General features: G+C 66.2%; 60 protein-coding genes (1 of these 60 running past the window's edge). 38 read left to right on the top strand and 22 right to left on the bottom strand.

Going from position 1 to position 54,321, the window contains the following annotated elements; translation table 11 throughout:
* Positions 1-1,302, bottom strand: partial view of a molecular chaperone DnaK gene (dnaK, locus tag BM353_RS03515; protein ID WP_092076701.1) — the 5' portion only. 615 nt of this gene lie to the left of the window's left edge; the window shows 1,302 of its 1,917 coding nt (coding positions 1-1,302); the start codon lies at positions 1,300-1,302; the stop codon falls past the left edge of the window.
* A 207-nt stretch (positions 1,303-1,509) separates the two neighbouring features.
* Between dnaK and BM353_RS03510 the strand changes: the two genes are divergently transcribed.
* Complete coding sequence (locus tag BM353_RS03510; protein WP_092076699.1) at positions 1,510-2,115, top strand: alpha-ketoglutarate-dependent dioxygenase AlkB family protein; 606 nt, start codon at positions 1,510-1,512, stop codon at positions 2,113-2,115.
* A gap of 6 nt (positions 2,116-2,121) precedes the next feature.
* Here the strand turns inward: BM353_RS03510 and BM353_RS03505 are convergent, their stop codons facing one another.
* Positions 2,122-2,700 carry an SH3 domain-containing protein gene (locus tag BM353_RS03505; protein ID WP_177220444.1) on the bottom strand — a complete coding sequence of 193 codons (579 nt, stop codon included), beginning with the start codon at positions 2,698-2,700 and terminating at the stop codon, positions 2,122-2,124.
* A gap of 11 nt (positions 2,701-2,711) precedes the next feature.
* Positions 2,712-3,533: an ABC transporter permease gene (locus BM353_RS03500; protein WP_092076695.1), complete on the bottom strand. Its 822-nt coding sequence runs from the start codon at positions 3,531-3,533 to the stop codon at positions 2,712-2,714.
* A 123-nt stretch (positions 3,534-3,656) separates the two neighbouring features.
* Between BM353_RS03500 and cysQ the strand changes: the two genes are divergently transcribed.
* The 8 genes from cysQ to BM353_RS03460 all read left to right on the top strand — a co-directional run bounded on the left by cysQ (position 3,657) and on the right by BM353_RS03460 (position 13,098).
* Positions 3,657-4,457 (top strand): 3'(2'),5'-bisphosphate nucleotidase CysQ, encoded by an 801-nt coding sequence (cysQ, locus tag BM353_RS03495; RefSeq protein ID WP_092076693.1) that lies wholly within the window; start codon positions 3,657-3,659, stop codon positions 4,455-4,457.
* Positions 4,432-5,688 carry a glycosyltransferase family 2 protein gene (locus BM353_RS03490; protein WP_092076691.1) on the top strand — a complete coding sequence of 419 codons (1,257 nt, stop codon included), beginning with the start codon at positions 4,432-4,434 and terminating at the stop codon, positions 5,686-5,688. Before cysQ ends, BM353_RS03490 begins: the two co-directional genes overlap by 26 nt.
* Positions 5,689-5,821: 133 nt before the next feature.
* Positions 5,822-6,721: a UTP--glucose-1-phosphate uridylyltransferase GalU gene (gene galU / locus BM353_RS03485; protein ID WP_092076689.1), complete on the top strand. Its 900-nt coding sequence runs from the start codon at positions 5,822-5,824 to the stop codon at positions 6,719-6,721.
* 8 nt (positions 6,722-6,729) lie between these two features.
* Positions 6,730-7,713 (top strand): UDP-glucose 4-epimerase GalE, encoded by a 984-nt coding sequence (gene galE, locus BM353_RS03480; RefSeq protein ID WP_092076687.1) that lies wholly within the window; start codon positions 6,730-6,732, stop codon positions 7,711-7,713.
* Positions 7,673-8,932, top strand: coding sequence for a glycosyltransferase family 4 protein (locus tag BM353_RS03475; RefSeq protein WP_092076685.1), 1,260 nt, complete (start codon positions 7,673-7,675; stop codon positions 8,930-8,932). Before galE ends, BM353_RS03475 begins: the two co-directional genes overlap by 41 nt.
* 36 nt (positions 8,933-8,968) lie before the next feature.
* Positions 8,969-9,979, top strand: a complete 1,011-nt coding sequence (locus BM353_RS03470) for a glycosyltransferase family 2 protein (protein WP_092076683.1) — start codon at positions 8,969-8,971, stop codon at positions 9,977-9,979.
* The gene (locus BM353_RS03465) at positions 9,976-11,673 is read left to right on the top strand and encodes a DUF5927 domain-containing protein (RefSeq protein WP_092076681.1); all 1,698 of its coding nucleotides are present in this window, start codon (positions 9,976-9,978) and stop codon (positions 11,671-11,673) included. The genes BM353_RS03470 and BM353_RS03465 overlap by 4 nt, the downstream gene beginning before the upstream one ends.
* A gap of 3 nt (positions 11,674-11,676) precedes the next feature.
* Positions 11,677-13,098, top strand: coding sequence for an FUSC family protein (locus tag BM353_RS03460; RefSeq protein ID WP_092076680.1), 1,422 nt, complete (start codon positions 11,677-11,679; stop codon positions 13,096-13,098).
* 19 nt (positions 13,099-13,117) lie between these two features.
* Here the strand turns inward: BM353_RS03460 and BM353_RS03455 are convergent, their stop codons facing one another.
* The 6 genes from BM353_RS03455 to BM353_RS03430 all read right to left on the bottom strand — a co-directional run bounded on the left by BM353_RS03455 (position 13,118) and on the right by BM353_RS03430 (position 17,070).
* A complete protein-coding gene (locus BM353_RS03455) occupies positions 13,118-13,582 on the bottom strand; it encodes a PTS sugar transporter subunit IIA (protein ID WP_092076678.1) in 465 nt (154 codons plus the stop codon).
* 33 nt (positions 13,583-13,615) lie between these two features.
* Positions 13,616-14,188, bottom strand: coding sequence for a ribosome hibernation-promoting factor, HPF/YfiA family (gene hpf, locus BM353_RS03450; protein WP_092076676.1), 573 nt, complete (start codon positions 14,186-14,188; stop codon positions 13,616-13,618).
* Positions 14,189-14,467: 279 nt separating this feature from the next.
* Positions 14,468-15,226 (bottom strand): LPS export ABC transporter ATP-binding protein, encoded by a 759-nt coding sequence (lptB, locus tag BM353_RS03445; RefSeq protein ID WP_092076674.1) that lies wholly within the window; start codon positions 15,224-15,226, stop codon positions 14,468-14,470.
* Positions 15,226-15,702, bottom strand: a complete 477-nt coding sequence (locus BM353_RS03440; protein ID WP_245759551.1) for an LptA/OstA family protein — start codon at positions 15,700-15,702, stop codon at positions 15,226-15,228. Before BM353_RS03440 ends, lptB begins: the two co-directional genes overlap by 1 nt.
* A gap of 19 nt (positions 15,703-15,721) precedes the next feature.
* Positions 15,722-16,360: an LPS export ABC transporter periplasmic protein LptC gene (gene lptC / locus BM353_RS03435; RefSeq protein ID WP_245759550.1), complete on the bottom strand. Its 639-nt coding sequence runs from the start codon at positions 16,358-16,360 to the stop codon at positions 15,722-15,724.
* Between the two features lie 98 nt (positions 16,361-16,458).
* On the bottom strand, positions 16,459-17,070 hold the full coding sequence (locus BM353_RS03430; protein ID WP_092076669.1) for a ribonuclease D: 612 nt from the start codon (positions 17,068-17,070) through the stop codon (positions 16,459-16,461).
* A gap of 167 nt (positions 17,071-17,237) precedes the next feature.
* On the opposite strand from BM353_RS03430, the gene BM353_RS03425 reads away from it, so the two are divergent.
* From BM353_RS03425 to BM353_RS03395, 7 genes are all read left to right on the top strand, one after another.
* Positions 17,238-17,795 carry a hypothetical protein gene (locus BM353_RS03425; RefSeq protein WP_092076667.1) on the top strand — a complete coding sequence of 186 codons (558 nt, stop codon included), beginning with the start codon at positions 17,238-17,240 and terminating at the stop codon, positions 17,793-17,795.
* Positions 17,792-18,502 (top strand): DUF1045 domain-containing protein, encoded by a 711-nt coding sequence (locus tag BM353_RS03420; protein ID WP_245759549.1) that lies wholly within the window; start codon positions 17,792-17,794, stop codon positions 18,500-18,502. Before BM353_RS03425 ends, BM353_RS03420 begins: the two co-directional genes overlap by 4 nt.
* A gap of 234 nt (positions 18,503-18,736) precedes the next feature.
* Positions 18,737-19,465, top strand: coding sequence for a response regulator (locus tag BM353_RS03415; protein WP_092076665.1), 729 nt, complete (start codon positions 18,737-18,739; stop codon positions 19,463-19,465).
* Between the two features lie 5 nt (positions 19,466-19,470).
* Complete coding sequence (locus tag BM353_RS03410) at positions 19,471-20,631, top strand: FIST N-terminal domain-containing protein (protein WP_092076663.1); 1,161 nt, start codon at positions 19,471-19,473, stop codon at positions 20,629-20,631.
* Positions 20,628-22,877 carry a hybrid sensor histidine kinase/response regulator gene (locus tag BM353_RS03405; RefSeq protein ID WP_092076661.1) on the top strand — a complete coding sequence of 750 codons (2,250 nt, stop codon included), beginning with the start codon at positions 20,628-20,630 and terminating at the stop codon, positions 22,875-22,877. The genes BM353_RS03410 and BM353_RS03405 overlap by 4 nt, the downstream gene beginning before the upstream one ends.
* Before the next feature lie 42 nt (positions 22,878-22,919).
* A complete protein-coding gene (locus tag BM353_RS03400; RefSeq protein ID WP_245759548.1) occupies positions 22,920-23,588 on the top strand; it encodes a hypothetical protein in 669 nt (222 codons plus the stop codon).
* Entirely contained in the window at positions 23,585-23,950 is a 366-nt protein-coding gene (locus tag BM353_RS03395; protein ID WP_092076659.1) for a hypothetical protein, read from the top strand. Before BM353_RS03400 ends, BM353_RS03395 begins: the two co-directional genes overlap by 4 nt.
* 13 nt (positions 23,951-23,963) lie before the next feature.
* Here the strand turns inward: BM353_RS03395 and BM353_RS03390 are convergent, their stop codons facing one another.
* Positions 23,964-24,770 (bottom strand): quinoprotein dehydrogenase-associated SoxYZ-like carrier, encoded by an 807-nt coding sequence (locus tag BM353_RS03390; protein ID WP_092076657.1) that lies wholly within the window; start codon positions 24,768-24,770, stop codon positions 23,964-23,966.
* Between the two features lie 151 nt (positions 24,771-24,921).
* On the opposite strand from BM353_RS03390, the gene BM353_RS03385 reads away from it, so the two are divergent.
* The gene (locus BM353_RS03385) at positions 24,922-25,959 is read left to right on the top strand and encodes a quinoprotein relay system zinc metallohydrolase 2 (protein ID WP_092076655.1); all 1,038 of its coding nucleotides are present in this window, start codon (positions 24,922-24,924) and stop codon (positions 25,957-25,959) included.
* Between the two features lie 7 nt (positions 25,960-25,966).
* Here BM353_RS03385 and BM353_RS03380 read toward each other — a convergent pair whose 3' ends face one another.
* On the bottom strand, positions 25,967-26,575 hold the full coding sequence (locus BM353_RS03380; protein WP_092076653.1) for a hypothetical protein: 609 nt from the start codon (positions 26,573-26,575) through the stop codon (positions 25,967-25,969).
* Positions 26,576-26,725: 150 nt separating this feature from the next.
* Between BM353_RS03380 and BM353_RS03375 the strand changes: the two genes are divergently transcribed.
* From BM353_RS03375 to BM353_RS03350, 6 genes are all read left to right on the top strand, one after another.
* Positions 26,726-27,853: an S-(hydroxymethyl)glutathione dehydrogenase/class III alcohol dehydrogenase gene (locus BM353_RS03375; RefSeq protein WP_092076651.1), complete on the top strand. Its 1,128-nt coding sequence runs from the start codon at positions 26,726-26,728 to the stop codon at positions 27,851-27,853.
* Positions 27,847-28,686, top strand: a complete 840-nt coding sequence (gene fghA / locus BM353_RS03370; RefSeq protein ID WP_218155461.1) for an S-formylglutathione hydrolase — start codon at positions 27,847-27,849, stop codon at positions 28,684-28,686. Before BM353_RS03375 ends, fghA begins: the two co-directional genes overlap by 7 nt.
* 298 nt (positions 28,687-28,984) lie before the next feature.
* Positions 28,985-30,784, top strand: a complete 1,800-nt coding sequence (locus BM353_RS03365; protein WP_092076649.1) for a methanol/ethanol family PQQ-dependent dehydrogenase — start codon at positions 28,985-28,987, stop codon at positions 30,782-30,784.
* A 136-nt stretch (positions 30,785-30,920) separates the two neighbouring features.
* Positions 30,921-31,355 carry a plastocyanin/azurin family copper-binding protein gene (locus tag BM353_RS03360; protein WP_092076647.1) on the top strand — a complete coding sequence of 145 codons (435 nt, stop codon included), beginning with the start codon at positions 30,921-30,923 and terminating at the stop codon, positions 31,353-31,355.
* 16 nt (positions 31,356-31,371) lie between these two features.
* Entirely contained in the window at positions 31,372-32,214 is an 843-nt protein-coding gene (locus BM353_RS03355) for a substrate-binding domain-containing protein (protein WP_092076645.1), read from the top strand.
* Positions 32,214-32,747 (top strand): PQQ-dependent catabolism-associated CXXCW motif protein, encoded by a 534-nt coding sequence (locus tag BM353_RS03350; RefSeq protein WP_092076643.1) that lies wholly within the window; start codon positions 32,214-32,216, stop codon positions 32,745-32,747. The genes BM353_RS03355 and BM353_RS03350 overlap by 1 nt, the downstream gene beginning before the upstream one ends.
* Here BM353_RS03350 and BM353_RS03345 read toward each other — a convergent pair.
* From BM353_RS03345 to BM353_RS03330, 4 genes are all read right to left on the bottom strand, one after another.
* Positions 32,741-33,556 (bottom strand): quinoprotein dehydrogenase-associated SoxYZ-like carrier, encoded by an 816-nt coding sequence (locus tag BM353_RS03345; protein WP_092076641.1) that lies wholly within the window; start codon positions 33,554-33,556, stop codon positions 32,741-32,743. The genes BM353_RS03350 and BM353_RS03345 overlap by 7 nt on opposite strands.
* Positions 33,553-34,416 carry a YncE family protein gene (locus tag BM353_RS03340; RefSeq protein WP_245759547.1) on the bottom strand — a complete coding sequence of 288 codons (864 nt, stop codon included), beginning with the start codon at positions 34,414-34,416 and terminating at the stop codon, positions 33,553-33,555. Before BM353_RS03340 ends, BM353_RS03345 begins: the two co-directional genes overlap by 4 nt.
* Positions 34,417-34,480: 64 nt before the next feature.
* Entirely contained in the window at positions 34,481-35,020 is a 540-nt protein-coding gene (locus BM353_RS03335; RefSeq protein ID WP_092076637.1) for an SRPBCC family protein, read from the bottom strand.
* A 9-nt stretch (positions 35,021-35,029) separates the two neighbouring features.
* Positions 35,030-35,533 (bottom strand): DUF3280 domain-containing protein, encoded by a 504-nt coding sequence (locus tag BM353_RS03330; RefSeq protein WP_092076636.1) that lies wholly within the window; start codon positions 35,531-35,533, stop codon positions 35,030-35,032.
* Positions 35,534-35,685: 152 nt separating this feature from the next.
* On the opposite strand from BM353_RS03330, the gene BM353_RS03325 reads away from it, so the two are divergent.
* The 11 genes from BM353_RS03325 to bfr all read left to right on the top strand — a co-directional run bounded on the left by BM353_RS03325 (position 35,686) and on the right by bfr (position 43,451).
* Positions 35,686-36,855: an ABC transporter substrate-binding protein gene (locus tag BM353_RS03325; protein WP_245759546.1), complete on the top strand. Its 1,170-nt coding sequence runs from the start codon at positions 35,686-35,688 to the stop codon at positions 36,853-36,855.
* A 13-nt stretch (positions 36,856-36,868) separates the two neighbouring features.
* Positions 36,869-37,849 carry a YVTN family beta-propeller repeat protein gene (locus BM353_RS03320; RefSeq protein ID WP_092076634.1) on the top strand — a complete coding sequence of 327 codons (981 nt, stop codon included), beginning with the start codon at positions 36,869-36,871 and terminating at the stop codon, positions 37,847-37,849.
* A 33-nt stretch (positions 37,850-37,882) separates the two neighbouring features.
* Positions 37,883-38,329: a cupredoxin domain-containing protein gene (locus tag BM353_RS03315; RefSeq protein WP_092076632.1), complete on the top strand. Its 447-nt coding sequence runs from the start codon at positions 37,883-37,885 to the stop codon at positions 38,327-38,329.
* A gap of 25 nt (positions 38,330-38,354) precedes the next feature.
* Positions 38,355-38,615 (top strand): PepSY domain-containing protein, encoded by a 261-nt coding sequence (locus BM353_RS03310; protein WP_092076630.1) that lies wholly within the window; start codon positions 38,355-38,357, stop codon positions 38,613-38,615.
* A gap of 96 nt (positions 38,616-38,711) precedes the next feature.
* Positions 38,712-39,677, top strand: coding sequence for an ABC transporter substrate-binding protein (locus BM353_RS03305; RefSeq protein WP_092076628.1), 966 nt, complete (start codon positions 38,712-38,714; stop codon positions 39,675-39,677).
* Between the two features lie 7 nt (positions 39,678-39,684).
* Entirely contained in the window at positions 39,685-40,434 is a 750-nt protein-coding gene (locus BM353_RS03300; protein ID WP_092076626.1) for an ABC transporter permease, read from the top strand.
* Positions 40,431-41,072, top strand: coding sequence for an ABC transporter ATP-binding protein (locus tag BM353_RS03295; protein ID WP_092077502.1), 642 nt, complete (start codon positions 40,431-40,433; stop codon positions 41,070-41,072). The genes BM353_RS03300 and BM353_RS03295 overlap by 4 nt, the downstream gene beginning before the upstream one ends.
* Positions 41,059-41,775 carry an ABC transporter ATP-binding protein gene (locus BM353_RS03290; protein WP_092076624.1) on the top strand — a complete coding sequence of 239 codons (717 nt, stop codon included), beginning with the start codon at positions 41,059-41,061 and terminating at the stop codon, positions 41,773-41,775. The genes BM353_RS03295 and BM353_RS03290 overlap by 14 nt, the downstream gene beginning before the upstream one ends.
* The gene (locus tag BM353_RS03285) at positions 41,772-42,569 is read left to right on the top strand and encodes an ABC transporter permease (protein ID WP_092076622.1); all 798 of its coding nucleotides are present in this window, start codon (positions 41,772-41,774) and stop codon (positions 42,567-42,569) included. Before BM353_RS03290 ends, BM353_RS03285 begins: the two co-directional genes overlap by 4 nt.
* A 110-nt stretch (positions 42,570-42,679) precedes the next feature.
* Positions 42,680-42,991, top strand: a complete 312-nt coding sequence (locus BM353_RS03280; RefSeq protein ID WP_342742201.1) for a (2Fe-2S)-binding protein — start codon at positions 42,680-42,682, stop codon at positions 42,989-42,991.
* A complete protein-coding gene (gene bfr / locus BM353_RS03275; protein WP_092076620.1) occupies positions 42,966-43,451 on the top strand; it encodes a bacterioferritin in 486 nt (161 codons plus the stop codon). The genes BM353_RS03280 and bfr overlap by 26 nt, the downstream gene beginning before the upstream one ends.
* Positions 43,452-43,488: 37 nt before the next feature.
* On the opposite strand, the gene BM353_RS03270 is transcribed toward bfr, so the two are convergent.
* Both BM353_RS03270 and BM353_RS03265 read right to left on the bottom strand, forming a co-directional pair.
* The gene (locus BM353_RS03270) at positions 43,489-44,598 is read right to left on the bottom strand and encodes an FAD-dependent oxidoreductase (RefSeq protein ID WP_092076618.1); all 1,110 of its coding nucleotides are present in this window, start codon (positions 44,596-44,598) and stop codon (positions 43,489-43,491) included.
* Complete coding sequence (locus BM353_RS03265; protein WP_245759545.1) at positions 44,582-45,121, bottom strand: SH3 domain-containing protein; 540 nt, start codon at positions 45,119-45,121, stop codon at positions 44,582-44,584. The genes BM353_RS03270 and BM353_RS03265 overlap by 17 nt, the downstream gene beginning before the upstream one ends.
* A gap of 102 nt (positions 45,122-45,223) precedes the next feature.
* On the opposite strand from BM353_RS03265, the gene BM353_RS03260 reads away from it, so the two are divergent.
* The 3 genes from BM353_RS03260 to BM353_RS03250 all read left to right on the top strand — a co-directional run bounded on the left by BM353_RS03260 (position 45,224) and on the right by BM353_RS03250 (position 48,725).
* On the top strand, positions 45,224-46,210 hold the full coding sequence (locus BM353_RS03260; RefSeq protein WP_092076614.1) for a 2-hydroxyacid dehydrogenase: 987 nt from the start codon (positions 45,224-45,226) through the stop codon (positions 46,208-46,210).
* Between the two features lie 94 nt (positions 46,211-46,304).
* A complete protein-coding gene (locus BM353_RS03255) occupies positions 46,305-47,750 on the top strand; it encodes a hypothetical protein (protein WP_092076612.1) in 1,446 nt (481 codons plus the stop codon).
* 75 nt (positions 47,751-47,825) lie between these two features.
* Positions 47,826-48,725, top strand: coding sequence for a glycosyltransferase family A protein (locus BM353_RS03250; RefSeq protein WP_143104090.1), 900 nt, complete (start codon positions 47,826-47,828; stop codon positions 48,723-48,725).
* A 99-nt stretch (positions 48,726-48,824) separates the two neighbouring features.
* Here the strand turns inward: BM353_RS03250 and BM353_RS03245 are convergent, their stop codons facing one another.
* The 4 genes from BM353_RS03245 to BM353_RS03230 are packed head-to-tail and all read right to left on the bottom strand — an operon-like array spanning position 48,825 to position 51,277.
* On the bottom strand, positions 48,825-49,301 hold the full coding sequence (locus tag BM353_RS03245) for a DUF6505 family protein (RefSeq protein WP_092076608.1): 477 nt from the start codon (positions 49,299-49,301) through the stop codon (positions 48,825-48,827).
* Positions 49,298-50,014 carry a biotin/lipoate--protein ligase family protein gene (locus tag BM353_RS03240; RefSeq protein ID WP_092076606.1) on the bottom strand — a complete coding sequence of 239 codons (717 nt, stop codon included), beginning with the start codon at positions 50,012-50,014 and terminating at the stop codon, positions 49,298-49,300. The genes BM353_RS03245 and BM353_RS03240 overlap by 4 nt, the downstream gene beginning before the upstream one ends.
* Positions 50,011-51,081 (bottom strand): Mrp/NBP35 family ATP-binding protein, encoded by a 1,071-nt coding sequence (locus tag BM353_RS03235; protein WP_092076604.1) that lies wholly within the window; start codon positions 51,079-51,081, stop codon positions 50,011-50,013. Before BM353_RS03235 ends, BM353_RS03240 begins: the two co-directional genes overlap by 4 nt.
* A 1-nt stretch (position 51,082) precedes the next feature.
* Positions 51,083-51,277 (bottom strand): DUF6494 family protein, encoded by a 195-nt coding sequence (locus BM353_RS03230; RefSeq protein WP_092076602.1) that lies wholly within the window; start codon positions 51,275-51,277, stop codon positions 51,083-51,085.
* A gap of 77 nt (positions 51,278-51,354) precedes the next feature.
* On the opposite strand from BM353_RS03230, the gene BM353_RS03225 reads away from it, so the two are divergent.
* The gene (locus BM353_RS03225) at positions 51,355-52,125 is read left to right on the top strand and encodes a c-type cytochrome (protein ID WP_092076600.1); all 771 of its coding nucleotides are present in this window, start codon (positions 51,355-51,357) and stop codon (positions 52,123-52,125) included.
* On the opposite strand, the gene BM353_RS03220 is transcribed toward BM353_RS03225, so the two are convergent.
* Positions 52,119-54,074: a 4Fe-4S binding protein gene (locus tag BM353_RS03220; protein WP_092076598.1), complete on the bottom strand. Its 1,956-nt coding sequence runs from the start codon at positions 54,072-54,074 to the stop codon at positions 52,119-52,121. The two genes, BM353_RS03225 and BM353_RS03220, sit on opposite strands and share 7 nt — an antisense overlap.
* Between the last annotated feature and the right edge of the window lie 247 nt (positions 54,075-54,321).

The following is a 54,321-nucleotide window of genomic DNA, read 5'->3' as shown; positions in this document are numbered from 1 at the left end:
GATCGTCACGGCCGACTGGTTGTCTTCGGCGGTGGAGAAGATCTGGCTCTTCTTGGTCGGGATCGTGGTGTTGCGGTCGATCAGCCGGGTGAAGACGCCGCCGAGTGTTTCGATGCCGAGCGACAGCGGGGTCACGTCGAGCAGGACCACGTCCTTGACGTCGCCTTGCAGAACGCCGGCCTGAATCGCGGCGCCCATCGCCACGACCTCGTCGGGGTTCACGCCCTTGTGCGGCTCCTTGCCGAAGAACTTGGTCACCTCTTCGATAACCTTCGGCATGCGGGTCATCCCGCCGACGAGCACGACCTCGTCCACGTCATTGGCGCTGATGCCGGCGTCCTTGAGGGCGGCCTGACAGGGTTTCATCGAGGCCTTGATGAGATCGCCCACGAGGCTTTCCAGCTTGGCGCGGGTCAGTTTCATGACCATGTGCAGCGGCTGGCCGGTGCTTGAATCCATCGAGATGAACGGCTGGTTGATCTCGGTCTGGCTGGAGGACGACAGCTCGATCTTGGCCTTCTCGGCGGCTTCCTTGAGCCGCTGCAGCGCCATCTTGTCCTTGGTCAGGTCAACGCCATGCTCTTTCTTGAACTCGTCGGCGAGGTAGCTGACGATGCGCATGTCGAAGTCTTCACCGCCGAGGAACGTGTCGCCGTTGGTGGATTTCACTTCGAAGAGCCCGTCGTCGATCTCGAGGATCGTGACGTCGAAGGTCCCGCCGCCAAGGTCATAGACCGCGATCGTCTGGGTCTCTTCCTTGTCGAGGCCATAGGCCAGTGCGGCGGCCGTCGGCTCGTTGATGATGCGCAGCACTTCGAGGCCCGCGATCTTGCCGGCGTCTTTTGTCGCCTGCCGCTGGGCATCGTTGAAGTAGGCGGGAACGGTGATGACGGCTTGCGTCACGTCTTCGCCGAGGTAGCTTTCGGCGGTTTCCTTCATCTTGCCGAGGATGAAGGCGGAGATTTGCGAGGGGCTGTATTTCTCGCCCTTGGCTTCGACCCATGCGTCGCCGTTGCCGCCGTCCACGAGGTTGAACGGCAGGTTCTTCTTGTCCTTGGCGAGGTGCTTGTCGTCGTAGCGGCGGCCGATCAGGCGCTTGACGCCGAAGATGGTGTTGGCCGCGTTGGTGACAGCCTGCCGTTTGGCGGCCTGACCGACGAGGCGTTCGTCGTCGGTGAAGGCGACGATGGAGGGGGTCGTGCGCGCCCCTTCGGAGTTTTCAATGACCTTGGCCTGCGCGCCGTCCATGATGGCGACACAGCTGTTGGTTGTCCCGAGGTCGATACCGATAACTTTAGCCATGAATATTGATCCCTTTACCTTAGGCGATATCTCGGACGCGGACCCATGTTGGCATCCCGCCAGATCACGGATGCGACAGGCATCGGGTGCCTGCCGCGGTTCAGCGGGCTATATAGGTGGGGCAAATTGGCGCTGCAACCATTGGCTGCGAGGTTGAGGAGCAATTCCGACATGAATCTGACAGAAAGCGCGGTGTGGAGGGCGTGAATGGTTAAAATGCGGACGATACGAGGGTTCGAGATCCATGACGGGCGCCTGTCGCGGACCGAGCAGGAGCGCTGGATCAGCGCCCTGCGCGAGGTGATTTCCAAGGCCCCGCTCTATGCGCCCGTGACGCGGTGGGGCAAGCCGATGAGCGTGCGGATGACATCGGCGGGGGCGTTCGGCTGGTACACCGATCGCCGCGGGTATCGCTACGAGCCGCGCCATCCCGATGGCCAGCCGTGGCCGCCGATTCCGCAGGTGGCGCTGGAGCTATGGGAGGCGCTTGTTCCCGGCGGGCGGCATCCGGAATGCTGCCTGATCAACCACTACCGCGAGGGCGCGCGCATGGGCCTGCATCAGGACCGGGACGAGGCGGATTTCTCCTGGCCGGTGGTGTCGGTCTCGCTCGGCGCCCCGGCGCTGTTTCGCATCGGCAATGTCGAGCGGGGCGGGCCGACGGAATCGGTCTGGCTCAACTCGGGCGACGTGGTGGTGATGGGCGGCGAGGCGCGGCTGCGTCACCACGGGATCGACCGGATCAAGCCGGATGCGTCCGATCTTCTGCCCGAAGGGGGGCGGTTCAACGTGACGATGCGGGTCGTGACCTGACGGGCGTCAGTTCAGCGCGCAGCAGCCCGACAGAAGGCGCGTCCCGTTCGGATCGCGCCGCAGGAGATCGATGCTCAGCCCGAAGCCCAGATCCGACATGCCGTCCGAGCAGCTGCCCTTGCGCAGGATCGCATCGAACCGCGCGTCGCCCGATGCCGCGCTGAAATGCGCCACGTCCGCCCGGTTGGCCGAACGGATCGCGGCGCTGCCCTCAAGTGCCAAGGCCTCGGCCCCGGGTCTCTCGAACCGGAGCGCCCCGTTTGCTGCGCGGCTGAGCGACCAGAAGGGCTCCGTCCCGTGACAGATCACGGGATGGTCCGGGAAGGCCGCACCCTCTTGCCGCGTCATGAACCGCGCCGAGACCCAGGCCGGCGCGCCGTCGAAATTGATCCGCAGCCAGTCGCCCTCCCGCCCGAGCACTTCGATCCGCGTCGCATCATAGACCAGATCGCCGCGATCGGCATGGGCCGTCCCCGGCCCGGCGCGGATGTTGAGCACATCGCCCGACGAGACGCCGGTCACGTCATAGAGCGCCGGAAACTCCGCCCATGCGGCCACACCAAAAAGGGACAGCCACGCGGCCAACACAAGCGCCCTCACCGCCGCGCCTCCCAGCTTGGCGAGACGTGCTGGCGCGTGAAGAACTCGGCGATGAGGCCAAGGGTCAGGAGCGTGAGCGTCAGGTAGATCGGGTATTCGATCGACGAATTATGCGGAAAGTAGTTGTTGAACACGAAGCCGCGCGCCTGATCGATGGTGTGGAAGAGCGGGTTCCAGTCGAACATCGCGACCATGTAGCCGGGCAGGGCATTGGCCACGAACATCTTGCCCGAGGCGATCATGTTGGCGCGGCGATAGAGCATCGAAATCTTGCCGACGATCCCCGGCGCCCAGGGTTTGAACGCCATCAGCAACAGCCCCACCGAACAGCCCGAGGCCCAGGCCAGCAGGAACATCCCGAAGGCGCCGATCATGTCATCGATGTAAATCGGAGTCACGGCGGTGTGGTAGATGAAGAGCAGGCTGACGACGGTCAGGACCTGCAGGTAGAGATTCGCGAGCGCGGCGCCGGAGATGGTGATGGCGGTGTTGAGCGGCGCGTGCTGGAGCATGCCGTCCATCGGCCCGTCAGCCCCGGTGATCGCGCTGATCGCGCCGTTATGGGTCAGGAAGAGGAAGATCCCCGAGGCGAGATAGAGCATGAAATCGCCGCGCAACCCGGCCGAGCGCAGGCCGAGAAGCTGGAAGAACAGGTAGAAGACCGCGAGCATGATCAGCGCGCGGGTGACCGCCGAGAGGATCGCGAGGATCGCGTTGCCGTTCTTTTGCCGGATCTCGCGCACGGCGACGTGAAAGATGAGTTCCATCGTCGCGATGGTGGCGGAGACCGGGCCGCGGGGCTTGGAATGCTGGAACATGGCTGGCGTCTGTCACCGATCCTGCGGAGGCGGGGCAAGGGGTTTCTTGCCGTTCCCGTCGGGGAGGATCATAAAGACCGCAACAGGCAATGGCAATTCTGACACGACCCCAAGGAGATCGCCGTGAATTTCGAAACACTTGTGAGTGTGATGCGCCGGCTTGCGCTGGAGGCGGGCGACAAGATCATGGAGATCTACGAGGCCGATGATTTCGAGGTAAAGACCAAATCCGACGCGAGCCCGGTGACCGAGGCCGACGAGGCGGCCGATGCGCTGATCTCGGCGGGGCTGCGCGAGGCGTTTCCCGATGTCGATCTCGTGACCGAGGAACAGGCCGAGAGCCATGCCGGCGCGGGCCGGACCTTCCTCATCGTCGATCCGCTCGACGGGACCAAGGAATTCATCAAGCGCCGCGGTGATTTCACCGTCAACATCGCCTATGTCGAAAACGGCGTGCCGCTGCGCGGGGTGGTCTATGCGCCCGCCAAGGGCCGCATGTTCTACACCACCCCCACCGGCACGTCGGTCGAGGAGACCGGCCCCTTCTCGCCCGACACGCCGGGTGAAACGACGCCGATTTCCGTCCGGTCCTCGGACAATTCGGCGCTGCTGGTGGTGGCCTCCAAATCGCACCGCGATGAGGCGACGGATGAGTATATCGCCAAGTACAAGGTCGAGGACATGAAGAGCGCGGGCTCGTCGCTCAAGTTCTGCCTCGTGGCGGCGGGTGAGGCCGATCTCTACCCGCGCCTTGGCCGGACGATGGAATGGGATACCGCCGCCGGTCATGCGGTCCTGCTCGGGGCGGGGGGGCGCGTGGTGCGCTTCGATGATCTGACCCCTCTGGTCTATGGCAAGGACGGGCATGCCAACCCCTTCTTCATCGCCTATGCGCCCGATGTCGAGCTCCACGATCCAGACTGATCCCGGCGCCGCGCGGCCGGTTTCGGTCGTTGTGGTGAGCCGGGGGCGTCCACTCTGGCTGCGGCGATGCCTTCTGTCGCTGTCGCAGCAGGACGACCGGAATTTCGAGCTTGTCGTGGTGGCCGATGCTCCCGGCCTCGTGGTCGCGCGGACCTTGCCATTCGCGCGCCATGTGAAGTTTCTGGCCAATGACGGGGTCAATCTCTCGGCGGCGCGCAATGCCGGGATCGCGGCGGCGGCGGGCGCGGTCGTGGCCTTCATCGACGATGACGCGGCGGCCGAGCCCACGTGGCTATCGCGGCTGGTCGCGCCGATCCGTGCCGGACGGGCCGAGGCCGCAACCGGATTCACCCGGGGTCGCAACGGGATCAGCCTGCAATGGGGCGCGGCGCGCGTCGATATGAGCGGGGCGGATCGCCCCCTGCCGCTGGGCGAGGGCGAGGGCGTGTTCGCACCCACCGCAGACGGCGCGGTCAAGCTGCACGGCACCAACATGGCGATATCGCGCAAATCGCTGCGTGCGCTGGGCGGGTTCGATCCGGCCTATCGGTTCTACCTTGAGGACGCGGATCTGTCGCTCCGGTTGGCCATGGCCGGCGCGCGGGTGGCGGTGGTGCCCGGCGCACAGGTGCAGCACGGTTTCGCCCCCAGCGCGCGCCGCCAGGCCGACCGAGCGCCGCGCGATCTGCGGGAAATCGGGGCGAGCGAGGCGGTGTTTCTCCGGCGCCACGGCGCGCGAGAGACGCGCGGCATCGTTCAGGACGCCCGCGAGGCCGCACAGCGCCGCCGCCTTCTGGCCTGGCTTCAGCGCGGCGGGCTCGATCCCATGGACCTGCGCCGGCTCATGGCGGGGTATCGCGCGGGCTGGCAGGAGGGGCTCAGCCGCCGCCTCGCCCCGCTCGCCCCGCTTGAGGATGACCCGCCCGCCTTCCAGCCGATGCCCGGGATCTGGGGCCCGGCCGTGCATCTCAGCGGCCGGCTCTGGCACCGACGGCGGCTCCTGAAAGAGGCCCGGGCCCGCGCGGCACGGGGCGAACGGGTCAGCCTGCTGCTGATCTCGCGCTCCACCCTGTGGCACCGCGAACGCTTCGACGACAGCGGCGTCTGGATCCAGAGCGGCGGGCTCTGGGGCCGGTCCGATCGCACGGATCCGCTCGTGGCGCTGCAACGCTTCGGCACCCGCGCGCGCCGCGAACGCGCCCGCATCGCCGATGTCCGGGGGCTCGGCTGAGTCCTGTGCGGGCCGCCCGTTGGCCCTTCTCCGCGCCCGGAAATCGTCAACTTTTTTGCGGTACTCACGGCGGTCAACCCCGTCTATAGTCCCGTAGACCCACTCAGAACCCTTCGAAGGATGTCAACGGCACATGGCGCAGCGCAAGAAAGTCACCAAGGCAATTTTCCCCGTCGCGGGGCTCGGGACGCGGTTCCTGCCGGCAACGAAATCGGTCCCCAAGGAGATCATGACGCTGGTCGACAAACCGCTCGTGCAATACGCCATCGACGAGGCGCGCGCCGCCGGGATCACCGAGTTCATCTTCGTGACGTCCCGCGGCAAAGGCGCGCTGGAGGACTACTTCGACTATGCGCCGCAGCTCGAACAGGAGCTGATCCGCAAGGGCAAGACCGACCTGCTGGAGGCGCTGGAAAACACCAATATGGAATCCGGGGCGACCGCCTATATCCGCCAGCACAAGCCCCTCGGGCTGGGTCATGCGGTCTGGTGCGCGCGGCGGCTTATCGGGGATGAACCCTTTGCCGTCATGTTGCCCGATGATGTGATCGCGGCCGAAAAGCCCTGCCTGCAACAGATGGTCGAAGCCTATGAGGAAACCGGCGGCAGCATGGTCGCCGCGATGGAAGTGCCCCGCGACAAGACCAGCGCCTACGGCGTGCTCGACGTGCGCGAGGATCGCGGATCCATCGTCTCGGTCAACGGCATGGTCGAAAAGCCCAAGGCCGAGGATGCGCCCTCCAACCTCGCCGTGATCGGGCGCTACGTGCTGGATCCCAGCGTTCTGGAAAACCTCAACGACATGAAGACCGGCGCCGGCGGGGAGATCCAGCTGACCGACGCCATCGCCAAGGAAATCCAGACAGATCGCGGCGTGTTCGGCTTCCGCTTCAACGGCCAGCGTTTCGATTGCGGCTCCAAGGCCGGGTTCCTTCAGGCCACGGTCGCCTTCGGCCTTGCCCGAGAAGACCTGCGCGATGATCTGATGTCCTACCTGCAGGATCTCTTCGCCGCGGAAAAAGCAGCGCAATAGGCTCATCCATGACCAATATCCTCGTGACCGGCGGCGCGGGCTACATCGGCTCCCACGCTTGCAAGGCGCTCGCGGCGGCGGGCTACACCCCCGTCACCTTCGACAATTTCAGCACCGGCTGGCGCGATGCCGTCAAGTTCGGCCCGGCGGTCGAGGGCGATCTGCGCGACCGCGCGGCGCTCGATGCGGCCTTCGCCGAGTACCGGCCCGCGGCGGTCATGCATTTCGCCGCGCTGAGCCTCGTGGGCGAGAGCATGAAGGATCCGGGCCTTTACTGGCGCAACAACGTGCTCGGCTCGCTCACCCTGATCGAGGCCGCCGCCGCGGCAGGCTGCGCGCGGTTCGTCTTTTCGTCGACCTGCGCCACCTATGGCGATCAGGACAACGTCGTGCTCGACGAGGACAGCGCACAGCACCCGATCAATGCCTACGGCGCCTCCAAACGCGCGATCGAGGACATCCTGCGCGATTTCGAGGGCTCACACGGGCTGCGCCATGTCATCTTTCGCTACTTCAACGTCGCCGGCGCCGATGAGGCGGGCGAGGTGGGCGAGTTTCACCAGCCCGAGACGCATCTCATCCCGCTCATGCTCGACGCCATCGACGGCAAACGCGATGCGCTCACCGTGTTCGGCACGGATTACGACACGCCCGACGGCACCTGCATCCGCGACTATGTGCATGTGAGCGATCTGGTCGATGCGCATGTTCTCGGCCTGCGCTGGCTGGAGGAGGGCAAGGAAAGCCGGGTCTTCAACCTCGGGACGGGCAGCGGCTTTTCGGTGCGCGAAGTGATCGAGGCCTCGCGGGCCGTCACCAACCGCGATGTGCCCCATACCATCGGCCCGCGCCGTCCCGGCGATTGCACGCGGCTTGTGTCCGGCTCGCGCCGGGCGGAGACGGAGCTTGGCTGGCGGCCGGAGCGGTCGCAGCTCAACAGGATGATCGCCGATGCCTGGCGCTGGCACCAGAACGGGCATTACGAGCGGTAGCGCGCCCCCGCTGCTGCTGGACGTGACCCGTCTGGTCAGCCGCGCGGGCCGCCGACCCACCGGCATCGACCGTGTGGAACGCGCCTATCTCGACCGGTTCCTGCGCGAAGAGGCGCCCGTCTTCGGGCTCATCCGCAGCGCTCTGGGCTATCTTCTCATCGACCGGCGCGGGATGGCGCGGCTGGCGGCGGCGTTCGACGGGCAGTCGTGGGGGCGGCCCGATCTTCTCTCGCGGCTGAGCTGGCGCGGCCAGCCCGCGCGGCAGGGCCTGGAGGCCGAGATGCGCCGGGCCGCGATTGCGCGGGCGCGCCCCGGCAAGCTCCGCACCATGCTCGGCGCCCATCTTGCCCCCGGCACGCGCTACTACAATGTCGGACACAGCAACCTCAGCGCGCGGGTGCTCACCGCGCTTGGCGCCATCGGGGCGCAGCGCCGGGTGATGATTCACGACACCATCCCGCTCGATCTGCCGCAGACGCAGGCGCCCGGCGCCACGGCCCGGTTCGAGGCAATGCTGCGCCGCGTGGGTGCGGCTGCCGATCTGGTGATTTACCCCTCGGAGCACAGCCGCCGCTGCGCGGAGACGCGGTTGCGGGCCTTAGGCCGCGTGCCGCCGGGCTGCGTGGCCAGGCTCGGGGTCACGCCGCTGACGCCGAATCGCTCGGAGCTGCCTCCGGGGTTCCCGCCCGAGGGGCCGTATTTCGTCGCTCTCGGCACCATCGAGCCGCGCAAGAATCACGCGTTCCTGCTCGATCTGTGGGAGGAGATGGCGCGCCGCGACCCAGAGGACCTGCCTCGGCTGATCTTCGCCGGTGCGCGCGGATGGGCCCAGCCGGAGCTCTTTGCGCGGCTCGACTCCGCGCCGCCCTCCTGGCTGTACGAATGCGCCGGCCTGAGCGACGATTCCATTGCGTTTCTTCTGCAAAACGCCGCCGGCTTGCTGTTCCCCAGCTTGGGCGAAGGGGTCGGCCTGCCGCCGGTCGAAGCGCTCGGTCTTGGTTGTCCGGTGATCGCGGCCGATTTGCCGGCGGTGCGGGAATATGCTGGAAACATGGTTGTTTACCGTAACGTAAAATCCCCTTACGCTTGGGAACGTGCTATCAAGGCGCTTAGGAAGACGCTTGGGGGAACGGAGTTTTCAGAACGCGTGGCGCCGGCAGGTTGGTCGGCACCTTGTTGGGATGCACACTTCAGCATCACGTTATCACGCGTCTGCTGACCGACCTTTCAAGCGACGTGTGAGAGTTGAATTGGTTTGAGTTTGCTGCAGTCTTATCGCCTTAGACTGGCCAGACAGCGTTGGCGGATGCGCGCGATGCGCAAGTCGTCCGAGCTGGAGGCCGTCCATATCCGGACATCGCGGATCCGCGACGAGGATATCCTGTGTTGCGCCACCTTGCGCAACGAGCTCGATCGGCTCCCGTATTTCCTGAAATACTACCGCGAGCTCGGGATCGGTCATTTCCTCATCGTCGACAATGGCTCCGATGACGGCTCGACCGAATACCTCGCCCAACAGGCCGATGTCTCGCTCTGGTCCACCGGCGCGAGCTACAAGGCGGCGCGCTTCGGCATGGACTGGATGAACCGGCTGCTCAGTCGCTACGGCCACAACCACTGGACGCTCACCGTCGATCCGGACGAGTTCTTCGTCTACCCGTTCTGCGACAGCCGCGATCTGCGCGCGCTGACCCACTGGCTCGATGCTTCCAGCATCCGGTCCTTCAGCGCCATGCTGCTCGATCTCTACCCCCGCGCGGCGGTCGGCGAGACGCGCTACGTCCCCGGCCAGGACCCGGTCGCCGCCACCGGCTGGTTCGACGCGGGCAACTACACGATCAAGCGCAATGAGCTTTACGGCAACCTCTGGATCCAGGGCGGCGTCCGCGCCCGCACGCTCTTCACCGAAGACCCCTACCGCGCCCCCGCCCTCAACAAGATCCCGCTGGTGAAGTGGCACCGCCGCAATGTCTATGTCAGCTCGACTCACAGCCTCCTGCCCCGAGGGCTCAACCGCGTCTACGATGAGTGGGGCGGCGAAAAGGCGAGCGGCGTTTTGCTGCACACCAAGTTTCTCGACGTGTTCGAAACCAAGGCGCGCGAGGAGATCGACCGGCAGCAGCACTACGCGGACGGGTTCGAATACCGCGCCTATGCGGACCGGCTCCGGCAAAGGCCGTCCTTCTGGTGCGACATGTCGGAGCGCTATTCGGGCTGGCAACAGCTTGATAGCCTTGGCCTGATGTCGCGGGGGAATTGGGCATGAGCGTCGGTTTTGTCATGCTGGTGCATGGGGATGTGGCGCGCGCGGGACAGGTCGCGCGGCATCTCGCGGCGCAAGGCGCGCCGGTGGTCATCCATCTGGACAAACGCATGTCCGAGGCAGAGATCGCGCCCCTGCGCCGGCGGCTGACGGGGATGGAACGTGTCGTTTTCAGCGAACGCCACGCCTGCGAATGGGGCAGCTGGGGCCTGACGCGCGCCACGCAGGAGGCCGCGGCGCTTTTGCTGCGGCGCTTTGCCGGAGTGGATCGCGTTTTCCTGACCTCCGGCGCCTGCATGCCCCTGCGGCCGGTCGCCGAGCTCGAGGCCTTCCTCAAGGACCACCCGGACACCGATTTCATCGAAAGCGCGTCCACCGCGGACGTCCCCTGGGCGGTTGGCGGGCTGCATGACGAGCGGTTCAAGTTCTTCTTCCCGGTGTCTTGGAAAAAACGGCGCGGGCTGTTCGATGCCGCGGTGCGCCTGCAACGCCGCCTTGGCCTGCGCCGCACCCTGCCCGACGGGCTCGTCCCGCACATGGGCAGCCAGTGGTGGTGCCTCACCCGCGAGACGTTGACGCGCATCCTCACCGATCCGCGCCGCGAGCGGTTCGACCGGTTTTTCCGTTGGGTCTGGATCCCCGACGAGAGCTATTTCCAGAGCCTCGCGCGGCGACATGCGCGCAAGCTCCAGAGCCGCTCGCTCACGCTCACCAAGTTCGACTTCCAAGGCAAGCCGCACATCTTCTATGATGATCATTTCGAGCTGCTGCGCGACTCCGGCTTCTTTTTCGCCCGCAAGATATGGCCCGGCGCCGAGGCGCTCTACGCGCGGTTCCTTTCGGCCAAACCGCCCCTCGCCCGGCCCGAACGCGAGAGCCCGGGGCGGGTGGCCCGCGTGTTCGACCGCGCCCGCGCGCGCCGGACAGAAGGTCGGCCGGGGCTCTACATGCAAAGCAGCTTCCCCCATGGCTTCCTCAACGCGCAGAAAACGCCCGGCCCCTACGCGGTATTTTCCGGGTTTGACGATGTCTTCCCCGAGTTTCAGGACTGGGCGGCGCGCAGCGCGGGGCAGCATGCCCATGGCCACCTTTTTGCCCCGAACCGGGCGGAATTTGCCGGGGGCGGGCGCGTCTACGACGGGGCGCTGAGCGACAATGCGCGGCTGCGCGACTACAATCCCAAGGCGTTTCTGACCAACGTGTTGTGGAACGCGCAGGAGCGGCCGCACAGTTTCCTCCACGGGCCCGAAGACAAGCAGGACATCGCCGATTTCTTTGCGCAGGACGCGCGCGCCCATGTGTTCGTGATCACCGGGGCCTGGGCCATCTCGCTCTGCGCGACCGGCCAGACGGCGCAGGAGTTGCGCACACAGGCCGCCTGGCTGCAGAAGACCGAGGCGCGATTCCTCGACCGGCTCCACAACCGCGACACTCAGGCCCAGATCCACATCTGGACGCTGGCCGAATTCCTCGCCCGGCCGATGGACCGGTTGCAGGGGGTGCTTGAGGACATCGCGACGCCCCAGCTGCGCCGGCTGACCGAAGTACCGCGGCTCGCGGATCTGTCCCGTTTGCCGCAATTCCTTCAGGACTTGAAAAACATGGGCATGCACCCGTACCTTACCGGGGATTTCGCGGAAGGCATGGCCGAGGTGGTGACGGACGCGGAGCGCATAACGGCAGCTGGCAACGGATAGACAATGCGCAAGGCGTTCGAGTATTTCGTGCTGTTCGCCGACATGCGCACCGGGTCGAACTTCCTCGAAGCCAATCTCAATGGCTTTGATGGGCTGACCAGTCACGGCGAGGCGTTTAATCCGCAATTCATCGGCGCGCCAGGGCGCGGCGAGCTTCTGGGCATCAGCCGCGCGGCGCGCGATGCCGATCCGCTGACCCTGCTCGCGGCGATCAGGAACCGGCCTGGGGAAATCGCGGGGTTTCGCTATTTCCACGATCATGATCCGCGCGTGCTGGAGCCGGTGCTGGACGATGCGCGCTGCGCCAAGATCGTGCTGACGCGGAGCCCGGTGGAGAGCTATGTCTCGCTCAAGATCGCCGAGCAGACCGGGCAATGGCGGCTCACGCAGGTCTCGCAGCGCAAGGCCGGCCGGATCCGGTTCGACGCGGGCGAGTTCGAGCGCCAGCGCGCGGCCCAGGCCGGGTTTCATGCCGAGCTGCTGCGGGGGCTGAAGCTTCGCGGCCAGACCGCGTTTCACATCCGCTATGACGAACTGCACGATATCGACGTGATCAACGGCCTCGCGCGGTTTCTCGGGGTCGCGACGCCCCGGACGGCGCTTGACCGCAAGACCAAGATCCAGAACCCCGGCCCGCTATCCGACAAGGTGGAGAACCCCGCCGAGATGGAAGCGGCACTTGCGCGCTATGACTGGTTCGACCTCGACCAGCGCCCGGATTTCGAGACCGAGCGCAGCGCGGCGGTGCGCGATTACGTGGTGAGCGAGGGGGCGGGGCTCGTCTTCATGCCGGTGCGGTCGGGGCCGGAGGAGAGTGTCAGGCGCTGGCTTGCCGCAATGGACGGCGCGCCGCTTCGGGAGGGGTTGTCGCAAAAGGAATTGCGCCAGTGGAAGCGGCAGCGGGCGGGGCATCGGAGCTTCACCGTGCTGCGCCACCCGGTCGCCCGGGCCTATCGCGCGTTCCATCAGCGGCTTCTGCCGGGCGGGCCCGAGAGCGCCGAGACGATGATCGAAAACCTGCGCGAGCACCACGGCATCCCGCTTGTCGACGGGCTGCGCGGTGGGGCCGATCCGGAGCGGCTGCGCGCGGCCTTCCTTGCGTTTCTCGGCTGGCTCCCGGAGGCACTGAACGGGCAGACGGCGCTCCGGCCCGATGCGCATTGGGCCAGCCAGTCACGGCTGTTGCAGGGGTTCGCGCGCTTTGCGCCGCCCGATGCGATTTTGCGGGAGGACGACCTGCCGGAGGCACTGCCGCAACTGGCGCGGACCACCGGCCAGACGGCGCCGGAGTGGTCGCCGACGGACGGCGAGAGTGCGGTGGCGCAGGGGCTGGCGGCGATCTACGACAGCGACATCGAGCGCGCGGTGCGCGCCGCCTATCCGCGGGATTTCATGATGTTTGGCTTCGGGCCGTGGCGGGCCTGACCAGCGGGCGTCGCGCGGCTCAGGCGGCCTGAGACGCGGGCCCTTCGGTCAGGATCGCATGGAGCGTGGCCGGGTCGGCATTGGCGCGCAGCTTGGCGCAGACCGATTTGTCCCGCATCGTCCGCGAGACCAGAGCCAGCGCCTTGAGATGCTCCACATTGGACGGCTCGGGCGCGAAGAGCGCAAAGATCAGGTCAACCGGCAGGCGATCGACCGAGCCGAAGTCAACCGGCTTTTCGATGCGCAAAAACACGCCGTGTATCTTGTCGCAGCCGTTGACCCGCGCATGGGGCAGGGCAACACCGTTGCCCACGCCCGTCGGCCCAAGGGATTCACGGTCCATCAGAGCCTCAAGCACGCGGGTGCTGTCATAGCCATAGCAATCGTGCGCCATTTCAGCGAGATCCTGAAACAGCCGTTTCTTGCTCGACACCGCGTGCATGATCTTGACAGCATCGCTGCCCAATAGACTGGATAAATCCATAGTGCCTTCTTTTTGTTGCCTGCTGCAGTCTGCTCAAGCGTTTGCCGCGTCGATCCAGCCGATATTTCCGTCGTCGCGCCGGTATACCACGTTCACGCCACTGTTGCCTTCGTTCTTGAACACGAGCACAGGGGCGCCAGCCAACTCCATTTGCATCACAGCCTCTCCCACTGAAAGAGATGGTACCTTGGTCTGCATCTCTGCGACAATGATCGGCTGGAGTGTTTCTGGCTCGGTCTCGTCAGATTCGGTTTCAGAGGCGAGGATATAGGCAGATGCGCCAAAGACTTCAACCGGCTGGGAGCGCTCTTTGTGATGGTCCTTCAGGCGCCGTTTGTACCGTCTGAGTTGTTTTTCCATCTTGGTCGCGCAGCTGTCGAATGCGGCATAGATCTCGTGGGCGTGCGCCTTGGCCTGGGCCGTGAGGCCGGTGGACAGGTGCACCACCGTTTCGCAAACAAACTCCGCGCCGCTCTTTGAGAAGATGATCGTCGCATCCGTGGGGCGGCCTGCGTATTTCTGAACGATCTCGTCGAGCTCGGATTTGACGTGTGTCTGCAACGCGGCACCCACGTCGATTTGTTTGCCAGTGATCTGATAGCGCATGCGGTCTCCCTTTCCGGTTTTTGTGCGTGACGGGCCGATGCCGTACGCCGCTCGTTTGGTTAATGTCGGGATGAGGCGAAGGGGGACGCGGACAGGCCAACGCTCGAAGGGGGCGCCGGGAGGCGCGAGACGGTGATCGAGTGAGGGTCATGTCTGAGTCCCATACACGCATTTGGCGATAAACCCGTGGCCTCTGTCAACACCGACGGCGGAGCGTACGGTCGATGGCGGGCGCGGGCAGGGGGGCGTGCGTCGGGCGCGGGCGGTCCCGGGGCGCGGTCAGGAAATGCGGAAATCCTGCCCCAGATAGACACGGCGGACATTGTCATCGCGCACCACCTCATCGGGGCTCCCGCTCATCAGCACGTGGCCGTCATGCAGGATATAGGCGCGGTCGACGATCTCCAGCGTTTCGCGCACATTATGGTCCGTGATCAACACGCCGATTCCGCGCTTCTTGAGGTCCGCGACGAGGAAGCGGATATCGCCGACGCTGATCGGATCGACCCCGGCGAAGGGCTCGTCGAGCAGAAGGTATTTGGGGTTGGCGGCAAGGCACCGCGCGATCTCGACCCGCCGCCGCTCGCCGCCCGAGAGCGCGAGGGCAGGGGCGCGGCGCAGATGTTCGATCGAGAATTCCGACAGCAGCTCTTCGAGCCGTTCGCGCCGTTTGTGGCGCTCGCGCTCGGAGATGTCGAGAATCGCGGCGATGTTGTCTTCAACCGAGAGCCCCCGGAAAATCGACATTTCCTGCGGCAAATAGCCGATCCCGAGCCGCGCGCGGCGGTACATCGGCAGGCGCGAGGCGTCGATTCCGTCGATCAGGACCTGCCCGCTGTCGGGCACAACCAGCCCGGCGATGGAGTAGAACGTGGTCGTCTTGCCCGAGCCGTTGGGGCCGAGCAGCCCGACCACTTCGCCGCGCGCCAGTTCCATCGACACATCGCGGATCACCAGCCGCTTCTTGTAGCTCTTGCGCAGGTTGGAAATGCGCAGGCCGGCGTCGCCGTCGGTCACGGTGAATCCATCGGCGGGCATCAGTTCTCGCCGGTTTGCAGGATCGTGCGCACGCGGCCGTCCATCTGCGCGGTGCCGTCGTCGAGGTTGATCGTGGCGCGTTCCGATACGAGGCTGCTGCGGCCTTGCGTCATCAACACGTTGCCGGTGAGCAGCACCGTGCCGGCCTCCACCGAATAATCCGCCCGGTCCGCCTCGGCGGCCTCGTCGCCGCTCACCATCGTGACGCCGCCCGTCGCGATCAGCCGGTCGATCCCGGAGCGATCCGCGAGGTAGATGACCTCCACCCGCGGTGCGGCGAGGCGCATGTCGTTCTGGGCGATGACCACGTTGCCGGAGAAGACGGCGGTATCGGAGGCGTCGTTTATGCTCAGCTCATCGGAGACGATTTCCACCGGCGCATCGGCGTCGCGCTCCATCGTGCCGAAGGCGATCGTCGTGCCCTGCGCCAAAGCCGCGCCGCCGAAAAGCGCCGCGCCGAATACCAATGTTGCCAAGCGCCGAAATCTCACGGGGTCAATTCTCCTCATCGCCTTGCGGCAGGTATATCAAGCGAACGCCCTCGTTGAAAACCATCAGTGTCCCGCCGCCGGCGGCATCTGTGGTGACCTCCATCCGCCCGGCGGTGAGGCGGCCCAGCGGGCCCTCCGCGCGGACCGTGTCGCGGGTCGCGAGATAGGTCTTGTTGAGCGCGCTTTCGATCGCCTCGGTCTCCATCCGGTAGCCGTCGGAGGTGCGCACCGTCACACCGCCGTCGAGCAGCGCGGTCACGCTGTCCTGCACCCGCCCGCTGGGGGCTTCAAGCTCGAAGCGCTGGCCCTCGGCGGTCTCGATTGTGGCGCTCAGCCGGTCGACATCCGCCGTCCCCTCGCTGCCTGGCTCCGGCGTGGCTGAAATCGCCCGCACGCTCAGCGACGCGCCGTCCGAGGTCACGCCGGCATAGAGCGGCGCAGTCACGCGCGGCTCGCGGATGCGGTCCTCGATATCGACACGGGCATAGGGGATGGATTTCTCGGGATCGTTGGGCTTGGCCAGCAGAAACAGCGTCGACAGGAGCGCCAGCGCCGCGAGCGGCAGAATCACCTTGGCCCAGGCGACGAATCGGGAATAGCGTTCGACGGTCTTGGCGCCGGTGCTGCGGGATGCGGCTGACATGCGGGTTCCTTGCGGCTCAACGCATCATAGGCCGGGCCCGGCACGCTTGGAAGCCGGGCGCGCGGCCGATGGCGGGAGCTTGCCGAGCCTTGGGGCGCTCAGTGCGCGAAGATGTCGATCTCGGGCCAACCTTCGAGGTCGAGCAGGGCCCGGGTCGGCAGGAAATCGAAACAGGATTGCGCCAGCGCGTTGCGCCCCTCGCGCTCAAGCCGAGCGTCGAGCGCCGCCTTCAGCCGGTGCAGGTAGAGCACGTCTGAGGCCGCGTAGTCGAGCTGCGCCGTAGTGAGGGTTTCCGCGCCCCAGTCGCTCATCTGCTGCTGTTTGGAGATATCAACGTCGAGCAGTTCCTGCAGAAGGAACTTCAGCCCATGCCGGTCGGTGTAGGTCCTGATGAGCTTGCTGGCAATCTTGGTGCAATAGACTGGCGCGGTGAGGGCGCCGAAGGCATTGTGCATCGCCGCGATGTCGAACCGGCCGAAGTGGAAGAGCTTCAGCACTTTCGGATCGGTCAGCATCCGGCAGAGGTTGGGCGCCTCGGTCTGGCCCTTGGCCACCTGGACCATATGCGCATGGCCATCGCCGCCCGACATCTGGATCACGCAGAGCCGGTCGCGGTGGGGGTTGAGCCCCATGGTTTCGCAGTCGATGGCCACAACGGGGCCAAGGTCAAGGTCGTCGGGGAGATCGTTCTGGTACAGGTGATTGGCCAAGGTCTGTGTCCGGATAAGGTTGCGGCTCCCCGGGCATACGCCGCGCGGCGCGGCAATTCAATCGCCCTGCCGGGCCGCCGATGATTGCGGCCGGGCGCGGGCGCTGGCAAACTGGGCGGGCCGGAGCAAACGGGCCAAGGAGAGCATCGCTGAACACCCCCGCGCATATGGCCCTCGCGCTTGCCGTTCTCGGCCGGGACAGTCGCGGCCAAGGCGGGCCGGCGGCGGTCGGGGCGATCGTGCTCGGCGCGCTCCTGCCCGATCTCTTTCTCTTCGTCGGCCATTTCCTGCGCGGAACGAGCGCGGCCTGGAGCCCGGCCCTGCCCGTGCTGGTCGCCGCGTTCAACTCGTTGCCGCTCTGGGGCGTGGTTTTTCTGGGCACGCGGGCCCTCCGCTGGCGCTTGCCCGCCCTCGTCGCCGGGGCCGCGCTTTTGCATATTCTGACCGACCTTCCGCTCCACGCCGCCGACGCGCGCCCGCATTTCTTTCCGCTCACCGACTGGGCCTTCCATAGCCCCGTCTCATTCTGGGACGCCGCGCACCACGGGCAATGGGCAGGGCTTCTGGAGGGGGTGCTGTTCGCGGGCTGCATCGCGGTGATGTGGCGCCGATGGCGGAGCTTGCCGGCCCGGCTGGCGCTTGCGCTCTTCGCCGTGATCTATGGCGCCACCTTTGTGCATTTTCTCGGCCATGCTTTCGCCGGTCAGCACTGGGCGCTGTGGTGAGCCGGCCTGCTGATCCGCCCCCGCTGGAGGGGTTTCGCCGCTACGCGGTCTATGCCCTGCCCGAGCCGGGGCCGCTCGCGGCGTTCGGGGCTGGCTGGCTCGGGTGGGACATCGCGGCGGGACGGAGCGTGGCGCGGCCCAAGATCCCCGGCCTTCCGCCGTTTGAGGTGGACCCGACGGCGCGCTGCCGTCGCTACGGGTTCCACGCGACGATCAAGCCGCCCTTCGCCCTGACCGGCACGGCGGAGGCGTTGCAGGCCGAGCTTGCGCATCTCGCCGAAAACCTTGGCCCGGTCCCGGCCATCCCGCTTGAGCTTGCCTGCCTCGGGCGGTTCGTCGCGCTTGTCCCGACTGCCCCGCAACCCGCGCTTCAGGCGCTCGCGGCGGAGGTCGTGCGCGGGCTCGACCCACATCGCGCGCCGATGACAGAGGCCGAAGCGGCCCGCCGCACCCATCCGGGGCTCACTCTTGCGCAGCGCGACAATCTCGCCCGCTGGGGCTACCCCCACGTGATGGAGACCTTCCGGTTCCACCTCACCCTCTCCGATCGCCTGCCCGCCCGGGCGGCAGCGCGGCTCCGGGAGGCGCTCGCGCCAGAGCTCGCCCCCCTCATCTCGTCCGGTTTCGCGCTTCGGTCGCTCGTGCTCTGCGGCGAGGATGAGGACGGGATGTTCCATTTGCTGCGGCGCGTACCGCTCCGTGGGTGAGTTTGGGCGCAGACCAATACCAACGGGCGAATTGCCAGCCAGTTCGCCGAGGTGCAGACTACGATTAACCCAACGGAATCTTTCAGTCCTCTCGGCCCCGCTACGGCCACGCGGTGAGGGTCGGCGCACAGCTAGCGACCTGAGTCGTCTGGACTTTCTGCGCGCCGCAGGGATCGTCGGTGTTGCCTCAGAGGCAGATTCGCGGTTATTCTCCGCCGGGGGAGGAACCGTAGCATGAAGTATGAACGGTTGGAGGCATCTCCGAGCCGGGTTGAGCGCGTGTTGATCATCGACGATCATCCGCTCTATGGCGATGCTTTGGCTGCGACGATGGCAAAACTCTATGACGATTGCCAGATCGTGACCGCGACGAGCCTGGGAGAGGGGCTCGGCCACATTGGGCCCGACTTCGCGCCGGACCTGGTGATGCTGGATTTGAAATTGCCGGATGTGACCGGGGTGAGCGGGTTTGTCCGGCTGCGCGAAAAGCTGCAGGAGACGCCGATCGTCGTCATTTCCGCGCTGGCCAGCGTGGAGGTCGTGCAGGCGGTGATGAGCGCGGGCGCGGCGGGGTTCCTGACCAAGGAAGCCTCGGTCGACCAGCTCAAATCGGCGTTGAGCGAGATCTGTGCCGGGCGGCGCCATGTGCCGACCGAATTCCGGGACATGCCGGCCTCGAGCGGGCCGACGGCGATGGATCTTCACGCCGCGAGCGAAAAGATCGCGGGCCTCACCCCGCAGCAGACGCGGATCATGAAGCTCATCTGCACCGGCAAGCCCAACAAGCAGATCGCCTATGAGCTTTCCCTCGCCGAAGCCACCGTCAAGGCGCATATCACCGCGCTCCTGCGGCGGCTTGGGGTCCAGAACCGGACGCAGGCGGCGGTCCTGATGGAAAGCGCGAGCCTTGATGGCAAACTGGCGGATCAGGCGAGCGACGCGCGCAGCTTTCTGAGCAGCTGACGGGGATGAACATCGGTTCGGAGGTCAATCCGCCGGTCGTGCATGTGGCGCTGTCGGGGGCCGAGGCGCCTGCGCAGGCGGTGGCGGAGCTTGTCCCGCAGCTTTGCCTCAATGAAGCCTGTTTCGTCCTGATCTTCATCCCCGAAAGCCTTGTCGGCCCTGCGTTCGAGGCGGCTGTTTCGGCGCATCTGTCGGGGGTGTCGGTCTTCGGCTGCACCACCGCGGGGCAGATCACGCCCGAGGGCTATGCGACCAACACGCTCCTCGCGCTGTCCTTCCCCAAGGCGCATTTCCGTTGTGCGTCCCGCATCATCGCGCCGCTCAACCCGCTTTCGATCGAGACGATCTCGGAGGATGTGCGGCGGCTCGATGCGAAATTCCAGAAGACCGCCAACTGGAACCGGTTGGCGTTGACCTTCGCCGACGGGCTCTCGCGCAAGGAGGATCTGCTGATGTCGGCGCTGGTGACGGGGCTGGCGGATATCCCGGTCTTCGGCGGCTCGGCGGGCGACGGGCTGGAGTATCGCGAGACTTTCGTCTTGCACAACGGCCGCTTCACCCGCGACGCGGCGCTTGTCCTGCTGCTGGAGACCGATCTCGATTTCGTCGGCATCGGCTTCGATCATTTCCTGCCCACCGAAAAGCAGCTCGTCATCACCAGGGCCATCGCCGATCGGCGCATCGCCGAGGAGATCAACGGCAGTCCGGCGGCGGAGGAATACGCCCGGCTTGTGGGCTGCGCGCTCGAAGACCTCTCGCCGCTGGTCTTCGCCGAAAACCCGCTTCTGGTGCGCAACAACGACGCCTACCACGTCCGCGCGATCCAGGAGGTGCTCGAGGGCCAGACGCTGTCCTTCCTGTCGGCGATCGACGACGGGCTTCTGATGACGCTCGGCACCGGCAAGGAAATCCTGCGGACGATGGAAGAGGCGCTCGATCTGCACGATGGGCGCGGGGTCGCGCCGGAGTTCATTCTCGGGTTCGACTGCGTGCTGCGGCGGCTGGAGATCGAGCAAAAGGGCATGGGCGCGGCGGTCTCCGAGATCTTGCGCAACGCGCGCGTTCTGGGGTTCAACACCTACGGCGAGCAGCATCACGGCGTGCATGTGAACCAGACTTTCGTGGGTGTGGCCTTCTTCCGGCCGAGACGGAGGGAGCTGCATTGATCGATCCGGAGGATCCGCTCGAGGTTCAGGTCGCCAAGCAGGCCAAGATCATCGACGCGCTCATCCGCCGCGCGACGCGCGAGCATGACGTGGGCAACTCGGCCTATGCCGCGTTCCAGTCGGCGATCTCGTTGCAGGGGCAGGTCTGGGCCAAGACGCGCGATCTGGAACGGGCCTCGCATGAACTGGCCGAACTGCGCTTCGACAAGGAGCGCAGCCGCAAGACGCTGGAAGACGCGCTTTCGGTCATGGAGGGCGGGTTTGCGCTCTTCGAGGACGGGCGGCTGCAGGTCTTCAACGATCTGTTTCGCAATCTGTTGCCGGACATTTCCGGCAGGATCGCGCCGGGATTGCCCGTGGAGGACTACGTCGCCTCGGTCGCCCGGAGCGACTACCTCGTCAGCCGGGACCGCGGCCTGCGGCAGGCGCTCACGGAGCTGCGCGCGGGCGACAGGGGGCGGGCGCTCTCGAACGTGATGATCGAGTTGGCCGGCGATCGCTGGTACCAGTTCAGCCAGCAGCAGACCACCTCGGACAACATCGTGATCGTCCAGACCGACATCACGGACATCGTCCGCAAGAACCGGCTGGAGAAAGACCACCTGATCGACATGCAGGCCCACTACCTGCAATCGGCGCTGGACCACATGAGCCTCGGGGTCGGCACGTTTTCCAGCGACGGCACGCTCATGCTCCACAATCAGCGCTTCAGCGATCTGCTCGGCCTGCCCGCGCCGCTGCTCAAGGAGGGCACGCGGTTCGACGACATCCTCGCCTTCATCAAGCGCCACTATGGCGGGGGCGACAGCGGCGCGGAGGGGGCATGGGACTGGTGGCAGCGCCTGCGCGAGATTGGCCGATTCCGCGCCCGGATCCGCCACGTGGCGGGCCGCGTTCTCGATATCCACCTGCACTTGCTGCCGGATCAGGGGTTCCTCGTCGACATTGCCGACACCACGCTGGAGGCGCGCAGCACCGAGCTTCTGGAGCGGCGCGTGGAGGAGCGGACATCGGCGCTGACCGAGGTGAACCGGCAGCTCACCGAACAGTCGCACAAACAGGCGCTGGTGGAGGAGGAATTGCGCGTCGCCAAGGAGGCCGCCGAGGCCGCGGTCTCGTCCAAGACGCGGTTCCTCGCGGCGGCGAGCCATGATCTGTTGCAGCCGGTGAACGCCGCCAAGCTGCTGATCTCCACCCTTGCCGATTCCGCGCGCGAGACGCCCCTCGCCGATCTGGTTGGCCGGCTCGAAGGCTCCTTTGCCTCGATCGAGACTTTGCTGCACGCGCTGCTCGATATCTCGCGGCTGGAGAGCACCGGGACCGGGCTCGCCTCGACCGATTTCTGCCTCGGGCCGCTGATGCGCAGCGTGGCGCAGGATCAGGATGTGATGGCCCGGGAGAAAGGGGTGCAGCTCGACGTCGTGCCCTGCAATGTCTGGGTCCACAGCGATCCGCGCTATCTCATGCGTTCAATCCAGAACCTCGTGGTCAATGCCATCCAGTACACCGAAAAGGGCCGCGTCCTTCTCGGCTGCCGCCGCCGTGGGGATCGCGTTGTGCTGGAGGTCTGGGACACGGGCATCGGCATCTCTCATCAGGACCAGACCCGCATTTTCGACGAGTTCACCCGTGCGGAAAACGTCCCGCCCGGTTCGGGCATGGGGCTTGGGCTCTCGATCGTGGATCGGACCTGCCGGCATCTGGGCCACAAGGTGGGCGTGCGGTCCAAGCCCGGGGTCGGCTCGGTGTTTTCCATCGAGATGAAGACCGTGGCGCCCAAGATGGAAGCGCCGGTGCCCGATATCGGGCCGGTGGTGAGCGCGGATACGCGGATGAACCTGCTGGCGCTGGTGGTCGAGAATGACCCCGACGTGCTGGCCGCGATGGTCAGCAAGCTCGAAAGCTGGGGCGCGGGGGCCTTCTCCACCCGATCGACCGCCGAGGCCGTCGAGGTGGTGCGCGATATGGGCATGGCGCCGGATATCATTCTTGCGGATTTTCAGCTCGATGGCCACGACACCGGCATCCACGCCATCGAGACGATCCGCGAGATGACGGGCTGCGAGGTGCCTGCGGTGGTCATCACCGCCAACCGGACCGCCGATCTGATGGAAAGCGCCGAACAACAGGATTTCAGCGTGCTGGCCAAGCCGGTCAACCTTACCCATCTGCGCGGCCTCATCGCCCGCAAGACCCGGTTCGAGCCGGAGCGGCGGCGCGCGGGCTCAGACCAAAGTATCGCATGACCTCACGCGCGGCGGGGCTAGGATGAACGCGGGAGGATTTTCATGATACACCGCTTGTTCCGATTGGCGCTCTGCGCGGCCCTGATGCTTGGCTCGGCCGCCACGGCGACGACGACCGAAAAGGTCTATGAGCTTCTGTTCCGGGAGGGCACGCTGAATGCGCTGCCCGATCAAAGCGCGCTGCTCTATGAGCGCGCCGTGAGCAACGCGCGGACCCCCGAGACCGCCGAGCGCGACACCGGGCGCATCGCGCTGCGCATCGTCGAGGGGGAGCCGGCCGAGGCACGTCTGCGCTTTGAGCAGGATGGCAAATACCGCAACCTCGGCAGCTTTCCCAAAAGCGTCGGCAATCCGATGATCATGTATTTTGTCGAGACGGTGGTCCGCGACATGGCCGAAAGCGCCGGCGGGAGCCCGTTCTACATCCGCAACCGGGTGAAGGCGTCTCTCGTTGAGCCGGGTGAGATGGACGAAACGACCGTGATGGTCGATGGCGCCGCGGCCCCTGCGACGGTCGTGACCCTGCGGCCCTTTGCGGGCGATCCCAATGCCGAGCGGATGCAGGGATTCGGCGCGCTGGAGCTCAAGGTGACCATGTCGGAGGCCGTGCCCGGCTGGTATCATAGCCTCGTGGCGGATGTTCCCGGCGAGGGCGGCGTGCGGATCTACCACTCGGAAATGTCCTACCTCGGGCAGGAGGGCGCGCCATGAGCCGCCTGCGGCATGCGGCGGCCCTCGGGCTCGGCCTTCTGGCCATCGGGGCCCAGCCCGCCACGGCGCAATCCATCGCCGAGCAGCTCAACGATTACCCCACCGTGGCCCGCGCAGATTATGTGTTCGGCTGCATGGCGGTGAACGGTCAGGGGCGGGACGTGCTGGAGAAATGCGCCTGTTCGATCGATACAATCGCCTCGATCCTGCCGTATGAGCGCTACGTGCAGGCCGAGACCGTGCTGTCGATGCAGCAGGTCGGCGGCGAGCGCATGTCGATGTTCCGCAGCGCGACCATGCCCCGCGCGATCGTGGCCGATCTCCGCCGGGCGCAGGCGGAGGCCGAAATCCTCTGTTTCTGAAGGCGGCGCGCCCTCAGATCTCGCCGGTCTTGGGCAGGATCCGCTCGAAGACGTTGCCGTCCGTATCATGGGCGCGGATGCGGAAATCCGGCGCACCGTTGTCGGTGTAGGCAAAGCGGAACACCGGGTTTTCGCTGATCGAAATGCCGCCGGTCATGGTAAAGAGCATCTCCTCGCCCTGCCAGACTTCGAGCGCGTCGATGAAATGCGCGGTGATGAAAAGCTGGGTGATCTGGTCGCGCTGGAGCCCCGAGTAGTTCGGGTGGCGGATCATGATCTGGGCCTCGCGGCGGGGGCGCGAGAGTTGCGGCTCGGGGGTGAAATGGCGCAATTGCATCTCGCCCATGCTGGCCAGGGCGAGCGACGGATCGCGCGTCGCCGGGGCCGAACAGCCGCCGGACGCCTTGACGAAGCGACCGGCCATGAAGGCGCCCGCGTCCGTCTCGGCGATGACGCGCACGTTGGAATACTGGTTCACCCGCACGCGCAATTCCATGTCGAGCGGCGCCATGGCCGGCCCGAAGGTGAACTCCGCCGCGACGGGCGCGGGATTTTCGTCGATCACCACGGTGGCGCGGTCGATGGTCTGGGCCGCGTCGGTTTGGGAGATCAGGATCGGAACGGTGGCGGCATCATGCGCGCGGTAGGGGGCCTCGACCTCGAAGAGCGGGCCGCCGTCGCGCAGGGCGACATCGCCGACAACATCGAATTTGAGGTCTGTCCAGCTCTCGCTTTCGGTCAGCGGGTTTTTCAGATCCTCCGCGAACACCGCTCCCGCGGCGAGCGCCAGAGCGGCCGCTCCGGCCAAAACGCATCTCATGGCTTGTCCTCCTCGACTGGCTCGGTGATTGGCGTGCGTTCGCGAAACTGTGGCACATTTTCGGCCTCACCCCGTATAATCCTTTGGTCGGGGCGCGATCACCTTCTCGTGTGCGCCGCCGCAGCAAGGGGCTTCGGCCCGGGAGGAAACCATGTTCGAGACGCTGTTGACGCTCTGCCTCGCAGGCGCACCGGAGGTCTGCCGCGAGGCGCTGATCCCGGGGCCGGTCCATGCGGCGGAGTCGGTTTGCGTCGCCGCGCTGGATGAGGCGCGCGCGCCGTCCGCCCCGGGTCTCGTGCCTCGTGGCCCGCCGTTTTGCGCCGAGGGCGCGCCCGGGCTCGCGGTGCGGCAGATCGCGCCGGGTGTCTATGTCCACCGGGGCGAGATTGCCGAGCCGGACGCCGCCAACCGGGGGGACGTGGCCAATCTTGGCTTTGTCGTCGGTGCGCGGAGCATCGCGGTGATCGACAGCGGCACGACGGCAGCGGTGGGCGAGGATCTCTGGCGCGCGCTACGCGAGGTGAGCGACTTGCCGGTGAGCCATCTCATCCTGACCCATATCCACCCCGACCACGCGCTCGGAGCGGCGGTCTTTGCCGACGCCGGGGCCGAGATCCTGGGCCATGCGCGCCACGACCGGGCCATGGCCGACCGGGTGGAGAACTACCTCCAGAGCCTGCGCAATACGCTCGGGCCCGGCGCGCTGATCGGCACGCGCGCCGTCGGGCTCAGCCGCGCGATCGACGGGGCGGACGAGATCGACCTCGGCGGGCGGGTTCTTGCCCTGCGCGCCTGGCCGCCCAGCCATACCGGCACGGATCTGACCGTGCTTGATCGGCAAACGGGCACGCTCTTCGCTGGCGATCTGGTGTTTGACGGCCACACCCCCGCGCTGGACGGGTCGCTGCGCGGCTGGCTGGCGGTGATGGAGGAACTCATGGCCGAGGGGTTTGCACGTGTCGTGCCGGGCCACGGGGGGCCGGTGCTCGACTGGCCAGACGGCGGGACGGCGCAATTCCGATATCTCGAACGGCTGGCCGGCGATACCCGCGCTGCGATTGCCGAGGGGCAGCGGATCGGCGAGGCGGTGGAGACGATCGGTCAGAGCGAGGCCAGACACTGGGCGCTCTTTGACGCCTACAACACGCGCAACGCCACCGTCGCCTTCACCGAGCTGGAATGGGAATGACCGGGGCCTAGCCCTGCGCGTCCTGAAGCAGTTGTGCGATGGCGTAGAGCCGTTTTTCCAGCAGGACCGGCGTTTCGCAGACATAGGTAAGCGAGCGTTGGCGGTCGATGAAGATGCGCTCATCCCAATCGACCTGCTCTTCGAGCGCGTCGACCTTGTCGAAATCGGGGGCGTCTGCCTGCATCAGCGCGGTCATCTCGGTGCGGGCGGCGTCGATCTTCTCCGCCAGCGCGATCTGCTGGAGCGAATAGTCTTCGATGCCCTTGATGATCGCGCTGCGGGTGCGGGCCATGCGGGTGAAGACGCGGGAGAAGACCTCGCCCAGAAGCGCCGGATCGGCGCCATTTTCGCGGGTGAAGTCGGAAACGATCGGCTGCAAATCCTCGACCTCGGTGCGGCGCAGCGCGAGCCGCGCGACGAGATCCTCGACCGCGCTTTCGACCTCGGGCGCGAGCGTCACCTCTTCGAGCGGCGCGGGCCACATCAGCCCCGGCGAGAGCCGTTCCACCTTGCGCTGGATGCAGGGCCATGTCGGGTCGGAGAAATCTGCAGCAGCGGCGGGCAGCACGAGGCCGGCGCCGAAAAACAGGGCGGCAAGCGCGCGAAACGTGGCCATGATCAATCCTCCCGTATTCCAATCTAGGCCCATGGAATCGCAGGTCCATCCCCTTTGTCTCAATACCAACCAAGGTCTCAGTTGTTTGTCGACCATCGCACACGCTACCCCTGATGTGCCATTGTATGGCAGGTGACGGAGGATTGCGCAGTGCGTACGAGAGCAGCGGTTGCTCTGGAGGCTGGAAAGCCTTTGGAGGTTATGGAAGTCGAACTCGAAGGGCCCAAAAAGGGAGAGGTCCTGGTCGAGATCAAGGCAACGGGTATTTGCCACACAGATGAATTCACGCGCTCGGGCGATGATCCGGAAGGTCTCTTTCCGTCGATCCTCGGCCATGAGGGCGCAGGCGTCGTGGTTGAGGTGGGCGAAGGTGTCACCACGCTCAAGCCGGGCGATCACGTTATCCCGCTCTACACGCCGGAATGCCGCGAGTGCGCGTCCTGCCTCTCGGGCAAGACCAATCTTTGCACCGCGATCCGCAACACCCAGGGCCAGGGCCTGATGCCCGACGGCACCACGCGCTTCAAGATGCTCGATGGCACGCCGATCTATCACTACATGGGCTGCTCGACCTTCGCCAATCACACGGTGATGCCCGAGATTGCTCTGGCCAAGGTGCGCGAGGACGCGCCTTTCGACAAGATCTGCTACATCGGATGCGGCGTCACCACCGGGATCGGCGCGGTGATCAACACCGCCGGTGTCGAGATCGGCGCGACCGCGGCGGTCTTCGGCCTCGGCGGGATCGGCCTCAACGTGATCCAGGGGCTCCGCATGGCGGGCGCCGACAAGATCATCGGCGTGGATCTCAACGACGACAAGGCGGAGATGGCCAAGAAGTTCGGCATGACTCACTTCGTCAACCCGTCCAAGGTCGAGAACACCGTTCAGGCGATCGTCGACATCACCAAGACCGATTTCGACCAGATCGGCGGCGTGGACTACAGCTTCGACGCGACCGGCAACGTCAAGGTCATGCGCGACGCGCTGGAATGCTCGCACCGCGGCTGGGGCGTCTCGGTCATCATCGGCGTGGCGCCGGCGGGGGCGGAAATCTCCACCCGCCCGTTCCAGCTCGTCACCGGCCGCGTCTGGAAGGGCACGGCCTTCGGGGGCGCCAAGGGCCGCACGGATGTTCCGAAAATGGTCGAGTGGTACATGGACGGCAAGATCGAGATCGATTCGATGATCACCCACAAGCTCAAGCTTGAGGACATCAACGAAGGCTTCGAGCTGATGCATGCCGGAAAATCCATTCGCGCCGTGGTGGAATTCTGATGCCTCTGGAGGTCATCTCGGAAAACCGCAGTTTCGGCGGGGTCCAATCCGTGTACAGCCACGGGTCGGACGCCTGCGGATGCGACATGACCTTCGCCGTCTATGCGCCGCCCCAGGCGGCGGATGGGCCGGTCCCGGTCCTGTGGTATCTCTCGGGCCTCACCTGCACGCATGAGAATGCGATGACCAAGGGCGGCTTTCAGAAATTCGCGGCCGATCACGGGATCGCGGTGGTTTTCCCCGACACATCGCCGCGCGGCGAGGGCGTTGCGGATGACGAGGCCTATGATCTGGGCATGGGTGCGGGGTTCTACGTGAACGCCACGCGCGAGCCCTGGGCGCCGCATTTCAAGATGTATGACTACATCGTCTCGGATCTGCGCGGCGTGGTGGCGGATCTGCTGCCGGGCGATGTGGCCCACGGGATCACCGGCCATTCCATGGGCGGGCATGGCGCGCTGACGATCGCGATGAAGAACCCCGATCTCTTTGCCTCGGTCTCGGCCTTCGCCCCGATCGCCAACCCGACGCGGTCCGACTGGGGGCGCAAGCAGCTCTCGGCCTACCTCGGCGACGATGAGGCCAATTGGGCGCAATACGATGCGACCCTGCTTCTGGAGGAGCTGGGCTGGAAGGGAGATATGCTGATCGATCAGGGCGCGGATGACCAGTTCCTCGACTTGCTCAAGCCCGAGGCACTGGCCGGCGCGATGACCGCGCGGCGCCAGCCGGGACAGTTCCGGATGCAGGCGGGCTACGATCACAGCTACTACTTCGTCTCGACCTTCGCCGGCGACCATGTCGCCTGGCACGCAGAGCGACTTAAGTCGTAACGACTAGGCGGCGGCGGCGGGATATCTTGGTATGCAGCGCCGGCCCGACTCACCAAAGCCGGGCGCCCGCAAGGCGGGGCCGACCAGGCGGCGGAGACACAACGCCTGTCACCGGTTCGGAGGAGACCCGGTGACAGCAGCACAGATCGCCCGCGCGGCGATCGGAACGAGAAAAAGGAGGACGCTTCACGACAGACGACTTGTCCGCTCCGGAGGAGAGATTGAGCGGACGATGGATTGATCCCCCGGATTCAGCCCGGTGGGTCAGGTGACAAGTCTCACCACAAGGGAGAGAGATATGAAAAAGCTACTCGCACTAACGTCCGCTTTGGCGATCGCTGCGGTGTCTGCATCGGCCAACGAGGGCCTGCAAGCCGAGATCGACAACCCCGATCAGTGGGTCATCCAGACCGGCGACTACAAGAACCAGCGCTACTCGCAGCTGGACCAGATCAACAAGGACAACGTGGGCGATCTTCAGGTCGCATGGACCTTCTCGACCGGCGTTCTGCGCGGGCACGAGGGCTCGCCGCTGGTGATTGGCGACACGATGTACCTGCACACGCCGTTCCCGAACATCGTTTACGCGCTCGACCTGAACGATGATGGTCGCATCATCTGGAAATACGAGCCCAAGCAGGATCCGAACGTGATTCCCGTGATGTGCTGCGACACGGTGAACCGGGGCGTCGCCTATGCGGAAGGCAAGATCTTCCTGCACCAGGCCGATACCACGGTCGTCGCGCTCGATGCAGAGACCGGCGAAGTGGAATGGAGCGTCGTGAACGGCGATCCGGCCAAGGGCGAAACCAACACCGCCACCGTGCTTCCGGTCAACGACAAGATCATCGTCGGCATCTCGGGCGGCGAATTCGGTGTGCGCGGCTCGGTCACGGCCTACAACATGGAAGACGGCTCCATGGCCTGGCGCGCCTATTCCATGGGCCCCGATGAGGACATCCTCGTTGATCCCGAAAACACCACCCATCTCGGCGAGCCCGTGGGCGAGAACTCCGGCGTGAACACCTGGGAAGGTGATCAGTGGATGATCGGCGGCGGCACGACCTGGGGCTGGTATTCCTACGATGCCGAAGAAAACCTCGTCTACTACGGCTCGGGCAACCCCTCGACATGGAACCCCGGACAGCGCCCGGGCGACAACCGTTGGTCCATGACGATCATGGCCCGCGATGCCGACACCGGCGTTGCCAAGTGGTTCTACCAGATGACCCCGCACGACGAGTGGGATTATGACGGCATCAACGAAATGATCCTCACGGAGCAGGAAATTGATGGCGAGATGCGCAAGCTTCTCACCCACTTCGACCGGAACGGCCTTGCCTACACCATGGACCGCGTGAGCGGTGAGCTTCTCGTGGCCGAGAAGTATGACCCGGTCGTCAACTGGACCACCGGCGTCGACATGGATCCGGAGTCCGACACCTATGGCCGTCCGGCCGTGGTGGCCGAGTATTCGACCGAGCAAAACGGCGAAGACGTGAACTCGACCGGCATCTGCCCGGCGGCGCTTGGCACCAAGGACCAACAACCGGCCTCCTACTCGCCGAAGACCGAGCTCTTCTACGTGCCGACGAACCACGTCTGCATGGACTACGAGCCGTTCCGCGTGGCTTACACCGCAGGTCAGCCCTACGTGGGCGCGACACTGTCGATGTACCCCGCACCGGACAGCCACGGCGGCATGGGTAACTTCATCGCATGGGACAACATCGCGGGTGAGATCAAATGGTCCATCCCCGAGCAGTTCTCCGTGTGGTCGGGTGCTTTGGCAACCGCGGGCGACGTCGTCTTCTACGGCACGCTCGAAGGCTACCTGAAGGCAATCGATGCCGAGACGGGTGAAGAGCTTTACCGCTTCAAGACGCCCTCCGGGATCATCGGCAACGTCATGACCTACACCCATGAAGGCAAACAGTTTGTCGGCATCCTGTCGGGCGTTGGCGGCTGGGCCGGGATCGGCCTCGCGGCCGGCCTGACCAACCCGAACGACGGTCTGGGCGCCGTGGGCGGCTATGCGGCCCTGAGCGACTACACCAACCTCGGTGGTCAGCTGACGGTCTTCGCGATCCCCGACTGAGGGACGTGATACTCAACTGAAACGTGCCGGTGCGGACACCGCGCCGGCACATCCACGACAAGGCACGAGAAAGGACCTCCTCGGTATGAAATTCGAATTCCCTCGCCGCGTATCTCAGGTTGCTGTTGCTACGGCCATGACCTTCGCGCTCGGCACGGCCGCCGTCGCCGAAAACCACGTAATCCAGGCCAAGGGCGTCAAATTCGACCCGATGTTCCTCTACATCCAGCCGGGCGACACCGTCAGCTTCGAGCGGATGCCGAGCCACAATGTCGAGACGCTTGATCCGATGGTGCCCGAGGGGCAGGAAAAGATCATGTCGGAGTTGGGCGACAACATCACCGTCACCTTCGATACAGTGGGGATCGTCTCCTACAAATGCACGCCGCACTGGGGCAACCGCATGGGCGGGTTCATCGTTGTCGGCGAGCCGGAAAACCCCGGCGAGATCATCGACAGCTACATGGCGGTGACCGAAGAGCAGAAGGAATATCTCCCGGCGCGCGGGCTTTTGAAGAAGCTGCGGGTCGACATGGAGAAAAACGGCATGATCGGCGCACCGGAATCGTGATCCGGCCGGTGATCAGATGATCCGTGATGTGATCGGCATCGGAGCGGCGCTGGCAGTGGCCGCGTCGCTTCTCCTACCGGCGCCCGCGGTGGCCCAGACCTCCGATCTGGTGTCCAAGACGGCCTTCCGCGTTTGTGCCGATCCGGCCAATTACCCGCTCTCCGACGATGGCGCGGGGGGCTACGAGAACCGCATCGCCGAGCTCTTTGCCGAAAAGCTCGACCTGCCGCTGGAATACACCTGGTTTCCCATGGCCACCGGGTTCATCCGCCGCACCCTGCGCGAGAACCGCTGCGACGTGGTGATCGGCTACGCGCAGGGCCATGAGCTGGTGCTCAACACCAACCATTATTTCACCTCGTCCTACGCGCTGATCGTGCCCGAAGACGGCCCGCTTGCCGGGATCACGACGCTGTCGGACCCGGCGCTTCAGGGGCTTCGGATCGGCATCGTCGCGGGTAGCCCGCCGGCGACGCACATGGCGCGCAACGGGCTGATCGGCAAGGCCAAGGCCTACAACCTCTTCGTCGATCGGCGGGTCGAATCCCCCGCGCTCGACATGCTCGATGATCTGCAGACCGGCGAGATCGACGCGGCCATCCTCTGGGGGCCGATTGGCGGGCCGCTGGTCAAGGCCGACTACCCCGGCTTCAAGGTTACGCCGCTGATCGAGGAAACCCAGCCGCCGCGGCTGTTCTTTCGGATCACCATGGGCGTGCGCACGGGCGAAAAGGTCTGGCAGCGCAAGCTCAACTCGCTCATCCGCCGCAATCAGGGTGAGATCAACGAGATCCTGCGCGAGGCGGGCGTCCCGCTCCTGTCGGACATGGGGACAAGCCTCTTGGGCGCGCAGAACTGATGCGCTGGCTGGCGGCGGCGCTTGTGTGCTGCTGGCCTGTCGCGCTTCTCGCGCAGGTGCCCGAGCCGGACGCGTTCCGGATGGAGGCCTACCGCGCCCCGGTCCCCGCGACGCTCGCGGGCGCGGTGGTTGTCGATGCGCCAGCGGCCCATGAGCTCTGGCGCTCGGGAGAGGTGGCTTTCATCGACGTTCTGCCTCGCGCACCCAAACCGGCGAACCTGCCCGAAGGGACGATCTGGCGCGAGAAACCCCGCCAGTCGATCCCCGGCGCGATCTGGCTTCCAAACGTGGGCTATGGCGCGCTGGCCGATGAGACCCACGCCTATTTCAAGGCCGGATTGGCTGCTGTGACCGGCGGCGCGCTGTCACACCCGGTCCTGATCTTCTGCCTCGAAGACTGCTGGATGTCATGGAACGCGGCGAAACGGGCCCGCGCCTACGGCTACGATACGGTCTACTGGTTCCCCGGCGGGACCGACGCGTGGAGCTTCCACGACTTCCCCACAGAGCCGCTCGAGCCCTTCGATCAGTAACCGGCGCGGCGCGTCGTCGCGGTCGTGCGCGTGCCGTCGGTGTCGATCATCGTGACATCGGCGCGCTCGGTCTGCGCGGGAACGGAGAGCGACAGCGCGGGGTTTTCGCTGAGCGAAATGCTCCCGGTCACATCCACATAGCCGGCGCCATCGAGGTCGATTTCAAGCGTCTCGACATAGCGCATCGGGATGAAGAGCAGCGAGATCTGATCCATCTGCATGCCCGAATGGCTGGGGTGGGAGATATCCACATCCAGTTGCCGCTGCCGGGCCGAGAGCGCGGCGAGGCGCCCGGCGGCGGACCCGTCAGTCAGCGGCGAGAGCGACAGATCCATGTTCCCGAGCGTTGCCATCGCCTCAATCGGATCGGTCCCCGGCGGCGCGGCACAGGCGCCCTTGCCCGAGGTCTTGACGAAGGTTTCGGCGACAAAAAGCTGCCCGTCGGTCGTCTCGGCCACAACGTGCAGCGGCGTGCCGCCGTTGAACCGCAAGGTCACGTCGAAAAAGAGCCGCTCCTGCGGCACATCGAGCGAAAACACCGCCGAGACCGGCATCGGGTTTTCATCGAGGATGACCGACACCTTTCCCAGTTTCAGCCCCTCCGGCGCGACCACCTGCGCGGCGACGCGCGTGCGCGCGTCATCCTGCGTGCGGTAGGGGGTGTCGATGCTGATGAGATGCGCGCCGTCCTGAAGCGCGCGCGTGCCGTAAAGGTCATGGGCGATGTAGGTCCAGCTTGGCTCGGTCTCTGCGCCGAGCGGCGTGGCGAGGCAGAGCAGCGCCGCCCCGGCCAAGGTCACGATCTTCATTCCCATCCCTCCCCGGTGGTCACGAATTTGCCAAAGGCGCGCGGGCCGTCGCCGGTGTCGATCTCGCCCACCACCTCCAGCCCGGCAGCGTCGATCAGGCTGATGCTGTTGGAAAACCAGTTTGCCACAACCACGGTGCGCTTGTCTCGGGTCACGTCGATCCCCTCAGGGTATTCGCCGACATCGAGCACAGCGATGGGCGCGCGGGTTTCTAGGTCGATCACGCTGACCGTATCGGCATACTGGTTCGAAACGAAGGCGCGCCCGGCGGCGAAGGCAACGCCATAGGGCCGGTCGCCCACGGGCACCGTGGCAAGCGCCCTGAGGGTCTCGGGATCGATCAGGGTCACGTCATCGCTGCCCACGTTGCAGGCCCAGAGGACCCCGTCCGGGGCGAAGCCGATGCCGAAGGGCCGCTCGCCCACCAAGGCGGCACCAAGGGGGGCGAGACTGTCGATATCGAAAAACGAGACCTGGTTGGCATCGCGATCCGCCGCTGCGAGGCGGCGGCCATGGATGGCGAGGCCGGCGGGCGCGCTGCCCGTCTCCAGCGTGGCTTCCAGCGCGAGGCTCTCGCCGTCCAGCACCCAGATCCGCGCGTTGTACCAGTCGGAGACGAAGACCCGGTCGGTGTGACCATCGACCGCGATGCCGATGGGCCCGCCGTCCAGCACCGTCTCGGCCGCGAGGGCCCCGGCGTCGAAGCGCCGGACGGTCTTGCTCTCGGGCGAGACGGTGTAAACCGCGCCGCCCGCGCCAACGGCGACGCCCGCCGGGTTGCCCGGCACGGGGACCCGGCGCAACTCGCGGCGCGCCTCAAGGTCAATGACGCTCAGCTCGCTGCTATTCTGGTTGGTCACGAAGGCAAAATCCCCTGCCGCAGCGGGTGCGGCAGGGGTCAGCGCCAGCAAAACGGCGAGGAGGTCAGTTGCTCGCGCCAAACCGGGCGGCCAGGGCATCGAGCCCCTGCTGATAGACCGCCGAGACCGCGGCGATTGCGGCTTCGTCGTTGAGATGCTCGGGCGGGTCGTTGTTGGGATAGCCGCGGTAGAAGGCGCCGCGCCATTCGATCAGCGAGCCGCCGCCATCGACCGGCTTGACCGTCAGATGCGAGGAATAGTTGGTCACCGGCAGCACATCGACCTCGACCGCGTTGATCCGGTAGGAATAGCTCATCTTCTCGGCGCTGTACTTGTAGAGCACCTCGTCGATCGTCGGCCCGCCGGCCTCGCCGAGCGTCAGAAGGCGCGTCGCATCGATCTCGTTGCCGCCCTCGCCGTCTGTTGCATGGACCGCCGGATGCCAGCTCATGTCCTGAAAATCACCGATCACCGCCCAGACCTCTTCGGGCGCCGCCGCGACCTCGGTGGTCAGGGTGACCTTCTGCCGGGTCGGCCCGTGGGCGAGCACCGCCGCCGGGACAAGCCCCGCCAAAAGCACCAGCAAATATGCCAAACGTCGCATCTTTCCTCCTCACTCCTTGAAGATGTTGTTGTTCAGAATGTAGCGTATGCCCCGCAGCCAGGAGGCATCCGTGTTCGATCGGATCTCGACCGATTGCCCGCGCACCATGGCGCCGCTCTCGGCGTCGCGTACCACGAGGTTCATCGACAAGATGAGGTTGGAGACCTTCTGCACCTCGCCCACCACGACGAAATCGGCCCCGAGCTTGCGGCCCATCCGCAGATCGCAGCCGTAGCATTTGGCCGGATTGACCGTGCGCTCCAGTTCCTCGGCCACGGGCGAAAGATCGCTCAGCGCGAGGCCCTCCTGCCGCAGCCGCTCGCGGACCGTCTCTTCGAGAAGCCCGATTCGCGCGCGCTCATCCGCGCGCTCACCGAAATAGTCGCCTTCGGTCGAGGTATCGAGGAAGGTGATGCCGAGGAAAGCGGCGGATTTTCCCGCGCCCCAATCGCTTTGGGCCAGCGCGGGCACCGACGCAGCCAGCCAAAGGGCAAGAGATATCCAACGAACCATAATGGAAACCTAGCCTTTGGCGATCCGGCTGCAATCAGCCAAAAGTATTGGTTGGGTTTGGGGGGCGATCTGCGAGTATGTGAGCGAAACAGTCAAGGTTTCGTGGCGGGGCGAAAAGCCGTGTCTGGGAGGACAATTTGCGAAACGACGTAATGGCAGCGCTCTTGGGCGCCGTGTGGATGTGTGTGGCCGCCGCGGCGGGGGCGGTGGAGGTCAGCTACGGGCTTTTGCGTGTCGACTACCCGTCGCAGGCGCCGATTTCCCGGCTCGAGGCCAAGCCCGCCGATCGCGGCTTTGCCGGGGCCGAGCTTGCCACGCGTGACAACCAGACCACCGGGCAATTCATGGGGCAGACCTATGAGCTGACCACCGTCGCCACCACGCCCGAAGAGGCCGAGGACGCTCTGGCGGGCCTTCTGGCCGACGGCGCGTCGATCATCGCGGTTCTGGCCAATGGCGCGGATTTGCTGCGGCTTGTGGAGCGGGCGGGCGAGGATGCGCTCATCCTCAACATCGGCGCGGGGGACACGAACCTGCGCAGCGAGAACTGCCGCGCCAATCTCTTCCACATCACCCCCAGCACGGCGATGCGCGCGGACGCCATCGCCCAATTCGCCATCTGGAAGAAGTGGACCGACTGGTTCCTCGTGCATGGCTCCAACCCCGACGACCGAGAGCTTGCCGAGGCCTATCGCCGGGCGGCCCGGAAATTCGGCGCGCGGATCGTCGAGGAGCGGGAGTTCGAGGACACCGGCGGCGCGCGGCGCACCGACACGGGCCATGTGCTGGTGCAGCGGCAATTGCCCGTCTTTACCCAGCGGGCCAAGGATCATGATATCGTCATCGCCGCCGATGCGTCCGATGTCTTCGCGCCGTACCTGCCGTTCCATCTCTGGACGCCGCGCCCGGTGCTTGGCTCCGCCGGGCTCCAGCCCGTGACCTTCCACCCCGCCCACGAGGCCTGGGGCGCGACCCAGTTCCAGACCCGCTTCGAAGAGCTTGCCGGACGACGCGTGCGCGGGGATGACTATGACGCCTGGCTTGCCTTCCGGGTGATCGGCGAGGCGGTCACGCGCACCGGCTCGGCCGATCCGAACGTCCTGCGCGACTATGTGCTCTCCGATGAGTTCGAGCTTGCCGCCTTCAAGGGCGTGCCGGTCACCATGCGTGGCTGGAACGGCCAGTTGCGCCAGCCGGTGCTGCTCTATGACGGCGCCATCACCGCGAGCGTCTCGCCGCAGGACGGGTTCCTGCATCAGGTCTCGCCGCTCGACACGCTCGGCCTCGACGCCCCCGAAAGCGCCTGCACGGCGTTTGACTAGAAAGGACACTTCCATGACCGCACGTCTGCTTGCCACCGTCTGTCTCGCTTGTCTCACCGCCGCCCCGGCGCTGGCCAACAAGGTCTTCGTGAGCAACGAGAGGGGCAACTCGGTAACCGTGCTCGACAGCGAGACGTGGGAAGTCCTGACCGAATTCGCCGCGGGCAACCGGCCGCGCGGGATCACCATCAGCCCCGATGGCTCGATGCTCTATGTCTGCGCCTCCGATGACGATCTGGTGCGGGTCTTCGACACCGACACCTACGAGGAAATCCACACGCTCCCCTCCGGCCCGGACCCGGAGCTCTTCATCCTGCACCCCGATGGCAACCCGCTCTACATCGCCAACGAGGACGATAACCTCGTGACCGTGGTCGACACCGAAACGCATCAGGTGCTGGCCGAGGTGCCCGTCGGCGTGGAGCCCGAGGGGATGGGGATCAGCCCCGACGCGCGCTTCGTGGTCAACACGTCGGAGACGACGAACATGGCTCATTTCATCGACACCGAGGACTTCCAGATCAAGTACAACGTGCTGGTCGATCAGCGCCCGCGCTACGCGCAATACAGCGCCGACGGCACCAAGCTGTTCGTGACCTCCGAGATCGGCGGCACGGTCTCGGTGATGGATATCGCCGAGGACGGCGCGCCGACGCTGGTCCACAAGATCAGCTTCGAGGTGCCCGGCGTGCTGCCCGAATGGCTCCAGCCGGTGGGCGCGAAGGTGACCTCGGACGGCAAGCTGCTTTTCGTCGCGCTCGGCCCGTCCAACCGCGTCGCGGTGGTGGATGCGGAAACCTATGAGGTGCTCGAATACATCATCGTCGGCCAGCGTGTCTGGCAGCTCGATTTCACACCGGATGAGAAATACCTTCTCACCACCAACGGCAATTCCAACGACATCACCGTGATCGATGTCGAGAAGCTCGAAGCCATCAAGTCCATCCAGGTCGGCGAACAGCCGTGGGGCGTCGTCGTGGCGCCGGACGCTTGACCAGCCAGTGACCCACCGAAGAAGGACCAGCCCATGAAAACCCTGCTTTCCGCCCTCGCCCTTGCCATCAGCGGCGGCGGCGCCGCCTCCGCCGCGCCGCTCTGCGACAACCTCGGCTTTGCCGGTCTGCTCGCGAGTTGCAACCGGGGCGAGCCGATCGAGCTGACCCTGGCCTCCGGCCAGCCGCTCTCGGAGGAGGGGACATACACGCTCCAGTCGGGCGCCTACTACAAGCTCATGATCACCGCGGATGGCTCGGCCGAGCTGGCGATCAGCGGGCCGTCCTTCTTTCGCGCGATCTGGATGAACGAGATCGTGATCAACCAAATCGAGATCCGGCCCATGGCCGTGGAAAGTCTCGAATTCGATGCCGCCGGGACCGCCGAAATCTCTTTCGTCGCGATCAAACCCGGCGCCCACGTGCTGCGGATCCCCGGCTCGACCGGGGAGTCTCAGATGGTGACGTTTCAAATCCAGTAACCCAACGTGAAGGGAGACCATTCACATGAAACGACTGCTTACAACCGCCGCCGCCTGCGGCATCGCCGCCTCGGCCGCCTTCGCCGCCCACCACGAGGTTTCCGAGGAGAAGGTCGAGATGATCATGGCCAAGCTCACGGAGATGAAATGCCAGATGGACGCCGATGACATCGAAGTGACCGACGAGGGCGGCTATGACCTCGATGATGTCATCTGCGAAGGTGGCAACCAGTTCGACATCGAGCTCGATGCCGAGATGAACGAAGTGAGCCGCCGCGCCGAATAATGAGCGCCGGGCCGGGGGGGCCGCTCGCACTTCCCCCCAGCCCGCCTCGCGCCAATGCGTCCGGGCGCGCCACCTTTTTGCATTGGGGAGAAACCCATGACGTTTCTGAAAGCCACCATCACAGCCCTGGCGCTTCTGGCCACACCGCTGGCCGCGCAGGACCAGCCACAGATCCGCGCCGCCGTTCTCAAGATCGGGACGGTGAACTGGGAGTTGAAAACCATCACCGACAACGGCTTCGACCATGACAATGGTTTCGAGCTCGTCGTCCAGCCCTACGCCGACAACGGCGCGACGCGCGTGGCGCTGGAGGGCGGAGAGGCGGACGTGGCCGTCGCCGACTGGATCTGGGTCGCGCGCCAGCGGGCCGCGGGCAAGGACTATGTTTTTATCCCCTATTCCAAGGCTGTCGGCGGCGTCGTGGTGCCCAAGGACAGCACGGCCAAGGACCTGACCGATCTGGAGGGCGGCAAGATCGGCATCGCCGGCGGGCCGGTCGACAAGAGCTGGCTCATCCTGCGCGCCTTTGCCGAACAGGAATACGGCATGGATCTCGCCGCAAGCACCGAACAGGTCTTCGGCGCGCCGCCGCTCATCTTCAAGAGCGGGGTGTCGGGAGAGACCGACGGGGCGATCAACTTCTGGCATTTCCTTGCCAAGATGAAGGCCGCGGGCATGCGCGAGCTTATCTCCGTGGAGGAGGCGACCGTCGCGCTTGGGCTTGACCCCGAGACGCCGCTTCTGGGCTATGTGCTCAAGGAAAGCTGGCTGGCCGAGAACCCCGGCATGGCCGAGGCGCTCTACGGCGCATCCCGCGATGCCAAGGAGCTTCTGGCGAGCTCGGACGAGGCTTGGGAGGCGATCCGCCCGATCATGAACGCCGGCAACGACGCCCAGTTCGAGACGCTCCGTACCGATTTCCGCGCCGGGATCCCGCAGCCGGGCGGCGTCGATGAGGCCGGGGCCGCGGCGCTTCTGGAACTCATGGCCGATCTTGGCGGTGCCGCGCTTGTCGGCGAGGCCACGACGCTCCCCGAGGGGCTCTTTGTCCCGCTCGACTGAGGCCGGCATGACGGGCCGCATCGGTGTTCCTGCGGTCTCGCTGGCGTCTCTCCTGCTCGTCTGGGTCGTTGCGGCGGCCCTGACGGCGGACCCCCAGATCCTGCCGCAACCGGGCGCGCTCGTCGCGCCGTTTCTGGCCGAGATGAGCGCGGGCACGCTGCCCTATCACCTCGGCCGGACGCTCCTGCGCGTGCTCTGGGCCTTTGCCCTCGCAATGGGTACGGGGCTGGTGCTGGGGCTGCTGATGGGCCGGTCGGCGCGGGTCAACCTCTGGCTTGACCCGTGGCTCGTGGTGTTTCTCAACCTGCCCGCGCTGGTGCTCATCGTGCTGTGCTATCTCTGGATCGGCCTCAACGAGACCGCCGCGATCATCGCCGTGACGCTCAACAAGATCCCCAACGTGACCACCGTGATCCGCGAGGGCGCGCGGGCGCTCAGCCCCGACCTCGACGCCATGGCCAAGGTCTACCGGATGCCGCTCGGCGCCCGGCTGCGCCATGTCATCCTGCCCCAGCTCGCCCCCTTCATCGCCGCCGCCGCCCGTTCGGGCATTGCCGTGATCTGGAAGATCGTGCTGGTGGTGGAATTCCTCGGGCGCTCCAACGGGATCGGCTTTCAGATCCACCTGTATTTTCAGCTCTTCGACGTCGGCATGGTGCTGATCTACGCGCTGAGCTTCATCGCGGTGATGCTGGCTTTCGAGTGGCTGTTCCTTCAGCCATGGGAGCGCCGGGCGCGCCGGTGGCGCGGCGCATGATCACGGTCGACATCAGGGCGAAATCCTTCGGCAAGACCCAGGTGCTCGGGCCGATTTCCTTTTCGGTCGAGACCGGCGAGACGCTGGCGATCCTTGGCCCGTCGGGCATCGGTAAATCGACGCTTCTACGGATCGTCGCCGGGATCGACACGCGCTTTGACGGGACGGTCCAGCGGCCCGGCAGCTGCGCCATCGTGTTTCAGGAGCCGACGCTCCTGCCGTGGCGCAGCGCGCTGCAGAACCTGTGCCTCGTGCATCCCGGGCTGGACGAGGCCGCCGCGCGCGAGGCGCTCGGCCGGGTCGGGCTCGGCGACAAGGCGGATCTCTTTCCCGGCCAGCTTTCGCTCGGCCAGCAGCGGCGCCTTGCCCTCGCGCGCGCCTTTGCCGGCGAGCCGGACCTGCTGATCATGGACGAGCCCTTCGTGTCGCTCGATGCCGAGACCGCCGAGACGATGCTCGCGCTGACCGAGGCGCTGCTGGCCGATGTCGCCCCCGCGGCGATTTTCGTCACCCACGCCCGCGCCGAGGCCGAGCGATTGGCCACCCGGATTATCGAGTTGCAGGGCGCTCCCGCCACTGTCAGGCTGGATCCGCAGCCGGGACAGGAGGAGGGCGATCCGCCGCATGACCGCGCTTGATGTCCGCGATGTGCGCTTTTCCTACGGGGAAAAGGAGGCGCTGAAGTCGGTGAGCTTTTCGCTGGAACCGGGGCGGTTCTGCGCGCTTCTGGGCCCCAATGGCGCAGGCAAATCAACGCTCTTTGCCCTCATGACCCGGCTTTTGGTGACCGGCGAGGGCCGCATCACGATCGCCGGCCATGACATCGCCCGCGCACCGCGCGCGGCGCTGGCGGCGATTGGGGTCGTCTTCCAGCAACCGACGCTCGATCTCGACATGACCGTGACGCGCAACATGCGCTATTTCGCGGCGCTGCATGGCATTTCCGGCCGCGACGCGCAGGCGCGGATCGACGCAGCGCTGGACCGGCTGTCGATGCGCGAACGCGCTGACGAGAAAGTCCGCGCCCTCAACGGCGGGCACCGGCGGCGGATGGAAATCGCCCGCGCGCTGATCCATCAGCCGCGCCTTCTGCTGCTCGACGAGCCGACCGTCGGGCTCGACACGGCCAGCCGCCGCGCGATCACCGACCACGTGCACGAGCTTGCAACGGGCGGGTTGACCGTCTTCTGGGCCACGCATCTGGTGGATGAGATTACGCCGGAGGACGAGGTCGTGGTCCTGCATCGCGGCGAGGTTCTGGCGCAGGACAGCGCCCGCAGCATCGCAGGGGGCCAGAGCCTGACCGACGCCTTCATGGCGATGACGGGGGCCGAGGCATGAGCGCCTATCTCATCGTCATGGGCGCGATCATCTCGCGCGAGATGCAGCGTTTCCTCAATCAGCGCGGCCGCTTCTTCGCCGCCCTCGTGCGCCCGCTTGTCTGGCTCTTGGTCTTTGCCGCCGGCTTTCGCGCCGCGCTTGGCCTGTCGATCATCCCGCCGTATCAGACCTATATCACCTACGAGGTCTACATCGTCCCGGGCCTGTGCGGCATGATCCAGCTCTTCAACGGGATGCAATCCTCGCTGAGCCTCGTCTACGATCAGGAGATGGGCTCGATGCGGCTCCTGCTGACCTCGCCGATGCCGCGCTGGTGGCTGCTTCTGTCCAAGCTTGCCGCCGGGGTCGCGGTCTCGCTGCTGCAGGTCTACGTCTTCCTCGCCATCGCCGCCGCGCTCGGGATCGACATGCCGCTCGCGGGCTACGCGCTGGCCCTGCCGGCGCTCATCGTCAGCGGGCTGATGCTCGGCGCGCTCGGGCTGTTGCTGTCATCCTATGTCAAGCAGCTGGAGAATTTCGCGGGGGTGATGAATTTTGTCATCTTCCCGATGTTCTTCCTCTCCTCGGCGCTCTACCCGTTGTGGAAAATGGCCGAAAGCTCGGCGCTCCTGCGTGATATCTGCGCCTTCAACCCCTTCACCCACGCGGTCGAGTTGATCCGTTTCGCCCTCTACGGCCAGTTCAACGGGCTCGCCCTTGCGGTTGTCTGCGGTGGGTTCGCGGTGTTTTTCCTTCTCGCCGTAAGGGGTTACGATCCGGCGCGCGGCCTCGCGAAGCGCCGGCACAGCGGCTAGACGGGCTGCTCCACGCCTCCCGATCCGGTCGCGACGCCGAAAAGTGAAAAAGTCAGGATTGACTTTCCCAAGCTTTTTGCTCAACTTCGGACATGTGAGCGACGAGTCGCATGATACGAAGAATGCCGGAAGCGGAACGGGCAGGCGTACACATGATCATCTGTCACTGTACTTCGATCACCGACAAGGAAATTCACGCCGCGGTTGAGTGGATGCGCTCCGCGGATCAGGACACGATCATTACCCCGGGGAAGGTCTATCGCGTCCTCGGGCGGAAACCCGATTGTGGCGGGTGCCTGAAACTTTTTGTGGACACCATGCGCCAAAGCTCTCATCTTGAAGTCCCGTTGGAGTTGCAAAACCTCCGCGGTCGAACAATTCAGGATGGAGAGTCACATGAAGGGCGACGCCAAGGTCATTGAGTATCTCAATGCCGCATTGCGCAGCGAACTGACCGCAATCAATCAATATTGGCTGCACTATCGCCTTCAGGCGGACTGGGGCTATGGCAAGATTGCTGCGAAGTCGCGCGAGGAGAGCATCGAAGAGATGCACCACGCCGACAAGATCATGGACCGTATCATCTTTCTCGAAGGGCATCCGAACCTTCAGAAGCTCGATCCGATCCGCACCGGTCAGAACCTCAAGGAATCGCTGGAAGCCGATCTCGCCGCCGAGCATGACGCCCGGACACTCTACATCGAGGCGCGGAAATATTGCGACGGTGTGGGGGATTTCACCACGAGCAAGATGTTCGAGGATCTGATCAAGGACGAGGAAGGGCATATCGATTACATCGAGACCCAGCTCGAACTTCTCGGCGCCATCGGCCCCGAACGCTACGGCCTGCTTCAGGCGACCTCCGCCGACGAAGCGGAGTGACGGGCGTGCGCGCGGTCCTGCCGGAGCGCGCGCCGTTTCACTTTGGGGACAGCCGGGCCATGAAGCGCCGGTCGATCCGGTCCTTCCAGCGCCAGACCCAAGCCCCGTCCAGCGTCAGACCGAAGCGCTGGCCGATGGCGCGGCGCTCGCCCATGGAAATCAGTTTCAGATAATCCGCCTGCGGATGGTAGCGCGCGAGGGCCTGCCCCGCGAGGGTACGGCGCAGATTGTCCAGCAAGACGGGCGCCTGGCGCACGGCGAAGACTCCGGCCTTGGGGCGCGGGCTTTCGGTCATCGCGGCGCAATCGCCGGTGGCGAAGATGCGCGGGTCGCTGGTTTGCAGGGTCGGGGCGATGCGCAAAAAGCCGTTCTCGTGCTCGAGCCCGGTCTTGGCGAGCCAGTCTTGCGGGGCCGCCCCCGCCGCGCCGATGGTGAGCTGCGCGGGGACCGTCTCGCCGCTCGTCAATGTGACGGCCTCGGCGCTGATATTCGCGACCTCGCAGTGTTCGCGCAAGCGGGTGCCCTGTCGGTCCAGCGCGGCGAGAAGCCGAGCGCGCGTGCGCGCACCGACCTCCGAAAGCGCGCGCGAGCGGTCGAGCACCGTCACGTCCGGCACGCCGGGCCGGGCGCGCAAGGCATGCCCCATCGCGAGGGCAAGCTCGATCCCGGCCACCCCGCCCCCGAGCACGACCACCGGCCCCTGCGCGCCCGCAGCGCACCAGTCGCGCCAGCGATCGGCGAAAGGGCCGAGCGGTTTGACCGGCACGGCGTGGTCGGCAAAACCGGGAATGCGTGGCATGTCCGAGCTGATGCCGACGTCAATCGCGCAGAGGTCGAAGGGCAGGGAGATCCCGTCTTCGCACGCCACCCGCCGCGCCACAGGATCGAGGGACAGCGCCCGCCCGATCACCAGCGTCGCCCCCGCGGCGCGGACCAGCGCGGCAAGGTCGATGTCGAGCATCGCGCGGCTGTAGTGCCCGGCCACATGGCCCGGCAGCATTCCCGAATAGGCCGCCGCCCTCCCGGGGTTCAGAAGTGTGATCTCGGCGCCGTCGAGTGGCCGATCGGCCAGCGCGCGCAGCACAAGCGCATGACAGTGCCCCCCGCCCACGAGCAGGACGCGGCAGGGATCATTCCCGGATCTCATCCGCCTTGACGCCCCAGAGCGCGGATTTGGGCGCCCATCCCTTGAAGCCCCCTGCTTCGATGCGGCACCAGAAGGGCTCGCAGGCGCCAAGCTGCGCCACCACGCCGCCTTCGAGCCGGGCCATGACGCGCGCGTCCTCTTCCGGTTTGGCCAACAGGTCGAGCATCTCGCTTGTGACGATCACGTAGCGCACCCCCGAGAGCAGCGCGTAATGCACCCAGCCGCCCGCGCCGTCGCGGTCGCGCACGCGCCGCCAGTGGCCATGTTCGGCGGTGATTTCCACCGGCAGGTTGCGCCGTTTGAAGACCCAGTCGATCCGGTGGGTGAGCGAGGGGCCCCGGCGCACGTTCGCCTCCGCCGCCTTGATCGAGACAAAGCGCGGCAGGGGCAGGTTCGTCACCGGGCCGCGGATGTCCTCCGCGCCCGCGCGCGCAAGGCCCAGACCGAGCGCAAACACCAGCAGGACGAGCGCCGCCCGCCCGAAGGTTGTTCGTGAAAGCGCCCGCATCCGCTGTCCGCTCATATCGCCTCATCGGGGATTTCGCCGAGGGGTTCTTGTGCCCCTTACAATCCTGCGCCACTGTGCCAGAAGCTGGGAGCCAAGGGAAGACGAGGGAGCGCCTTCATGCCAACCGAAAGATTGAGTGTTGTCGTGACGCGACGCTTGCCGGAGCTTGTCGAAACCCGGATGTCGGAGCTCTTCGACGTCGCCCTGCGGGAAGACGACACGCCGATGACCCGGGCGGAACTGGCCGAGGCGATGAAGGGCTGTGACGTGTTGGTGCCGACCCTGACGGACCGGGTCGATGCGGCGATGATCGCCGGTGCGGGAGACCGGCTCAAGCTCATTGCGAATTACGGCGCGGGGATCGATCATATCGACGTGGCCACCGCCCGCCAGCGCGGAATTCTCGTCTCCAATACGCCCGGCGTCGTGACCGAGGACACCGCCGACATGACCATGGCGCTCATCCTCGCGGTCACGCGGCGCATCCCCGAAGGGCTCGCGCTGACGCAAAGCGGCGGCTGGTCCGGCTGGTCGCCCACGGCCCTGCTCGGCGGGCGCGTCGGCGGGCGCCGGCTCGGTATCCTGGGGCTCGGGCGCATCGGTCAGGCGGTCGCGCGGCGGGCCAAGGCCTTCGGGATGCAGATCCACTACCACAATCGCCGCCGGTTGCGCCCCGAGATCGAAACCGAGCTGGAGGCCACCTACTGGGAGAGCCTCGACCAGATGATCGCCCGCATGGATATCGTCAGCGTCAACTGCCCCCACACCCCTTCGACCTTCCATTTGCTCAACGCGCGGCGCCTGCGGCTGATGAAACCCACGGCGGTGGTCGTCAACACCTCCCGCGGGGAAGTCATCGACGAAAACGCGCTGGTGCGGCTGTTGCAGGACGGCGGCATCGCCGGGGCGGGGCTCGATGTTTTCGAGCGCGGCGCCGAGATCAACCCCGCCCTGCGCAATCTCAACAACGTCGTGCTGCTGCCGCACATGGGCTCGGCCACGCGCGAGGGGCGGATCGAGATGGGCGAGAAGGTCCTGCTCAACATCAAGACCTTCGCCGATGGCCACCGCCCTCCGGATCAGGTCGTCCCGTCGATGCTCTAGCGGCAAAGCCGGGGCCTGTCCGTTCGGGCGGTTGACGCATGGGTAAGCTGTGGTACCCTCAATCGCATTGTTTAATGAGATTGAGGGGGGTGTCATGCCGACACGCAAACAGGCGGTTCTGATCGTCCACGGCATGGGCGAACAGGTGCCCATGCAAACCTTGCGCAGCTTCGTCAACGCGGTCTGGTCCTCGGACATGGACCTGATCTCGACCGAGATCCCCGATGCCGAGACCGGCGAGAGCCCGCGCCAGAAGAACACCGTCTGGTCCAAGCCCGACCCGGCGCTGGAGAGCTTCGAGCTGCGGCGCATCACCACCGAGCGGACGCGCAACAACTGGCGCGCCGATTTCTACGAATTCTACTGGGCCCACCTGATGCAGGGGACGCAATGGCAACACGTCTTCCCGTGGCTTTTCGGCCTGTTGTGGCGCAACCCGATGACCCGCGTGCCGCGCCCGGTGCGGCTTGCCTGGGTGCTCTTGTGGATCATCGTGCTGCTCTCGGCCTTTCTCGCCGCCTGGGTGGCCTTTCCGCAGTTCAAGGAATGGGTCGCCGGCTGGCTCCCGGTCGATGACGGCTTCGCCGAGTTCTGGGGCGGCTGGATCGTGACGGCGGTGCTGCTGGTCATCTTCACGCTGATGCGAAGTATCCTGCTCAACCGGTTCGGCGACGTGGCGCGCTATGTCATGGCCACGCCCTCCAACGTCGCCCGGCGACAGGAGATCCGCGAAAACGGCGTCGGTCTGCTCAAGCGGCTGATCGACAGCGGGGAATACGAGCGCATCGTGGTCGCCGCCCATTCGCTCGGCACCATCGTCGCGCTCGACATCCTCAACCACTGTTTCGCGCTCTACAACAAGAGCTTCGATCCCGAGAAGATCGGGCCGCAGCCGGAGCGGGCCAAGCTCGAACAGATGGTCCGGATCGAGCTCGGGCTGGAGGAGGGCGAGGGGCCGGAGGATTTCCTCGCCGCCTATCAGGCGCAGCAGCGCAAGGCGCAGAAGGAGCTCAACGAGCAGGGCCACCCCTGGACCGTCACCGATTTCATCACCATGGGCTCGCCGCTCACCCATTCGGAATTTCTCATCGCCCGCGATCATGCCGAGCTGCGCGAAATGCAACAGCGCCGCGTCCTGCCCTCCTGCCCGCCGGTGCTGGAATATGACGCCAAGACCGGGTTCCGCCACTGGACCTATCGTTCGCAGGTGGTCGGCGATGTCGGCAACCGCTACGAGGCCGAGGCGCCCCGTTGCCCCCACCACAGCGCGGTTTTCGGCTATACCTGCTGGACGAATTTTTACTCGCCGCACAGCTTTGTGGTGAAGGGCGATCTGATCTCGGGCCCAGTGGCCCGCCCCTTCGCGCTCGATCGCGGCGACAAGAGCGTCTCCGGCGTGCGCGACCTGCCCGTCCTGAACGAGGGGCTGGTGACGCACAACAACTACTGGAACTGCGATTGCCGCCTCAGCACCGATACGGGCGACACGCCCCACCACGTCCGGGAGTTGCGCAAGACGCTCAACCTCAACGCGGAATGACGCCTGCGGCCGTGTGGGGGCTGGCCCCGCGCGCGCCGCTGCGCTACCCCGGTCGCAACACGGGCAGGGGGACAGATGCAGCGCAAGACGGTAAGCCAATGGCAACGGGTGCTCCGCCCCGCTCTGGCGCGGCTCGCCCCGGACCTGCTCTCCGATCTGGACAGCGCCGAGGCCGCCGCGCTCGCCCTGCGCGCCGCGCCGCGTCTTGAGGCGCCAGCCCGTGTGACCTTCGTCATCCCGCTGGTCGGTCGCGCCGTGATCGCCGATTGGGAGCAGGTCGTCGCCCGGCTGCGGGATACGGTCGAGAGCCTCCTGCACCAGTCCGATCCGCGCTGGCAGGCCATCATCTGCTGCGAGGACACGCCGGACCTGCCCTGGTCGGATCAGCTGCGCCACCTTCCCTACATCAAGCACGACGACGGGTTCGACAAATGGGACAAGCTCCGCCACCTGGTGGACGCCGCCTGCGCCCGCGGAGGGCCGGGCTATCTCATGCCCTTCGACGCAGATGATCTGGCCCACCCCGACCTCGTGAGGGATATGCTGCGCGGCGCCTCCCCGACGGGCTACCTCATGACCAGCGGCTATCTCTACGATGTCTCCGGCCGCCGCCTCGCCCGGGCCGAACCCCGCTCCCTCCGCCGGCCCCGCCAGAAGGCGTTCTGGAAGCTCTGCGGCTCCTGCGCCGCCTTCCCGCTCCTGCCCGGCGATCCGCTCCACGCGGCGTTCCTGCAGGGCGCGGTCAGCTACGAGCACCGCATGTTCGAATATCTCGCCCGCCTCTCGGGCCGGCCGCTCGCACCAGAGGCCGAGCCGCGCGTCACCTACATGACCAACCACGGCAACAATTTCAGCAAACTGCGCGGGCGGGGCGATTTCAAATCGCGGCTGATCTCCCGCTACGAGATCACCGACACCGCCGCGCTCGACCGCTTCGCCGCGGCCTTCCCCATGGCCGCAGACCCCGGTTCCTGATCCAACCCGCGCCAGACGCGCCAACCCGAGCGCCAGCCCCGCACGGGGCAGGCGCGAGAGATGTCGTGCGCCGCAAGGCGCGCATCTGGACCAAATGGCTCAGCTCAATTCGCCATGGATGGCGAATTGTTCCAGCCCGGCATCGCTCGGCTCGATCGCACGGAAGCTCTCCCGCACACCGCTTTGCGTGAGCTCGCGGGCCACGGTCAGCAAGGTGTTCGGGTCATGATCGGCGCATAGCTCGACCATGTAGCCGAGCTCGTCCCGCGCCACGGGGCGTGCGGCCGCGATATCCGGCGCGCCGTAATGCGAGACGAAATGCGCCGCCAGCGCATCGACCAGCTCGTCGAACTCCGCCCCTTCGATCTGTGTCACCGCAACGAAGGTCACGCGCCCGAAGGTCTCCAGCCCGAGCCAGCCGTTGGCAAAGGCCTGCCGCGCCTTGCCCTCCAGATCGGCCTCGCCCCAGTCGGAAAACTCGAACCCGCCAGAGATGCACCATTCCCCCGTCCGGGCGTGAATGTGGAACACCCGCGTGTCGCTTTCGTCAAAATGGATCGCACGCGCCAGTTTCATGTCGCTTCCTCCAGAAGCTCGGTGAGGGGGATGCTGTGGGTTCGCTCCGCGTCGCGCAGAAGCATCGCAAAGCGCTCGTCGATCCCGAGGAATGTTCCGGATCGCCCGGATTGCGTGACAGTCTCCGAAAGCCCGTGCAGGAGCCCCGTCCATTGATCGTGAACGGCGCGGACTTCCCCGGCGTCCCAGCGAGACAGCCACAGGTAGCTGTGCCGGATCCAGGCTTCGAGAAGCGCCAGCGGGTCCACGTCGCCGCAGCCTTCCGCGTGAAGCGCGGTGCGGTCGGGGTCCTCGCCGCCCTGGTCCGGGCTCTGCGGCAGGATATCGAGCGTGAGGCCGATGACCAGCCAGCCGGGGATCGCTTCGGCCTCCCGCGTGTCGGACCAGAGCCGGAGCCCGCCGCAGCGCGCGCCGTTGATGCGAATCGCCCCGGCCCACTCAAGGTGCACCGCAACCTCCGGCGGGGACAGCGCGCCAAGCGCGTTTTGAAACCCGATCCCCGCCACCGGGAGCATCGCGGCCGCCTCGCCCAGCGGCACATCCGGCGCAAGCACCAGCGCGGCCTCGAGCCGCCCCGCCGCCCCGCCATAGGTGACAAGCCCCGCCTCGCACCCCTGCGCCGCCGCATCCCGCGCCGCGGCAAAGGGGTCGGCCCCGCGCGCGACCTCGTGCCCGTGAAACAGGGGCGGAAACTGCGGCGCGGGCTGGCTCATACGACGCCCATCGCCACCAGCTTGAGCGCGATGTCGCGGAAGGCCTTGGCCTGCGGGCTGTCGGGGTTGGAGACGACGATCGGCGCGCCGCCATCGGCCGCGGTCCGGATGTCGAGATGCAGCGGGATCTCCCCCAGCAGCGGCGCGCCGATGGTCTCGGCCTCCCGCGCGACGCCACCATGGCCGAAAATGTGCTCCTCGTGGCCACAGTTGGAGCAGATATGCGTGCTCATGTTCTCGATCATCCCGAGGATCGGCGTCCCCAGCTGGTTGAACATGTCGATGCCCTTGCGCGCGTCGATCAGCGCCACGTCCTGCGGCGTCGAGACGATCACCGCCCCGTCGATCTGGGCCTTCTGCGCCAGCGTCATCCCCACGTCGCCCGTCCCCGGCGGAAGGTCCACCAGCAGCACATCAAGCTCGCCCCACTGCACCTGCATCAACATCTGTTGCAACGCGCCGATCAGCATCGGGCCGCGCCAGACGACGGCCTGACCCTCGTTGACCATGAGCCCGAGCGACATCATCGTCACCCCGTGGTTGCGCAGCGGCAGAATCGTCTTGCCATCCGGGCTCGCCGGGCGGCCCGAGACCCCGAGCATCCGCGGCTGCGACGGGCCGTAGACATCGGCATCCAGAAGCCCAACGCGCTTGCCCTCGGCGGCGAGCGCACAGGCGAGGTTGGCCGACACGGTTGATTTCCCGACCCCGCCCTTGCCCGAGGCGATGGCGACGATATGCGCCACGCCGGGGATCTTCTGCGGCCCCTGCGGCTCGGCCTTCTTGCGCGGTTTGAGATCCGGCGGAGACTTGGGCGTGGCATGGGCGGTCATGACGACCGAGACAGAGCCGACGCCCTCCAGCGCCCTGGTGCGGGCTTCGGCCTCTGCGCGCACCGATTCCATCGCCTCGGCCTTGGCCGGGTCGATCTCGAGCACGAACCGGGTGTTGCCGGCGTCATCGACATTGAGCGCCCGCACGATCCCCGCGGCGACGATGTCCGATCCGCTGACCGGATCGGTGATGTCCTTCAGCGCCGCGAGCACATCTTCTCGTTTGACGGTCACGTCAGTCCTGCCCCGCGATCTTGCCGGTCACCACATGCTCAAGATCGAGCCCGTCCACCGTCAGCACGACCTTGGCCTCGAAACTCTTGCCCCCGGTCTCGCCCTTGGCGCGCATCGCCTCTTCGATCTTCTGCTGCGAGGTGACTCCCACCTGCTTGAGAAACTTCCGCATCGACATGTTGAAATCGTCGCTCATGGCGTGTCGTCCTTTCGGTTGCGCCGGTCCCGTGTCCCGGCGTTGACGCGTGCCCCTGGCCCGCTCTAGGCTGCACTATGATCTGTTGGCCCGCGCAGTTCAAACGCCTTGCGGCCGTCCTGCTGTGGCTTGTCGTCGCCGCGCCCTGTGCGGCCGCAAGCGAGCGGGATTTCCGCCTCGCCGTGCCCGCCGCTCTGGAGGGCAGCGGGCTGCTGAGCCACCTCCTGCCCCGGTTTTCGCTGAAGATGGCCACCCGCGTGAGCGTGGTGCCGGAGGGTGAGGCGGCCGAGGCCGCGCTTCGGCTCGCGCCGGAGGGCCCCGCGGTCTTCACCGGCCCCGCCGGAACATGGCACCTCGCCGCAATGGCGCCCGATCACGGCGGCGTCGCGCGCTTTCGCGACTGGCTCGCCTCCGAGGCCGGCCACCGCGCGCTCGCGGCCTACACCGTCGATGGCGTGACGCTCTATGTCCCGCCGGCCTTGCGCCGCGTGGCCCGGGCGGAGGAGGTCATCGACGGCGACGCCGAGGCCGGGCGCGCGCTTGCCCTGACCCATTGCGGCCGCTGCCACGTGGTCGATCGGGCGGACCGGCTCAACGCGCTCGGCTCGACGCCCTCGTTCGAGATTCTGCGGGGCCTGCCCGATTGGGAAGAGCGGTTCGCCGGGTTCTTCGCGCGCAACCCGCATCCCGCTTTCACCCAGATCCCCTCCGTGACGGCGCCTTTCGCCATCGACCTGCCGCCGCCGATCGTCCCGCTGGAGATCACCGTGGAGGATCTCGGCGCGATTCTGGCCTATGTGGCGGGGATGACCCCACCCGATCTTGGCGCTCCGTTGCAAGTTCAGTGATCCTTGCGGGCCGAGAGGTAATCGTCGGTGGTGCGCGGACGGGGGCGCTCGCCGCCCGAGAGCGGTGCGGCGGTGCTGTGATACTGGGTCTTGATGCGGCAATCGTCGCACATCTGGATCAGCCGCGAGGTGTCGCTCGTGCCGAACATGCTATGCTTGCCGGCGAGCTTGTCGAGGATGCGCTCCACCGTGGAGGCAACGCCGAAGAGCGCGCCGCATTCGATGCAGGCGAAGGGCTCTTCCTCATTCAGCACGCGCTGTGAGAAGGCCGCGTCGGTGAGGTCCATCCGCGGCTCCAGCGCGATCGCATCCTCGGGGCAGATCGTGGCGCAGAGGCCGCATTGCAGGCAGGCGTCCTCCTGAAACAGCAACTGCGGCTTGTCGGGGTTGTCGCCGAGCGCGCCGGAGGGGCAGAGCGAGACACAGGCAAGGCACAGGGTGCAGGCCTCGGTATCGACCAGCACCGCGCCATAGGGCGCGCCCTCGGGGAGGGGGAGCTGCTCGGCCTCGGGGGCGACGGCCTTGGCGGCGAGCCGCGTGACCTGGCGGCGCGTGCCCATCGGCAGGACGGGCCGGGAGACGGGGGCGGGGACGGGGCGGTCGAAAAGCGCATCGCTCAGCGCGTCCGGGTCGGTGAGGTCCAGCAGCCGCAGCCGCCCCGGTCCGGCAAGAGATTCGGCCAGTGCCAGCTCGCGGATCGGCGCCTCGCGTTCGGCCCGTGGCGGCAGAAGGACATCCACCGCGGCAAAGCCGCAGGCCAGCGCGGCCATCATTTCGGCATGGCCGAAGCCGCCAATCGCCGTGACCTCCATCGGAATCACATCGGCGGGCAGGCCCCGCCCGTAGCGCGCGGCGAAACGGATCATCTCGGGCCCGTGGGTGGCATCGGTGACCAGCAGGCGCGGCGCCGCGCCGCCGGCCTTGCGGAAGGCCTCGCCAAGTGTGCGCAACCGGCGGAAGATCAGGTCCACGGGCGGCGCGTCGTAGCTGATCGCGCCGGACGGGCAGACCGCGCTGCACGCGCCGCAGCCCGCGCAGATCATCGGATCGACCGTGACATGCTCGCCCGCCGGCGTGATCGCCCCGGTGGGGCAGATGTCGAGACAGTTGCTACAGGCCGTCTGGCCCGCGCGGGAATGGGCGCACAGCAGCGGCTCGGTCCGCACGTAGAGCGGTTTTTCGAAGGTGCCGGTGAGTTGCACTGCCTCCAGAGCCAGCTCGGTCAGCGCCCCGGGCCGCCCGGGATCGGCCCTGAGGTAACCTTCGCGCTTTTCCGGGGCGGGGACGAAGGCCCGCTCGCGCCCCAGATCGATGACGATATCACAGTCCGAGTGCCCGCCGTCGCGCGGCGGCGAGAGCACCGGCGCACCGCGCCCGCCCGGGATGATCTGTTGCAGCCCGTCGATCGCGACCTTGAACCCGCCAAGCGCGCCGTTGATCGCGCGCATCCGGCCCACGAGAAGATCGAACTCCGCGCCGACCGGCAGCGCCTCCGGGTCCGACAGCAGCACTGTCACGCTCAGATGTGACGCAAGTTGCGCGGCGAGGTCGAGCGCGTGGGAATCACTCCCGAAGATCAGGCAGATCCCTTCGGAGATCACATCGACCGAGCGCGCGACCGGCGCCTCAAGCATCCCCTCGGCGGCAAGGGCGGCCATCTTCGGCGCGGTATCGGCGGTATCTTCCGTCCAGCCCGCGCGGTCGCGCAGGTCGAGGAACTCAGGCGCCTCGGCGCCGATCTCCTCGGCCAGCTCTTCGAATCGCGCCTGTTCCTGCCCGCAGCAGATGATCGCGTCACCCGCTTCGATCGCCTCGGCGGCCACGTCGGTCTGCGCGCCGCAGAGATGGCGATACACCTTCGAACAGGGCAGGCTGGTGGCTGTTTCGAGCGCCGCGGCGTCTATCGCCTGCGAGTCGAGGCAATTGCAAAGTATGAGTCGCTTGGGCATCCGGCTCCCCTGACAGTCGCGCCGGAGGGCGGGCGGCTGTGATCCTTGGCTTGCCGCCCATGCTATGCAGGATCGAAAGCGAGGTAAACTCAGAAAACGTTTGCACAATCCTGCCGTTGCGCAACCCGTGGTGGAGCGTGCGCGCAAGGGGCCCGCGGCGTCTCCGATCTGTCCGCCGCCCTATTCCCGACTGTTTTCATTATGTTTTTCGTTCACCGGAAATTACTGATCCTGCAGAATTTTGCTT

This window comes from Poseidonocella sedimentorum (assembly GCF_900116005.1).
Taxonomy (GTDB): Bacteria; Pseudomonadota; Alphaproteobacteria; order Rhodobacterales; family Rhodobacteraceae; genus Poseidonocella; species Poseidonocella sedimentorum.
Note: the sequence above shows the minus strand (reverse complement) of the source record. Positions and strands in the feature narration are given on the sequence as shown.

What these genes read in the sequence shown, in the direction of transcription:
- BM353_RS03460 (WP_092076680.1), top strand. Translation starts at nt 11,677, where the DNA reads ATGCGCAAGGCGTTCGAGTATTTCGTGCTGTTCGCCGACATGCGCACC.
- BM353_RS03285 (WP_092076622.1), top strand. Translation starts at nt 41,772, where the DNA reads ATGAGCGCCTATCTCATCGTCATGGGCGCGATCATCTCGCGCGAGATG.
- lptC (WP_245759550.1), bottom strand. Translation starts at nt 16,360, where the DNA reads ATGTCAGCCGCATCCCGCAGCACCGGCGCCAAGACCGTCGAACGCTAT.
- galE (WP_092076687.1), top strand. Translation starts at nt 6,730, where the DNA reads ATGACCAATATCCTCGTGACCGGCGGCGCGGGCTACATCGGCTCCCAC.
- BM353_RS03250 (WP_143104090.1), top strand. Translation starts at nt 47,826, where the DNA reads ATGCAGCGCAAGACGGTAAGCCAATGGCAACGGGTGCTCCGCCCCGCT.
- BM353_RS03300 (WP_092076626.1), top strand. Translation starts at nt 39,685, where the DNA reads ATGACGGGCCGCATCGGTGTTCCTGCGGTCTCGCTGGCGTCTCTCCTG.
- BM353_RS03350 (WP_092076643.1), top strand. Translation starts at nt 32,214, where the DNA reads ATGCGCTGGCTGGCGGCGGCGCTTGTGTGCTGCTGGCCTGTCGCGCTT.
- BM353_RS03225 (WP_092076600.1), top strand. Translation starts at nt 51,355, where the DNA reads ATGATCTGTTGGCCCGCGCAGTTCAAACGCCTTGCGGCCGTCCTGCTG.
- BM353_RS03395 (WP_092076659.1), top strand. Translation starts at nt 23,585, where the DNA reads ATGAGCCGCCTGCGGCATGCGGCGGCCCTCGGGCTCGGCCTTCTGGCC.
- BM353_RS03320 (WP_092076634.1), top strand. Translation starts at nt 36,869, where the DNA reads ATGACCGCACGTCTGCTTGCCACCGTCTGTCTCGCTTGTCTCACCGCC.
- BM353_RS03475 (WP_092076685.1), top strand. Translation starts at nt 7,673, where the DNA reads ATGCCTGGCGCTGGCACCAGAACGGGCATTACGAGCGGTAGCGCGCCC.
- hpf (WP_092076676.1), bottom strand. Translation starts at nt 14,188, where the DNA reads ATGCGCTATCAGATCACTGGCAAACAAATCGACGTGGGTGCCGCGTTG.
- BM353_RS03365 (WP_092076649.1), top strand. Translation starts at nt 28,985, where the DNA reads ATGAAAAAGCTACTCGCACTAACGTCCGCTTTGGCGATCGCTGCGGTG.
- BM353_RS03260 (WP_092076614.1), top strand. Translation starts at nt 45,224, where the DNA reads ATGCCAACCGAAAGATTGAGTGTTGTCGTGACGCGACGCTTGCCGGAG.
- BM353_RS03355 (WP_092076645.1), top strand. Translation starts at nt 31,372, where the DNA reads ATGATCCGTGATGTGATCGGCATCGGAGCGGCGCTGGCAGTGGCCGCG.
- BM353_RS03280 (WP_342742201.1), top strand. Translation starts at nt 42,680, where the DNA reads ATGATACGAAGAATGCCGGAAGCGGAACGGGCAGGCGTACACATGATC.
- bfr (WP_092076620.1), top strand. Translation starts at nt 42,966, where the DNA reads ATGAAGGGCGACGCCAAGGTCATTGAGTATCTCAATGCCGCATTGCGC.
- BM353_RS03490 (WP_092076691.1), top strand. Translation starts at nt 4,432, where the DNA reads ATGTCGAGCTCCACGATCCAGACTGATCCCGGCGCCGCGCGGCCGGTT.
- BM353_RS03410 (WP_092076663.1), top strand. Translation starts at nt 19,471, where the DNA reads ATGAACATCGGTTCGGAGGTCAATCCGCCGGTCGTGCATGTGGCGCTG.
- BM353_RS03380 (WP_092076653.1), bottom strand. Translation starts at nt 26,575, where the DNA reads ATGGCCACGTTTCGCGCGCTTGCCGCCCTGTTTTTCGGCGCCGGCCTC.
- BM353_RS03310 (WP_092076630.1), top strand. Translation starts at nt 38,355, where the DNA reads ATGAAACGACTGCTTACAACCGCCGCCGCCTGCGGCATCGCCGCCTCG.
- BM353_RS03240 (WP_092076606.1), bottom strand. Translation starts at nt 50,014, where the DNA reads ATGAGCCAGCCCGCGCCGCAGTTTCCGCCCCTGTTTCACGGGCACGAG.
- BM353_RS03245 (WP_092076608.1), bottom strand. Translation starts at nt 49,301, where the DNA reads ATGAAACTGGCGCGTGCGATCCATTTTGACGAAAGCGACACGCGGGTG.
- galU (WP_092076689.1), top strand. Translation starts at nt 5,822, where the DNA reads ATGGCGCAGCGCAAGAAAGTCACCAAGGCAATTTTCCCCGTCGCGGGG.
- BM353_RS03400 (WP_245759548.1), top strand. Translation starts at nt 22,920, where the DNA reads ATGATACACCGCTTGTTCCGATTGGCGCTCTGCGCGGCCCTGATGCTT.
- BM353_RS03500 (WP_092076695.1), bottom strand. Translation starts at nt 3,533, where the DNA reads ATGTTCCAGCATTCCAAGCCCCGCGGCCCGGTCTCCGCCACCATCGCG.
- BM353_RS03325 (WP_245759546.1), top strand. Translation starts at nt 35,686, where the DNA reads ATGGCAGCGCTCTTGGGCGCCGTGTGGATGTGTGTGGCCGCCGCGGCG.
- BM353_RS03265 (WP_245759545.1), bottom strand. Translation starts at nt 45,121, where the DNA reads ATGAGCGGACAGCGGATGCGGGCGCTTTCACGAACAACCTTCGGGCGG.
- BM353_RS03510 (WP_092076699.1), top strand. Translation starts at nt 1,510, where the DNA reads ATGGTTAAAATGCGGACGATACGAGGGTTCGAGATCCATGACGGGCGC.
- BM353_RS03290 (WP_092076624.1), top strand. Translation starts at nt 41,059, where the DNA reads ATGACCGCGCTTGATGTCCGCGATGTGCGCTTTTCCTACGGGGAAAAG.
- BM353_RS03465 (WP_092076681.1), top strand. Translation starts at nt 9,976, where the DNA reads ATGAGCGTCGGTTTTGTCATGCTGGTGCATGGGGATGTGGCGCGCGCG.
- BM353_RS03455 (WP_092076678.1), bottom strand. Translation starts at nt 13,582, where the DNA reads ATGGATTTATCCAGTCTATTGGGCAGCGATGCTGTCAAGATCATGCAC.
- BM353_RS03230 (WP_092076602.1), bottom strand. Translation starts at nt 51,277, where the DNA reads ATGAGCGACGATTTCAACATGTCGATGCGGAAGTTTCTCAAGCAGGTG.
- BM353_RS03220 (WP_092076598.1), bottom strand. Translation starts at nt 54,074, where the DNA reads ATGCCCAAGCGACTCATACTTTGCAATTGCCTCGACTCGCAGGCGATA.
- BM353_RS03330 (WP_092076636.1), bottom strand. Translation starts at nt 35,533, where the DNA reads ATGGTTCGTTGGATATCTCTTGCCCTTTGGCTGGCTGCGTCGGTGCCC.
- BM353_RS03255 (WP_092076612.1), top strand. Translation starts at nt 46,305, where the DNA reads ATGCCGACACGCAAACAGGCGGTTCTGATCGTCCACGGCATGGGCGAA.
- BM353_RS03360 (WP_092076647.1), top strand. Translation starts at nt 30,921, where the DNA reads ATGACCTTCGCGCTCGGCACGGCCGCCGTCGCCGAAAACCACGTAATC.
- BM353_RS03425 (WP_092076667.1), top strand. Translation starts at nt 17,238, where the DNA reads ATGGCCCTCGCGCTTGCCGTTCTCGGCCGGGACAGTCGCGGCCAAGGC.
- BM353_RS03385 (WP_092076655.1), top strand. Translation starts at nt 24,922, where the DNA reads ATGTTCGAGACGCTGTTGACGCTCTGCCTCGCAGGCGCACCGGAGGTC.
- BM353_RS03295 (WP_092077502.1), top strand. Translation starts at nt 40,431, where the DNA reads ATGATCACGGTCGACATCAGGGCGAAATCCTTCGGCAAGACCCAGGTG.
- BM353_RS03270 (WP_092076618.1), bottom strand. Translation starts at nt 44,598, where the DNA reads ATGAGATCCGGGAATGATCCCTGCCGCGTCCTGCTCGTGGGCGGGGGG.
- BM353_RS03315 (WP_092076632.1), top strand. Translation starts at nt 37,883, where the DNA reads ATGAAAACCCTGCTTTCCGCCCTCGCCCTTGCCATCAGCGGCGGCGGC.
- BM353_RS03335 (WP_092076637.1), bottom strand. Translation starts at nt 35,020, where the DNA reads ATGCGACGTTTGGCATATTTGCTGGTGCTTTTGGCGGGGCTTGTCCCG.
- BM353_RS03415 (WP_092076665.1), top strand. Translation starts at nt 18,737, where the DNA reads ATGAAGTATGAACGGTTGGAGGCATCTCCGAGCCGGGTTGAGCGCGTG.
- BM353_RS03390 (WP_092076657.1), bottom strand. Translation starts at nt 24,770, where the DNA reads ATGAGATGCGTTTTGGCCGGAGCGGCCGCTCTGGCGCTCGCCGCGGGA.
- lptB (WP_092076674.1), bottom strand. Translation starts at nt 15,226, where the DNA reads ATGCCCGCCGATGGATTCACCGTGACCGACGGCGACGCCGGCCTGCGC.
- BM353_RS03305 (WP_092076628.1), top strand. Translation starts at nt 38,712, where the DNA reads ATGACGTTTCTGAAAGCCACCATCACAGCCCTGGCGCTTCTGGCCACA.
- BM353_RS03345 (WP_092076641.1), bottom strand. Translation starts at nt 33,556, where the DNA reads ATGAAGATCGTGACCTTGGCCGGGGCGGCGCTGCTCTGCCTCGCCACG.